The 57261-nt window shown below is 71.6% G+C and carries 50 protein-coding genes and 1 tRNA gene (2 of these 51 only partly in view); 20 read left to right on the forward strand and 31 right to left on the reverse strand.

From position 1 onward, the window contains the following. Positions 1–90 carry the end of a TetR/AcrR family transcriptional regulator gene (locus FHX46_RS26415; protein ID WP_167120288.1) on the forward strand. It extends 537 nt beyond the left edge of the window, so 90 of the gene's 627 nt are visible here — the last part of the coding sequence; the start codon falls outside the window, past its left edge; the stop codon is at positions 88–90. Here FHX46_RS26415 and FHX46_RS26420 read toward each other — a convergent pair. From FHX46_RS26420 to FHX46_RS26440, 5 genes are read right to left on the reverse strand one after another with little or no spacing between them, the layout of a single operon-like run. Then, entirely contained in the window at positions 62–1645 is a 1584-nt protein-coding gene (locus FHX46_RS26420; RefSeq protein ID WP_208400292.1) for an AMP-binding protein, read from the reverse strand. The two genes, FHX46_RS26415 and FHX46_RS26420, sit on opposite strands and share 29 nt — an antisense overlap. Position 1646: 1 nt before the next feature. Further along, positions 1647–2417, reverse strand: a complete 771-nt coding sequence (locus FHX46_RS26425) for an ABC transporter ATP-binding protein (RefSeq protein ID WP_167120291.1) — start codon at positions 2415–2417, stop codon at positions 1647–1649. Continuing rightward, positions 2417–4210 (reverse strand): branched-chain amino acid ABC transporter ATP-binding protein/permease, encoded by a 1794-nt coding sequence (locus tag FHX46_RS26430; protein WP_167120294.1) that lies wholly within the window; start codon positions 4208–4210, stop codon positions 2417–2419. The genes FHX46_RS26425 and FHX46_RS26430 overlap by 1 nt, the downstream gene beginning before the upstream one ends. Further along, complete coding sequence (locus FHX46_RS26435) at positions 4203–5087, reverse strand: branched-chain amino acid ABC transporter permease (protein ID WP_167120297.1); 885 nt, start codon at positions 5085–5087, stop codon at positions 4203–4205. Before FHX46_RS26435 ends, FHX46_RS26430 begins: the two co-directional genes overlap by 8 nt. Then, the gene (locus FHX46_RS26440) at positions 5084–6319 is read right to left on the reverse strand and encodes an ABC transporter substrate-binding protein (protein ID WP_167120300.1); all 1236 of its coding nucleotides are present in this window, start codon (positions 6317–6319) and stop codon (positions 5084–5086) included. Before FHX46_RS26440 ends, FHX46_RS26435 begins: the two co-directional genes overlap by 4 nt. 172 nt (positions 6320–6491) lie before the next feature. Here FHX46_RS26440 and FHX46_RS26445 point away from each other — a divergent pair, with 172 nt between their 5' ends. Then, positions 6492–7712 (forward strand): acetyl-CoA acetyltransferase, encoded by a 1221-nt coding sequence (locus FHX46_RS26445; protein ID WP_167120303.1) that lies wholly within the window; start codon positions 6492–6494, stop codon positions 7710–7712. 11 nt (positions 7713–7723) lie between these two features. Here the strand turns inward: FHX46_RS26445 and FHX46_RS26450 are convergent, their stop codons facing one another. The 20 genes from FHX46_RS26450 to FHX46_RS26545 form a co-directional block, all read right to left on the reverse strand. Next, complete coding sequence (locus FHX46_RS26450) at positions 7724–9211, reverse strand: SDR family NAD(P)-dependent oxidoreductase (protein WP_167120305.1); 1488 nt, start codon at positions 9209–9211, stop codon at positions 7724–7726. Between the two features lie 112 nt (positions 9212–9323). Next, positions 9324–10184: an SDR family NAD(P)-dependent oxidoreductase gene (locus FHX46_RS26455; protein WP_167120308.1), complete on the reverse strand. Its 861-nt coding sequence runs from the start codon at positions 10182–10184 to the stop codon at positions 9324–9326. 76 nt (positions 10185–10260) lie between these two features. Next, positions 10261–11004 (reverse strand): SDR family NAD(P)-dependent oxidoreductase, encoded by a 744-nt coding sequence (locus FHX46_RS26460; protein ID WP_167120311.1) that lies wholly within the window; start codon positions 11002–11004, stop codon positions 10261–10263. An 80-nt stretch (positions 11005–11084) separates the two neighbouring features. Further along, positions 11085–12050 carry an amidohydrolase family protein gene (locus FHX46_RS26465; RefSeq protein ID WP_167120314.1) on the reverse strand — a complete coding sequence of 322 codons (966 nt, stop codon included), beginning with the start codon at positions 12048–12050 and terminating at the stop codon, positions 11085–11087. A 40-nt stretch (positions 12051–12090) separates the two neighbouring features. Beyond that, positions 12091–12708, reverse strand: a complete 618-nt coding sequence (locus FHX46_RS26470; RefSeq protein WP_167120317.1) for a TetR/AcrR family transcriptional regulator — start codon at positions 12706–12708, stop codon at positions 12091–12093. 165 nt (positions 12709–12873) lie between these two features. Beyond that, positions 12874–14091: a serine hydrolase domain-containing protein gene (locus FHX46_RS26475; protein WP_167120320.1), complete on the reverse strand. Its 1218-nt coding sequence runs from the start codon at positions 14089–14091 to the stop codon at positions 12874–12876. Positions 14092–14134: 43 nt separating this feature from the next. Next, positions 14135–15694, reverse strand: a complete 1560-nt coding sequence (locus FHX46_RS26480) for a serine hydrolase domain-containing protein (protein ID WP_167120323.1) — start codon at positions 15692–15694, stop codon at positions 14135–14137. Positions 15695–15938: 244 nt separating this feature from the next. Next, positions 15939–17051: a CaiB/BaiF CoA transferase family protein gene (locus tag FHX46_RS26485; protein WP_167120326.1), complete on the reverse strand. Its 1113-nt coding sequence runs from the start codon at positions 17049–17051 to the stop codon at positions 15939–15941. Positions 17052–17092: 41 nt separating this feature from the next. Beyond that, a complete protein-coding gene (locus FHX46_RS26490) occupies positions 17093–18370 on the reverse strand; it encodes a beta-ketoacyl synthase N-terminal-like domain-containing protein (RefSeq protein ID WP_167120329.1) in 1278 nt (425 codons plus the stop codon). A 29-nt stretch (positions 18371–18399) separates the two neighbouring features. After that, entirely contained in the window at positions 18400–19245 is an 846-nt protein-coding gene (locus tag FHX46_RS26495; RefSeq protein WP_208400293.1) for an SDR family NAD(P)-dependent oxidoreductase, read from the reverse strand. Continuing rightward, on the reverse strand, positions 19220–20035 hold the full coding sequence (locus tag FHX46_RS26500; protein ID WP_167120336.1) for an SDR family NAD(P)-dependent oxidoreductase: 816 nt from the start codon (positions 20033–20035) through the stop codon (positions 19220–19222). Before FHX46_RS26500 ends, FHX46_RS26495 begins: the two co-directional genes overlap by 26 nt. Then, positions 20035–21015, reverse strand: a complete 981-nt coding sequence (locus FHX46_RS26505) for a ketoacyl-ACP synthase III (protein ID WP_167120339.1) — start codon at positions 21013–21015, stop codon at positions 20035–20037. The genes FHX46_RS26500 and FHX46_RS26505 overlap by 1 nt, the downstream gene beginning before the upstream one ends. Before the next feature lie 34 nt (positions 21016–21049). Further along, positions 21050–22063, reverse strand: coding sequence for a 3-oxoacyl-ACP synthase III family protein (locus FHX46_RS26510; protein WP_167120342.1), 1014 nt, complete (start codon positions 22061–22063; stop codon positions 21050–21052). After that, positions 22060–23712: a CoA-transferase gene (locus tag FHX46_RS26515; RefSeq protein WP_167120345.1), complete on the reverse strand. Its 1653-nt coding sequence runs from the start codon at positions 23710–23712 to the stop codon at positions 22060–22062. Before FHX46_RS26515 ends, FHX46_RS26510 begins: the two co-directional genes overlap by 4 nt. Next, a complete protein-coding gene (locus tag FHX46_RS26520) occupies positions 23709–25004 on the reverse strand; it encodes a beta-ketoacyl-[acyl-carrier-protein] synthase family protein (protein ID WP_167120348.1) in 1296 nt (431 codons plus the stop codon). Before FHX46_RS26520 ends, FHX46_RS26515 begins: the two co-directional genes overlap by 4 nt. Positions 25005–25068: 64 nt before the next feature. After that, on the reverse strand, positions 25069–25863 hold the full coding sequence (locus tag FHX46_RS26525; RefSeq protein WP_167120351.1) for an enoyl-CoA hydratase/isomerase family protein: 795 nt from the start codon (positions 25861–25863) through the stop codon (positions 25069–25071). 119 nt (positions 25864–25982) lie between these two features. Next, positions 25983–26648: a response regulator transcription factor gene (locus FHX46_RS26530; RefSeq protein WP_208400294.1), complete on the reverse strand. Its 666-nt coding sequence runs from the start codon at positions 26646–26648 to the stop codon at positions 25983–25985. A 268-nt stretch (positions 26649–26916) separates the two neighbouring features. Beyond that, positions 26917–27828 (reverse strand): AraC family transcriptional regulator, encoded by a 912-nt coding sequence (locus FHX46_RS26535; protein ID WP_167120354.1) that lies wholly within the window; start codon positions 27826–27828, stop codon positions 26917–26919. Between the two features lie 300 nt (positions 27829–28128). Then, positions 28129–28641 carry a F0F1 ATP synthase subunit B gene (locus FHX46_RS26540; RefSeq protein WP_167120359.1) on the reverse strand — a complete coding sequence of 171 codons (513 nt, stop codon included), beginning with the start codon at positions 28639–28641 and terminating at the stop codon, positions 28129–28131. 343 nt (positions 28642–28984) lie between these two features. After that, positions 28985–29066, reverse strand: a tRNA-Tyr gene (locus FHX46_RS26545). A 116-nt stretch (positions 29067–29182) separates the two neighbouring features. Between FHX46_RS26545 and FHX46_RS26550 the strand changes: the two genes are divergently transcribed. Together FHX46_RS26550 and FHX46_RS26555 are read left to right on the forward strand one after the other, a co-directional pair. After that, entirely contained in the window at positions 29183–29674 is a 492-nt protein-coding gene (locus FHX46_RS26550; RefSeq protein WP_167120362.1) for a YajQ family cyclic di-GMP-binding protein, read from the forward strand. A gap of 509 nt (positions 29675–30183) precedes the next feature. After that, positions 30184–31320, forward strand: coding sequence for a sialidase family protein (locus FHX46_RS26555; protein WP_167120367.1), 1137 nt, complete (start codon positions 30184–30186; stop codon positions 31318–31320). Here FHX46_RS26555 and FHX46_RS26560 read toward each other — a convergent pair. From FHX46_RS26560 to FHX46_RS26570, 3 genes are read right to left on the reverse strand one after another with little or no spacing between them, the layout of a single operon-like run. Then, entirely contained in the window at positions 31293–31940 is a 648-nt protein-coding gene (locus FHX46_RS26560) for a DsbA family oxidoreductase (RefSeq protein ID WP_167120370.1), read from the reverse strand. The two genes, FHX46_RS26555 and FHX46_RS26560, sit on opposite strands and share 28 nt — an antisense overlap. 29 nt (positions 31941–31969) lie before the next feature. Further along, positions 31970–32560 (reverse strand): TetR/AcrR family transcriptional regulator, encoded by a 591-nt coding sequence (locus FHX46_RS26565; protein WP_167120373.1) that lies wholly within the window; start codon positions 32558–32560, stop codon positions 31970–31972. Positions 32561–32565: 5 nt separating this feature from the next. Further along, positions 32566–33432: an alpha/beta fold hydrolase gene (locus FHX46_RS26570; protein ID WP_167120376.1), complete on the reverse strand. Its 867-nt coding sequence runs from the start codon at positions 33430–33432 to the stop codon at positions 32566–32568. An 86-nt stretch (positions 33433–33518) separates the two neighbouring features. Here FHX46_RS26570 and rfbA point away from each other — a divergent pair, with 86 nt between their 5' ends. Beyond that, entirely contained in the window at positions 33519–34400 is an 882-nt protein-coding gene (rfbA, locus tag FHX46_RS26575) for a glucose-1-phosphate thymidylyltransferase RfbA (RefSeq protein ID WP_167120379.1), read from the forward strand. Between the two features lies 1 nt (position 34401). Here rfbA and htpX read toward each other — a convergent pair whose 3' ends face one another. The 3 genes from htpX to FHX46_RS26590 form a co-directional block, all read right to left on the reverse strand. Continuing rightward, positions 34402–35268 (reverse strand): zinc metalloprotease HtpX, encoded by an 867-nt coding sequence (htpX, locus tag FHX46_RS26580; protein ID WP_167120382.1) that lies wholly within the window; start codon positions 35266–35268, stop codon positions 34402–34404. A gap of 226 nt (positions 35269–35494) precedes the next feature. Next, positions 35495–35911 (reverse strand): hypothetical protein, encoded by a 417-nt coding sequence (locus FHX46_RS26585; RefSeq protein WP_208400298.1) that lies wholly within the window; start codon positions 35909–35911, stop codon positions 35495–35497. A gap of 97 nt (positions 35912–36008) precedes the next feature. Further along, entirely contained in the window at positions 36009–36926 is a 918-nt protein-coding gene (locus FHX46_RS26590; protein WP_167120385.1) for a nucleoside hydrolase, read from the reverse strand. Between the two features lie 152 nt (positions 36927–37078). Here FHX46_RS26590 and FHX46_RS26595 point away from each other — a divergent pair, with 152 nt between their 5' ends. The 15 genes from FHX46_RS26595 to FHX46_RS26665 all read left to right on the forward strand — a co-directional run. Next, positions 37079–37951, forward strand: a complete 873-nt coding sequence (locus FHX46_RS26595; RefSeq protein ID WP_167120388.1) for an LLM class F420-dependent oxidoreductase — start codon at positions 37079–37081, stop codon at positions 37949–37951. 137 nt (positions 37952–38088) lie between these two features. Further along, on the forward strand, positions 38089–39405 hold the full coding sequence (locus FHX46_RS26600) for a nucleotide sugar dehydrogenase (protein WP_167120390.1): 1317 nt from the start codon (positions 38089–38091) through the stop codon (positions 39403–39405). Beyond that, positions 39395–40573 carry a glycosyltransferase family 4 protein gene (locus tag FHX46_RS26605; protein ID WP_167120392.1) on the forward strand — a complete coding sequence of 393 codons (1179 nt, stop codon included), beginning with the start codon at positions 39395–39397 and terminating at the stop codon, positions 40571–40573. Before FHX46_RS26600 ends, FHX46_RS26605 begins: the two co-directional genes overlap by 11 nt. A gap of 146 nt (positions 40574–40719) precedes the next feature. Further along, positions 40720–42069: an exopolysaccharide biosynthesis protein gene (locus FHX46_RS26610; RefSeq protein WP_167120393.1), complete on the forward strand. Its 1350-nt coding sequence runs from the start codon at positions 40720–40722 to the stop codon at positions 42067–42069. Continuing rightward, positions 42066–43685 carry a Wzz/FepE/Etk N-terminal domain-containing protein gene (locus FHX46_RS26615; protein ID WP_167120396.1) on the forward strand — a complete coding sequence of 540 codons (1620 nt, stop codon included), beginning with the start codon at positions 42066–42068 and terminating at the stop codon, positions 43683–43685. Before FHX46_RS26610 ends, FHX46_RS26615 begins: the two co-directional genes overlap by 4 nt. 7 nt (positions 43686–43692) lie before the next feature. Then, positions 43693–45597 (forward strand): asparagine synthase (glutamine-hydrolyzing), encoded by a 1905-nt coding sequence (gene asnB, locus FHX46_RS26620; protein ID WP_167120398.1) that lies wholly within the window; start codon positions 43693–43695, stop codon positions 45595–45597. 10 nt (positions 45598–45607) lie between these two features. Next, positions 45608–47782, forward strand: coding sequence for a bi-domain-containing oxidoreductase (locus FHX46_RS26625; RefSeq protein ID WP_167120400.1), 2175 nt, complete (start codon positions 45608–45610; stop codon positions 47780–47782). Then, positions 47779–49713, forward strand: coding sequence for an alginate lyase family protein (locus tag FHX46_RS26630; RefSeq protein WP_167120403.1), 1935 nt, complete (start codon positions 47779–47781; stop codon positions 49711–49713). Before FHX46_RS26625 ends, FHX46_RS26630 begins: the two co-directional genes overlap by 4 nt. Before the next feature lie 7 nt (positions 49714–49720). Next, positions 49721–51250 carry a right-handed parallel beta-helix repeat-containing protein gene (locus FHX46_RS26635; protein ID WP_390622642.1) on the forward strand — a complete coding sequence of 510 codons (1530 nt, stop codon included), beginning with the start codon at positions 49721–49723 and terminating at the stop codon, positions 51248–51250. Further along, the gene (locus FHX46_RS26640; protein WP_167120408.1) at positions 51247–52470 is read left to right on the forward strand and encodes an O-antigen ligase domain-containing protein; all 1224 of its coding nucleotides are present in this window, start codon (positions 51247–51249) and stop codon (positions 52468–52470) included. The genes FHX46_RS26635 and FHX46_RS26640 overlap by 4 nt, the downstream gene beginning before the upstream one ends. A 59-nt stretch (positions 52471–52529) precedes the next feature. Continuing rightward, positions 52530–53717 (forward strand): HAD-IIIA family hydrolase, encoded by a 1188-nt coding sequence (locus FHX46_RS26645; protein WP_167120410.1) that lies wholly within the window; start codon positions 52530–52532, stop codon positions 53715–53717. Between the two features lie 4 nt (positions 53718–53721). Then, the gene (locus tag FHX46_RS26650) at positions 53722–54855 is read left to right on the forward strand and encodes a glycosyltransferase family 4 protein (protein WP_167120412.1); all 1134 of its coding nucleotides are present in this window, start codon (positions 53722–53724) and stop codon (positions 54853–54855) included. Continuing rightward, positions 54852–55961, forward strand: a complete 1110-nt coding sequence (locus tag FHX46_RS26655; protein WP_167120415.1) for an SDR family NAD(P)-dependent oxidoreductase — start codon at positions 54852–54854, stop codon at positions 55959–55961. The genes FHX46_RS26650 and FHX46_RS26655 overlap by 4 nt, the downstream gene beginning before the upstream one ends. Beyond that, on the forward strand, positions 55958–56656 hold the full coding sequence (locus FHX46_RS26660; protein ID WP_167120419.1) for a nucleotidyltransferase family protein: 699 nt from the start codon (positions 55958–55960) through the stop codon (positions 56654–56656). Before FHX46_RS26655 ends, FHX46_RS26660 begins: the two co-directional genes overlap by 4 nt. After that, positions 56653–57261, forward strand: partial view of a GHMP family kinase ATP-binding protein gene (locus FHX46_RS26665; RefSeq protein ID WP_167121694.1) — the 5' portion only. The gene runs 381 nt beyond the window's last position; the window shows 609 of its 990 coding nt (coding positions 1–609); its start codon is at positions 56653–56655; the stop codon falls past the right edge of the window. The genes FHX46_RS26660 and FHX46_RS26665 overlap by 4 nt, the downstream gene beginning before the upstream one ends.

The following is a 57261-nucleotide window of genomic DNA, read 5'->3' on the forward strand; positions in this document are numbered from 1 at the left end:
TCGAACCTCGCGGACGAATACGCCCTGCTCGCGCTGCGCACGGCCGGTGCGGCCGCGCCCATCAGTGTTGAGCGATTCGCTCCTGCTTGACGCGGAGACCGACGGCCTCCCGATCCCACGTGTCGGTGGTGACGCCGGCCGACCGCAACCGATGCTTCTCGATCTTGCTCGTGGGCGTCTTGGGCAGCTCGTCGAGCACCCGGATGTACCGCGGCACCATGAAGTGCGCCATCCGGTCGGACAGGAACGCCAGCAGCTCGGCCGGATCGACGGTGGCCCCGTCGACCGGTGCGACGACGGCCAACACGTCGTCCTCGCCGTGCGGGCTGGGCACCGCGACGACCGCCGCTTCCCGCACCGCCGGATGGGCCAGGATCTCCGCCTCCACGTCGAACGAGGAGATGTTCTCGCCGCGCCGCCGGATCGCGTCCTTGACCCGGTCGACGAAGAAGTACTCGCCGTCGGGGCTGCGGCGGAAGGCGTCGCCGGTGTGGAACCAGCCGTTCCGCCACGCTCGTGCCGTCGCCTCCGGCATGCCCCAGTAGCCGGAGTTCATCGCCCACGGCCGGTCGGTGCGCAGCACCAGCTCGCCCACCGTCCCGTCGGGGACCTCCCGGTCGAACTCGTCGACGAGCCGCGCCTGCACACCGCGGCGGACCCGGCCGCACGTCGCGGGGGTCGTCGGATCGTCCTCGGAAATGATCGGGATCGACGTCTCGGTCATATTGAACAGGGCGGTCACCCGCACCCCGAAGCGCGCGGCGAAACCCGCCACGTCGTCGTTCAGCGGCACCATGAAGACGTGCCGCAGCGGGTGGTCGCGGTCGCCGGGCGCGGGCGGCTGCTTGGCGAGGAAGGTCGCCATCACGCCGAGCAGCGTCACGTGGGTGGTCCCGGTGGTGCGCACCAGGTCCCAGAACCGGCCGGTGTCGAACCGGTCGACGACCGCGATCGACGCACCCTTCAGCAGGGCTGCGTAGCAGCCGATCGTGCCGCCGGCGTGGAACAGCGGCAGGTTGATCATGTACCGGTCCTCGCTGCCGAACCGCTCGTCGAACGCCGCGGCCGCGGTCGTCGCGACGTGCGCGTAGGAACACACCACGCCCTTCGACGGTCCGGTGGTACCGCTGGTCAGGATGATCGCGTAGGGGTCCCACGGCTGGACCGTTTCCACGGGCACCACGTCCGGGCCGTCGTCCGTCCAGTCCTTCTTGGTCAGCGGCACGACGTGGTCCAGCTGGCCACCCTCCAATGTGGCCAGACGCGGCACCAGGTCCGGGTGGGCGACCATCACGCGCGCACCGGACAACCGGATCGCGTGCTGGAGCAGACCACCCCGGTAGGCCGGGTTCAGCGGCATGTAGATGGCGCCGAGCAGGTTCGCCCCGTACCAGACGCGCAGCGCGTCCGGCCCGTTCGGCAGCCAGGACAGGACCCGGTCACCGGGCTGGACACCCAGCGCGGCCAGCTGCCGGGCCACGGCGTTCGCGGCGCGCCAGGTCTCGGCGTAGGTCCAGCGGCTGCCGTCCTGGAACACCGCGTGGACGGCGTCCCCGCGCTCCCGCGCGTGCCGGTGCAACAGCGGCCCCAGCACGCACTGCTCCGGCTCGGGCACGGTCGAACTCCACCAGTCCATCTCGTCCATGTCACTGCCTCACTTCCGTCGAATCAGCGGGGTCGCTGGACGGGCTCCCCCCAGCGAACGCGCCCAGGTACGCCTGGCGCAAGGCGGGTCCCCGGAGCAGGTCCGGCCCGGGTCCCTCGGCCACGATCCGGCCGTTCTGCATCACGAAGCCCCGGTCGGCGATGCTCAGCGCCCGCTCGACCACCTGCTCCACCAGCAGCAGGCTCAGCCCTTCACCGCGCAGCACCTCGATGGTGTCGAAGACGCGGTCGACCATCACCGGTGCCAGCCCGAGGGACGGTTCGTCGAGCAGCAGCAGCCGCGGCTTGCGCATCAGCGCCTGCCCGATGACCAGCATCTGCTGCTCGCCGCCGCTGAGCACCTCCGCCTGCGCGGACATCCGGGCCCGCAGGAACGGGAACAGCCCCAGCACCCAGTCCAGCCGGTCCCGCTGCTCGGTCTTGCCGAGCCCGGACCGCCACAGGCCGAGGTCGAGGTTCTCCCGCACGGTCATCCCGCGGAAGATCCGCCGTCCCTGCGCGACGTGACCGAGCCCGTGCCGCACCACGGTCTCCGGCGCGGCACGGCTGAGGTCCGTGCCGTCGAAGGTGATCCGGCCCCGGTGGGCACGCCGCAGGCCGGAGATCGTGGCGAGCAAGGTGCTCTTGCCCGCTCCGTTCGCCCCGACGAGCGCGCAGACCTGACCCGGTTCCACGGCCAGAGCGACGTCCTCGACGACGATCGCCGAGCCGTAACCCGCGGTGACGCCGGACAGTTCGAGGAGTGGATCCATCAGCGCCCCAGGTAGACGTCGACAACACGGTCGTCGGACAGGGCCGCCGCCGGTGGCGCGGACAGCAGCGTCGCGCCCTCGTGCAGCACGGTGACCGCATCGGACACCTCGGCGACGAGTTCGATGTGGTGCTCGATAAGCACGACGGTCGCCCCTTCCGCGCGGATCTCCCGCAGCAGCCGCCCGAGTGCGTCGAGCTCGGTCATCGACAGGCCGGCCGCCGGCTCGTCGAGGAGCAGCAGGCTCGGCCGGGCCATCAGCGCGCGGCCGATCTCCAGCAGCCGCTGTTTGCCGTGCGGGAGCGTGCCCGCCTGCTGCCCCGCGACGTCGCCGAGTCCCACGAACCGCAGGTAGGCCATGGCTTCGGCGGCGAGCGCGGTGGCTTCCCGGCGCGCCCACGGCAGACCGGTGGCGATCACCGCCGCCGGTGAGCGCTCCCGCGCGTAGGCACCGAGGAGGACGTTGTCCAGGGCGCTGAGCTCCGGGAGCAGGCGCGGGGTCTGGAAGGTCCGCCCGACCCCGGCGCGAGCCATCCGATGGGGTGACCGGCGGCCGGTGCCGCGCCCACCGAGCTGCACGGTCCCGCCGTCCGCGCGGACGTACCCGGTGATGGTGTTGAGCAGCGTGGTCTTCCCGGACCCGTTCGGCCCGACGACCGCGTGGATGGTGCCCGCGGGAACCTCCAGATCGGCCGAGCGCAGCGCCCGCACCCCGCCGAAGCCCTTGGCCAGGCCCCGTGCCGACAGGCTCAGGGCATCCCGCGGCGGCGCTGCCCCGGACGGTTCCGGCGGCGGTTCGCCCACCGGTGGCGCCGGTGGGCGGCGCGAGCGCCACCAGCGGGACCAGGCGCCGGCGATCCCGTGCGGCGCGTAGACGGCGACCACGAGCAGCACCGCGCCGTAGACCAGCAGGCGCCATTCCGCCAGCGCCCCGAGCAGCTCGGGCAGCACGAAGAACGCCAGCACGCCGACGACCGGGCCGCCGAGCCGCCCCGCGCCGCCGACGATCACCACGAGCAGGAAGAACACCGAGAAGTCGATCGTGAAGTCGTCCGGCGTCACCATGCCCTTGAACCCGGCGAGCAGGGCGCCCGCCGCCCCGGCGAGCACCGCGCTGAGGAAGAACGCGAACACCTTGAGGCGCACGATGTCCGCACCGGACGAGCGGGCGGCCTCCTCGGCGTCGCGGACACTGATCAACCCGCGGCCGATCCGCGAACGCACCAGGTTCCGCAGGACCACGTAGGTGACGACGACGAAAGCGAGGACCAGCCAGAAGAAGCCCGGGTCGTCCAGCGGCAGCCCGCCGACCTCCGGCCGGGGCACGCCGAGGATCCCGGAGAAGCCGCCGGTGATCTCCCGCATCTCGACCAGCAGGCCGTTGACCACCATGCCGAACGCGAGCGTGATGAGCGCGAGGTACCACGCGGTCAGGCGCAGCGCCGGCAACGCCATCAGGCTGCCCACCAGCCCCGCCGCCACCATCGCGGCCGGCAGGGCGGCCCAGAACGACCACCCGTACGTGGTGGTCAGCACCGCCGCGACGTAGGCACCGACCGCGACCAGCGCGCCGTGGCCCAGCGAGACCTGCCCGGCGTAGCCGAACAGCAGGTTCAGACCCATCGCGACGAGGGCGTAGATGCCGACCAGGGTCGCCAGGTAGACCACGTACGGGTCACCGGCGACCAGCGGCAGCGCCGCCGCGACCGCGGCGGCGAGCACGATGCCGGCCGCTCTGGTCCGCGGCCCGGCGATCGCCCGTGGGCGGCGTGCGGTCAGGGTGGCGTCAGACATGCCGCAGCACCCCGCCCGAGCGCCGCAGCCCGGTGGGCCGGACCATCAGGACGACCACGACGACGCCGAACAGGACCGCGGTCTGCATGCCCGGCGAGACGTACCGCGCGCCCACCGCTTCGACGACGCCGAGCAGCCAGCCGGCGACCAGCGCGCCCCGGTGGTCCCCCACTCCGCCCACGATGGCCGCGAAGAACCCGCGGATCAGCAGGCCGAACCCCATGGTCACGGACGCCAGCAGCAGCGGCGCGGCGAGCACGCCGGCGAGCCCGGCCAGCGCGCCGCCGATCAGGAACGACACGCGGCCGATGCGGTCCGGCCGGATGCCCTGCAGCCGCGCGCCGTCCCGGTCCGCGGCGACGGCCCGCACGGCGCACCCGAAGCGGGTCCGGTCGCCGAGCTCGAGGCCGGCGACGAGCACCACGACCACGCCGATCACCACGAGCTGGTAGCTGCTGATCTGCAGCCCCCACAGGTCCATCGGCCGCAGGGACAGCGGCGCGGGAGGCGCTACCGACCGGGGTTCCGCGGTCCAGATCCGGCCCGCGACCTGGCTCAGGATCAGCGAGAAGGCGAGGGTGGTGATGACCCAGCCGGCGGCGTGACCGGAGCGGCGCAGCACCGGTGTGACGGCCAGCCGTTCCTCGAGCAACGCGATCAGGCCGACGACCACGACGACGCAGACCAGCGCGAGCGGCCACGGCAGGCCGCCGAGACCGGTCGCGGCCATCAGCATCGCGCCCACCATCACCAGATCGCCCTGGGCGAAGTTGAGCACGTTCGTCGGGCGGTAGAGCACGTTGAGCCCGATCGCGACGAGCGCGTAGAGGCTCCCGAAGGTCAGCCCGGGAACGAGGATCTCGCTGACCGGATTCACGCGGCCAGCTCCCGGAAGATGCCGCCCGCGGACGCCTCGTCCTTGGCGGAGAGCAGCGTCGCGATCGCGATGGCGTCGTCGCCGATTCCACAGTGGTCGGTCTCGGTGAACGAGATGGGCGCACGGACGCCCTGGTACCCGCGCACCCCGTTCATCGCCGCCCGCAACCGGGCCGGGTCCGTCGTGCGCTCCTGCTCGACGACCACCGCGAGCAGCTTCAGGAAGTCGTAGTACGGGCTGTTGGCGGCGGAGAACGCGAGTTGCCCGGCCTGGGCGCGGATCTTGTTGGCGTAGTCCAGGGCGGGGCCGGACGGCGCGCCGCCCTTGGGGTAGGTCAGGGAGCGGTACGCGGTGCCGTAGAAGTTCCGCAGCAGCTCCACCGGGATCTCGTTGTAGGCGTCGATGTAGTTGAGGTCGTGCGCCACGATCACCGGCGCGAAGCTGCTGTTGGCCATCGCGCGAAGGGACAGCACGGCCGCCTGCGGCTGCCCGCTGAACATGCCGAGCCCCTCGACCCCGGCGCGCGCCAGCTGGTTGAGGTAGGGCGCCATGTCCGGCGCGTTCGGTTCGAAGACCTGCACACCGGCGAGTTCGGTGCGGTAGTTGTCGCGCAGGGTGCGGGTGAACGACTCCTGCATGGACTTGCCGAACTCGGAGTTCTCGGTGAGCAGCCCGATCCGGCGGATACCGCGGGTCTCGAAGAGGAACCTGGCGGCGGCCGCGCCCTGCCTGCTGGTGTTGAACACGAGCTGGTAGTGCGCGGGGAAGCGGTTCCCGTCGCCCAGGATGTCGGCGCCGCCCCAGGCGGACTGGATCGCGTTGCTGCGCGCGAGCGCGGTGACCGACGCAACGGCCTGGGAGCTGCCGGTCGGGCCGACCACGAAGTCCGGCCGGGCGCTGAGCAGCCGCTGGGCAACGGTCGACTGCGTGGCCGGTGATCCCTCGTCGTCCTCCTCGTGCACCTGGATCGCGGCGCCGAGCAGGCCGCCCGCGGCGTTGATCTCCTGCAACGCCAGCTGCGCACCGATGAAGGTCGGTGCGTAGGCGCTGGCGAGGCGCCCGGTTTTGGGCTGGATCCAGCCGAGCTCGGCCTGTGCGTTCGAGCTGCCCGCGCCGCGGCCGGCGCAGGCCGCCAGCCCGGCACCGAGGAGTGCGGTTCCCAGGGCCAGTGCCCCCGACAGGGCGGTCCGGCGGGACAAGCCGGGTACACCGCGGCTCAGGCTGGTATCCATGTGCGCCTCCGTTGGCGTCGCATCACCCGAATCGGGCATGTGTATGAGCGTTTATATACATGGCCCTTCCCGCCCGTCAAGAGACGTGACGAACAGCCCTGAGCACTTGCTACCCGCGCGAGGGAGGGTCATATTGCATGTACGTTCATTCACAACGAGGAGGAGTGAAGCCATGGCCGACGCAGTCCATGTCCTGGGCGGCGCGCAGACCGACTTCGCCGTCAACTGGTCCAAACAGAGCGACAACCCGCTCTTCGACATGCTGGAACAGGCCGTGCGCGACTGCCTCGCCGCGACCGGGCTCGAACCGTCCGACATCGCAACCGCCCACGTCGGCAACTTCGGCGGCGAGCGCTTCGCCGGGCAGTCGCACCTCGGCGCGATGATCCCGATGCTGGACCCGGCCTGGGCCACGCTGCCCACCAGCCGGCACGAAGCCGCCTGCGCGTCCAGCAGCGCCGCCGCGCTGGCCGCGATGGCGGAGATCGAGGCCGGGCGGTACGACGTCGTCCTGGTCGCCGGAGTCGAGCTGATGCGCAACGTCGCCGGCGAGGAGGCGGCGCGCAACCTCGGGTCCGCGGCCTGGACGCCCGAGGAACTGGACACCGACGAGCTGCCCTGGCCCCACCTGTTCGACCGCATCAGCCAGGAGGTGGAACGCCGGTACGGGCTCGACCAGAACCACCTCAACCGCATCGCCGAGCTCAACCGCACCAACGCCCGCCGCAACCCGCTGGCGCAGACCCGCGGCTGGACGGCCGAACCCGGCCACTTCGAGGCCGACGACATCGCCAACCCCATCGTCACCGGCCGCACCCGCAAGAGCGACTGCGGCCGGATCACCGACGGGGCGAGCGCGATCGTGCTGGCCGGCAGCCGGTTCACCGAGTCCTGGCTGCGCGGCTCGCCGGACCGCACGGCCAGCCGGATCAGCGGATGGGGCCACCACACCGCACCACTACCGCTGAGCGCCAAGTTCGCCCACGAGGGGCGCTACCTGTTCCCCAATATCCGGCAGGCGATCACCGACGCCTACGGCCGGGCCGGCGTACGCGGTCCGGAGGACCTCGACGTCATCGAGACACACGACTGCTTCACGATCACCGAGTACGTCGCGATCGACCACTTCGGACTGACCGCGCCCGGGGAGGCCTGGCGGGCCGTCGAGAGCGGGTACATCGACTTCGACGGGCGCCTGCCGGTGAACCCGTCGGGCGGCCTGATCGGCGCCGGGCACCCGGTGGGGGCCACCGGGGTCCGGATGCTGCTGGACGCCCACCGGCAGGTGACCGGAACCGCCGGTGACTACCAGGTGCCAGGGGCGCGCACCGCCGCGACCCTCAACGTCGGCGGCAGCTGCAGCACGGCGGTGAGCTTCGTGGTCACCGCCTGAGCGGGACTTCATCACGTGCCCACCGCCGGGACGGGCTGATCCGTCCCGGAGGTGAACGCGGGCAGTGATCGCAGGGTCGCCCAGCCGCCGCACACCCGCAGCTGGGCGCCGTCCACCATCGTGGACGCGGGGCTGATCAGGTACGTCACCGCCGCGGCGATGTCCTCCGGATCGCACAACCGCCCGGACGGGATCCGCCGCAGCGACGCGGTGACGAACGCGGGGTCGGCGGTGTCGGTCATCGGGGTGCGGACGATGCCCGGCAGCACCGAGTTGACCCGGATGCGGTGGCGCGCCAGCGTCACCGCCAGGTGGGAACTCAGCTGGGCGACCGCGGCCTTGCCCGAGCCGTAGCTGTACAACCCCGGCACCGGCGCGGTCTGCGCGCTCGTGGACGAGACCGAGACGATGTTCCCGCGGTGGCCGGAGGAGATCCACCGCGGGGCGAGCCGTTCCACGGCGTCGGCGAAGGACAGGACGTTGATCCGGTAGGCCTCTTCGCGGTGCCGCCGCGCCTCGGGCTGGTCGTCGCGGGGCAGGACCCCGGCCGCGTGCACGAAGTCGTGCACCGCGCCGGCCTGGCGCACGGCGTCGTCGACCAGGTCGTCGGCGGCACCGGCACGGGACAGGTCGGCGCGGACCGTCCAGGCCCGCCGCCCGAGGTGGTCCCGGATCGCCGCGGCGACCTCGTCCAGCTCGGGGAGCCGCCGTGCCGCGAGCACCACGTCGGCACCGCGGCGGGCCAGTTCGAGAGCGGTTTCCGCGCCGATCCCGCTGCTGGCCCCGGTGACCAGTACCGTTCGACCGTCGAGGGACCACGGTCGAGCCGGCAGCGCCGTGCTGCGGTCCACTTTGGCCGTTCCCGTCGCGCTGACCGGGACGATCCCGGTCTCCAGGCCGCCGTCGAGCGGCAGCACCTCACCGACCATCGCGTCCAGGCCGCGGCTGAGCAGCAGGGTCAGGGCCGCCTGCAGGTCCGCCTCGGTCACCGGGCGGCGGACCACCTGGTGCGCGTGGAGCACCGCCTCGGCCGGCTGGGGCAGCGAATGGCCGAGGAACGGCGCGTAGCCGACGCGGATCGCGTTCATCCGCACCCCGTGCGGCGCCACCCGGGAGGCCAGCTGCTGCCACCAGTGCAGATCCGCGCTCTGCCGGGCGGAACGCTCGACGTGGGCCGAACCGGCCGGCCACGGCAGGGCGTCGGTGACGAGCACCATCCGGCCACCACCAGACCGCGCCATCCGGGTCGCCGCTTCCAGAACCGCCGAACGACGCAGGCAGCCACCGCTGCCGTGCACGCCGAACGCAGCGTTCTCCACCTGGACCGCGCAGAACGCCTCCGCGCCGGTGCCACCGGTGGCGGTCCGGAAACCGGCTCGCTTCAGCAACGCGTGGACCGCGCCGAGTGCGGCGGTCTTACGCGGCGCGTCGATCTCGATCGTCGCCGAACAGGGCCGCAGCGACACCGTCCGGAACGGCGCCGTGCTGGTACTCGTCATGGGACACCTCCGCAGTAGCGCACATCGCGAAACTACGGGCGTCCCGGCCCACCGTCATCGCCCCGCGAGTACCCCTTGGGCACCGCGGGCCGTGACGGGAAGTACTGCCGTATCAGGCTTTTCCGGTGACCTGGACGGGCACCTGCTCGTGCCGGAGGATCCAGGACGCCTCACCCCGCCGGCGGAAGTCGGTGCCGAACCAGCCCGGGTTGTACGCGCTGCCACCGCCGTCGACGAGCAGCGCGGCGCCGTTGACGTAACCGCTGTCGTCGGACACGAGGTAGGCGATCGCGTTGGCGATGTCCTCGGGCTTGCCCAGCCTGCCCAGGGGCGACTCGGCCTCGTTGTAGCTGCGTGCCCCGGTGGCCAGCAGCCCACCGGTCATCGCGGTCTCCGTCACGCCCGGCATCACCGCGTTGACGCGGATGTCGAACTGCCCCAGTTCGTAGGCCATGATTTTCACCATCATGTTCAGCGCCGCCTTGGCCGAGCAGTAGGCGCTGAACAGGGCGACCGGTTCGACGGCCCCGGACGACGAGGTCACCACCATCGCTCCCCCGTTGCCCAGCTCGGCCATCCGGCGCGCCGCGGCCTGGCACATCAGGAACGTCCCGGTCACGTTGATGTCGAAGGTGCGCCGCCAGGTCTTCTCCGGGATCTCCAGGAACGGCCCGAACCGTCCCCAGCCGGCGTTGGCCACGCAGATGTCGAGCCGGTCGTGCCGCGCCAGCCGGTCGAACAACGCCGCCACCTGGTCGGGGTCGGTCTGGTCGCACGGCACCGCCTCGGCCCGGCCACCGGCGTTCTGGATGTCCTTGGCGACGGCTTCGGCGCCCTCGCCGTCGATGTCGGCGATGACGACGGTCGCGCCGTCCTGGCTCAGGCGCCGTGCGGTCGCCTGCCCGATGCCGGACGCGCCGCCGGTCACCAGTGCGACCCGGCCGCCCAGCCGCGCAGCGTCAGCGTTTCCCATGTTCGTTGGTTCCCTTCCCGTTCCCATGTCCAAGTTCTGCTTCACCAGCGGCCGGGCCGCTCGCCCGGAACTGGCGCTAGTTCCGGACCCAGCCGCCGTCGACGAAGAGGACCTGACCGGTGATGTACCGCGCCTCGTCCGACGCCAGCCAGACCGCGGCGCCCGCGACCTCGTCCGGCTGCCCGGTCCGGCTCAGCGGCAGGGTCGCCACGGTCTTCTCCCCGATCCGCCCGAGGTCGGCCGCGTGCCCGGTGTCGGTGTCGATGAAGCCCGGCGCGATCGCGTTGGCCCGGATCCCTTCCCGGCCGAGTTCGACGGCCAGCGACCGGGTCATGGTGAGCAGGCCGCCCTTGGAGGCGTCGTAGGCGATCTGGCGGAAGAACCCGATCACCGCGACCGAGCAGATGTTGACGATCGCGCCGTGCCCGGAGGCGGCGAGGTGGTCGACCGCGGCCTGGCTGAGTACGAACGGCGCCTTGAGGTTGACGTCGATGACCCGGTCCCAGTGCTGCTCGGTCTGCTCCCGCAGCGGCAGCCGGTTGACGATGCCCGCGTTGTTGACCAGGATCGCCAGGCCGTCCAGCCGCTCCGCGGCGGTGGCGACCAGCTCACGGGCGAAGGAGGTGTCCGCGATGTCGCCCGCCAGCGCCACCCCGTCCCCACCCGCCGCCTGGATGCGCTTGAGCGTGGCCTGGGCGGCCTCCGCGTCCAGATCGTTCACCGCGACCCTGGCCCCGTCCGCGGCGAGGCGTTCGGCGATCGCCGCGCCGATGCCGCGTCCGGCACCGGTCACGAGCGCGGCACGTCCTGCAAGGTTCATGGGTTGCTCCACTTCGTTGTGTATGAACGTTCATTTTTATGACGGCAGACCACGCGGTCAAGGCGCGACACCCGGTGGGACTAGCTCGGGTCCAGGTTGAGCAGGCGCGCGCCGTTGCCGTGCAGCCACGCGCACTTCGTGCGCTCGTCCAGCGCCAGCGCGGAGACTTCGGCGGCGAGCGCGCCGGTGGTCATGCCGTGCACCCACTCGATCCCGCCGAAGAGGATCTTGTTGCGGACCGTGGAGGCCCCGTGCAGCAGCAACGGCTCCCAGCCGGATCCGGGCCGGGCCATGAGGCGCGGGCGGTGCGTGGAGAACTCCAGGTAGACGTTGCGGTGCCGCTGGCACAGCGTCATCATCTCCATCACCCACGGCCAGCCGCCGTGCCCGGCGATCACCACGAGGTCGGGGTGCCGCCGCGCGATCTCGTCCAGCTCCCGCCAGGTGCACCAGTTCATCGGCACGCGCGTGGACAGGTTGTGCCCGGTGTGCAGCCACAGCGGCACGCCCAGCTCGCTCACCGTCCGGTAGAACTCGTGCGCCCCCTCCGACACCGGGTCGGCGACGTCCAGGAAGTGGGTCACCGACACCCCGCGCATGCCGAGTTCGAGCACGCAGCGCCGCACCTCGGCGATGGCGGCATCAGGATCGGCGAGGTTCACGCTCCCCCACGCCTGGAGGCGGTCGGGGTGGCGCGCGGCGAACTCGGCGATCCGGTCGCTCACCATCCGGCCGTCCGGCAGCGGCCGCATGCTCGAGTGCAGGACCTGGTACCGCACACCTTCCTCCGCCAGCCGCGCGACGTAGGCGTCCAGGTCGAAGTCGAACACCGGGCTCGCCAGGAGCAGGTCGAGCGCGGCGTCGGGATCCTTGCTCGCCGCGGCGAAGTCCCGCGGGTCGATACCGGCGGTGATCGCGAGCCGCTGGCCGAACAGGCGGAAGTAGTCCGGCGCGTACTCGGCGAACCCGCCGAGGTAGGCGCGCCAGCAGTCGCGGTCGAGCACCATGCCCGACATGTCGACGATCGGGTGCGGGTGGACGGCCATGCATCACCTCTCCGGTTCGCGAAGAGGCCGGGGACCGGTCTCAGCGAACCTTGCTGATGGAACGGAGGACGAGATCGGCGTAGAAGGTCGAGAACGCGGCATCGGACACCGGGCCGTCCGGGCTGAACCAGCCGGCCACCCGGAAGGACATGTCGAGCGCCGCCGTGGCGGCCATCCGCACCGGGTCACCGTTGGGCACCTTGGGCAGTGCGAAGACACCGGCCGCCGCGCCGTCGCGGATGACGTCGGAGACCCGGGCCCGGATACCGAGCCGGAGCCGGCGCACTTCGTCACGGTGCTCCTCGTCGAGCGCGCGCCACTCGTCGCCCACCACGGCTTCCTTGCGGTAGCGCGTGTGGTGCAGCACGAACGCCTCGATCAACCCGCGCAGCCGCTCCTGCGCGGGCGCGTCCGCCGGCACCGCGTCGAGCCTCCGGTCGAGCGTGTTGTGCCCGTCCATGATGATCGAGTACAGCAGCTCTTCCTTGGACCCGAAGTGGTTGTAGAGCGCGCCGGGCGTGAGCCCGCAGGCCTCCGTGATGTCCCGCACCGAGGTCGCGTGAAAGCCCTTGTTGTAGAACAGGCGCGTGCCGGCTTCCTGCAGCCGGACCCGCGGGTGCTGCCCGTTCCTGCTCCGCGTCCTGACCGGCGTCCCCATCGCTTCCCACCGACTTCCGTGCGACCGAGCGGTGCGCCCGGTGGTCGCGCCCCCAGGGCACGACCACCGGGATGTATGATCGTTCATACATCTACCGCGCCGCCCACCTTACCGGAACGGGCGGACCGGCCGATCTGTGACCTGTCGCACGCCCGGGCAACACGGTCAGCACCACACCTCCGTACTGTTGTCGGTGTAGCCGAGCGAGCGGTAGACGGCGTCAACCAGGCTCTGCCCCCGGTCGTTGAGCAGCGTGCCCGGCCCCATGTTGTTCATGGTGTAGCCGAAGGACATGCGGTTGTCCGGCGAGGCGAAGCCCAGGCTGCCGCCGAAACCGGGGTGCCCGAAGGCGTCCGCGGACAGGATGACGCTGTCCCGCAGACCGTAGGGCCGGTGCCGGTTGTCGATCGACCGGAAGTAACCGGCGGAGAACCGGCTGCCGATCAGCAGCGTCTCATCGTGGCCCGCGGAGACCGTCGTCGTCATCCGCGCCAGAGCGCGCCGGTCCACCAGCTCCACTCCGGCGAGCCCGCCACCGCAGGCCAGCGGTGCGTACATCCCGGCCAGCCCGCGGGCGTTGCTGATCCCGCCCGCGGCCCCGATCTCGGCCGCGTGCGCGTTGCGCGAGTCGAAGCCGGTCGGCCCGGGCAGCATGTACCCGCCGGAGTTGGCGAAGATCTGGCCGGGGATGGACTCCGGTTTGGTCGCCGCCATCGTCATGAACAGCGACGGCTCGTCACCCTCGCGGGGCTCGGGGAAGATCATCGGCGCGAGCCGCGGCTCGACCTCCTCCGGGCACCCGATCCAGAAGTCCAGACCGAGCGGACCGGCGACCTCGTCCCGGAAGAACTCGCCGAGCGACTTCCCGGACACCCGGTGGACGACCTCACCGATCAGCCAGCCGAAGGTGAGGGCGTGGTAGCCGTGCCTGGTGCCCGGCTCCCACAACGGCTTCTCCACCTCGAGCGCGCCGATCATCCGGTCCCAGTCGAAGAAAGCGCTGTCCGGCAACGGGGTGCTGATCACCGGCAGTCCACTTTGGTGACTCAGCAGCATCCCGACGGTGATGTCCTCCTTGCCCGACTGGCCGAACTCCGGCCAGTAGCGCGCGACCGGCGCGGCCAGGTCCAGCTGCCCGCGGGACGCGAGCACGTGGGCGCACAGCGCGGTCGCACCCTTGGTGCAGGAGAAGATCACGCTCGCGGTGTCCTGCTCCCACGGGCGGCCGGTCTCCCGGTCGGCGACGCCACCCCACAGGTCCACCACCGGTTCGCCGTCGATCATGACGCAGACCGACGCGCCCACCTCCCCGCGGTCGGCGAAGTTCCGCTCGAACTCCTCGCGGACGCGCGAGAACTCTTCCGCACAGCTACCACCGATCATCGGACTTCCTTTCCTCGGACGCACACCGTCGTGCGCACCGTGTTCATCCCCCAACCGACTGCTGGAGGGATGCCAGCAGCGCCGGAAGCGCCGCCGGAAGCTGCTCGCCCGTGATGCGGGCCGTCTGCTGCCAGCCGTCCAGCAGGCGCGGCAGCAGATCGGGCACCTGCTGCGCCAGTTGCGCGGTCCCGGCCGGAAGCGCGGTCAGCGCCGCGAACCCGGTGCGCGGAACGTCCATCAGGGACCGGATGGTGCCGGCGGCGGCCAGCTTCCCGCCGCACCCGAAGATCGTGCAGCCCTTCGGCGCGTTCGGACCGAGCTGCGCCACGGCGAGGTTGTCGGGCACGCTGACGAACAGGCTCGGGTCGACCGCGCCCGGCTTCGGCGCGACGTACGGCGGCGCCGCCGGCTGCCGGGGCGCGACAGCAGTGTCGACGGACTGCATCAGCAGGCGGAAGAACTCGTACTCGACGCGGCTGGTCTGCCCCGGTGCGACGGCGGTGAGCGGATCGCCCACGTCGACCCGGCTGGGCGGCCAGTTGAGCGTCCCGCTGGAGCGGGTCACCACCATGTCCAGGCTGGGGATCACGAAGATGTGCTGGCCGAAGAACCCGTACGAGAAGTACATGTCGGCCGGTGCGCTGGAGATCATCGGCGCCGGGTTGCGGGTGGCGGCGAAGGCGGACGGGGTGATCCAGTACGGGCCGGCGTTGAGCCAGGTCAGGTACCCGTAGCCGGGGTTGTTCGGGCTCGGCGTGCGCAGCTCACGCAGGTAGCTCTCGGAGATCAGCCGCTTCCCGTGGAAGGTTCCGCTGTTGGCCAGCAGCTGACCGATGCGCCCGAAGTCGTCACCGGGCAGGAACAGGTTCGACCAGCCGTCGGTGTTGCCGTCGCGGTCGCGCAGCCAGAACCAGTGGTCCCGCGGAATGCCGACCGGACCGAAGAGCTCGCGCTGCGCGAAGTCCTGGAGGTCCTCGCCGACGGCGCGCTGCACCACGTAGGCCACCACGGACGGCCCGGTCTGCGAGTACCGGTAGAAGGTCCCGGGCTGGTGGTCGAACGGCAGGGACAGGAACTCGCGGATGCGGTCGGGCATGGCGAGGTTCAGCTCGCGCGTCCAGTTCGCCCGGACGCCGCTGGTCTGGGTCAGCAGCTGGCGGACGGTGACGGCGCGGTGGGCCGCGTCCCCGAGGCCCGGTGGCAGGTACTTCCCGATCGGATCGTCGACGGAGAGGCGGCCGAGGGTGACGGCGCGGCCGGCGAGCAGGGCGGTGATCGTCTTGGTCTGGCTCCAGTTGTTGCCCGGGATGTGACCGAGCAGCGGGTCGAAGATCCCTGTCCCGACGAGACAGTCGTGCCGGTAGACCTGCACCGTCTCCGACCCGTTGACCGAGAGGAGGTTGAGCGCGTGGCCGAGGGTGACGGGATCGAGACCGACCTGCTCGGGGCGCGCGGTCTCGTACCGGTCACCGGCGTCGGCACACCCGGTTCCGCCCGCGGCCGTGGCGCGCTCCGGCGCGACCGCCCCGAGGGTGGTTGCGACCAGCGCCGCGGCCAGCACGCCGGCGAGCACGGCCCACCGGCGCGAGAGTGACAGCTTCATCGATGCCTCTCCGGTTCCTGACAGGTCGGCCTGGCCGGGTACTCAACCCGACCAGACCGACCGTTGTCAATGATCGTTCATATACGGCTGTTCAGACGAAGACCCGCCCGTGAAGTGGTGCACTCGGGGCGCGTCACACGACGCGACAGGTCTCAGCTGTATGAACGTTCATAATGGAACCGGCGGACGGGGGCAACGACGTCCGCTCGAACAGGTGACGGCGCTCGTGCGCCCTAGGAGGGATTCACCCAGCTGGGTGACGTACGCCCCAGGCGCGCAACACGGCCGCGGTGTCGGAACCGGGCTCCCGTGGTGCGGCCGGCAGATCGGGCGCGCTGCGGGAGAACCGCGGCGCCGGGGCGGCCTGGCGGACCCCGCCCAGCTCGACGATCGTGTCGCGCCCGGCGAGCTGTGGTTCGTCGACGGCTTCCGCGAAGTCGAGCACCGGGGTGACGCACGCGTCGGTGCCGGCGAACCGCTCGGCCCACTCGTCCCGGGTCCGGGTCTCGAACGCCTGCTGGAAGGCTTGCCGCACACGCGGCCACCCGGAGCGGTCGAGCTGCTCCGGGAGATCGGCGTCGCGCAGTCCGAGACCGTCGACGAGCTGGGCGTAGAACTGCGGCTCGATCGCGCCGACCGCGACGTGCCGGCCGTCGCGGCACCGGTAGGTGTCGTAGAAGGGCGCGCCGCTGTCCACGAGGTTCGACGCCGGCTCGTCCCGCCACTGACCGACGCCGCGCAGCGCCCACACGCCCTGGGCCAGGGATGTCACGCCGTCCACGATCGCCGCGTCGACCACCTGCCCGAGGCCCGACCGCGCGCGTTCCCACAGCGCCGACAGCACACCCAGGACGAGGTACAGCGATCCGCCGCCGAAGTCCCCGACCAGGTTCAGCGGCGGCGTGGGGCGCGCACCGGCCGTGCCGATCGCGTGCAGCACGCCCGTCACGGCAAGGTAGTTGATGTCGTGCCCGGCCTGGGTGGCGCGCGGCCCGTCCTGACCCCAGCCGGTCATGCGGCCGTAGACCAGGCCCGGGTTGCGGTCCAGGCACTCCTTGGGGCCGATGCCCAGCCGCTCGGTGACCCCGGGCCGGAACCCCTCGATCAGCACGTCGGCCTTCTCGACCAGCGCGAGCACCAGGTCGCGCCCCTCCGGCTGCTTCAGATCGGCCGAGATCGAGCGCCGGCCGCGCATCAGCCAGTCAGCGGTGTCCTCGGGCACCACCCGCAGGCCGCCCCGGGGCCGCTCGACGCGCACCACCTCGGCGCCCAGATCGGCCAGGAGCATGGCCGCATGGGGCCCCGGGCCGATCCCTCCCAGCTCCAGCACGCGCAACCCGTACAACGGTCCCGCCACGGCGGTCCTCCTCCTCGGTCCGGCCGGCGGGAGCGCGTACCTCAGGCGAGCCGCAGCAGCAGCGACGTCGTGTCGCCACCGCCGGAAAGGCCCACCGTCATCGCCGTCCGCCGGCCACTGTCGGCAATCCGCTCGGGAGTACCAGTCAGAGCGCGCGCGGGCAAGCGGGGATAGGGGTTCACCAGGTTCGCCGTGGGGGCCACCCGGTTCTCGGTCAGCATCACGAGACTCGCGAGCACCTTGAGCAGCCCGGCCGCCCCGGGCAGGTGGCCGTAGCACGCTTCCTGCGAGGTCAGCGTGAGCGGCGCGTCGTCGGCGAGGTTCGCGCGCAGGGTCGCCAGCGTCTCGCACAGGAAGTCCTCGAGCTGCCGGTTGCCCTCGGCGAAGTCGCAGAAGAAAGCCAGATCGCCGAGGCCCACCCCGCCGGCCGCGAGGAGGCGCTGGATGTCGGCCGCGCACCCCGTCGGATCGCCGAGGCCCATCGGGTTGCCGCCGCCGTTGCGGGACGAGAACCCGATGAACTCGAGGCCGGTGTCCACCCCGCCGCCGGGGTGCCGGGCGGAGCTCAGCACGGCGGCGGCCGCGCCTTCGGCCGGTGCGTTGCCGGTCTGCACCGCGTCGTGCGGCCGGACGTCCGCCGGATCGTCCGAAATGGACGAAGCGCGGTGGCCGGACCGGCCGGCGTACCCCGTCGCGGACAGGTACAGCGGCTCCAGGATCGTGTCCACCCCGACGACGACCGCGTGCTCGACCTCGCCGCGCGCGACCATGCTCGCGGCGAGCTCGAACCCCCGCAACGAGGTGCTGCACCCGCCGGTCACCGTCAGAGTGGGGATGTCGAGGCCGAGGTTGGTGCACAACCCGGACGCGATGCTGCCCGGCGCCACCTTGGACCAGTAGTCGAAGGCAACACCCGCCGGACCGGCGTCGGCGAACCGGTCCAGCAGCGCGGCCGTCTCCTGCAGGGCGAACTGGAACGACGTCACGATCAGCACCGCGTCCCCGCGGCTGATCTCGGCGGCCGTCAGCTCGGCGTGGTCGAGTGCACCGGCCACCGCGGTGTGCGCCAGCCTGCTCGCGCGCGGCAGCCTGGACAGCAGGCGATCGGGCAGATCCAGGGTCTCCGCACCGGTTCCCGGCACCTGACCGGCGACCCGGATGGGCGTCCCCGGCAGCTCGAACGGCGTGATGGCGCACGTTCCGGCCATCACCGCGTCGGCGAACTCCTTGTAGTCGTGGCAGGGGCGGTCCGCGCCGGGCAACGCGAAACCGGCACCCCGGACCGTGACGGGCTTCCAGGCGGCTTGGGTGGGCAACATCGGAACTCCAGTTCGTGAGTGCTCGCGGGTCACGGCAGGCCGCCGTCGATGGAGTACGACTGGCCGGTGATCGAACGGGCGTGGTCGCTGAGCAGGAAGGCCGTCATCTCGGCCACCTCCTCCGCGTCGATGAGGCGACGGAGGGCGGTGCTCTTCACCGTGCTGCGCCAGTAGCGTTCCCAGGTCAGGTCCGGCGGACCGGCGTGCCGGCGAACGCTGTCCATGAAGTCGCCGCCGAACTGGCTTTCGTCGCGCACCATCTCGGTGTCGGTGAAGCCCGGGCACACGGCGTTGACCCGCACCTGCGTGGGCCCCACCTCCAGGGCCAGCGACCGGACCAGGCCGTTGATCCCCCACTTCGAGGCCGAGTACGAGGTGTTCGCGGGAACTCCGCGTTTGCCGGCCGCGCTCGAGATGAGGACGATCGAACCGCGCCGGCGGTGCATCATCCCCGGCACCACCGCCCGGCAGAACCGGAACGACCCGGCGAGGTTGGTGTCGATCGTGCGCAGCCACGACTCCTCGTCCTGGTCGCACAGGTACTTCTGCCCCATCGCGGTCCCCGCCGCGTTGACCGCGAAGGTGACCGGCCCGTACCGCTCCTCCACCTCGGCGACGGCGGACTGCACCGAATCCAGGTCACGCACGTCACCGGGGCAGGCGAACGCCTCACCACCGGCCGCCACGATCTTCTTCTCCGCCGTGCGCAGGCGCTCCAGGTTCCGGCCGAGCAGCCCGACGGCCGCGCCGCCGGCCGCCAGCACCTCGGCGACCGCGAGGCCGATACCGCTGCCACCACCGGTGACGAACGCCACCTGCCCCTCGAAGCGCGCGCCGGCGCCGGGTTCTTCACGCGATGCGGCCGGGAAAGCCACCGCCATCCACCTCCAGGACGTTGCCGGTCAGGTACTCGTTGTCGATCGCGTGCACGATGGTCCGCGCGACCTCGGACTCCGTCGCGAACCGCCGCAACGGGATGCGCTCACGCAGCCGCGCCATGTGGGCGGCGTGCGCGGGCTTGCGGGCGCACTTGTCCCGCAGCGCGGCACCGTCGATCACGCCCGGCGCCACGCACACCACCCGGATCCCGTGGTCGGCCAGTTCCAGGGCCAGGCTGCGGGTCAGGGACACGATCCCGGCCTTCGCGGCCGCGTACGCGGGCTGCCCCCAGGAGCCGCGCCAGGTCGAGCTGGCGACCGTGACGATGACGCCACCCCGCCGCTGCCGCGCGAACAGCAGCGCCGCCGCCCGCGCCACCCGGAACGTGCCGGTCAGGTTGAGGTCGAGCGTGTCCTGCCAGTCCCGTTCCGAGTGGGCCAGCCACTGCCCGCCGTCGTCGCCGGGCGGGACGAGCAGCCTGCGGGACAGGTTGCGTCCCGCCGTGTTCACGCACGCGGTGACCGGTTCGCCGGCCTCGTCGAGCGCGGCGAAGAGCGCGTCCACGCTCCGCTCGCTCCGCACGTCGACCACCCGGGTCTCCAGGGGGAGCTTCTTGCGCTCGGCGATCTCCGCCACCTCGGCCAGGCGTTCGCCGCCCCGGGCCGCCACGAGCACGCGGCGTCCCGCCTCGGCGAGCAGGAGCGCGGTCGCGAGACCGATCCCGCTGCTGCCGCCGACCACCAGCACGCTGCCGCTGGTGCCCGGCGGCACCGGAACGCCCGTCATCAGTAGATCCGGTACAGCATGGCGCCGGAGTACCAGCCGGCGCCGATCGCCGGGCTGAGCACCAGATCACCCGGCCGGAACCGGCCCGCCGCGATCTCCTCCGCCAGCACGATCGGGATGGACGCGCTGGAGGTGTTCCCCCTGGTCTCGAAGTTCACGATGAACTTCTCCTCCGGGACCGCCAGCGCGGCGCGGACCCGCCGGTGCACGACATCGGTTCCCGGGTGCGGAACCACCCAGTCGATCTCGTCCATGGTCACGCCGGTGCGCCGGAGGATCTCCGCGCAGGACTCGACGATGCTCGAGACCGCGTGGTCCGGCAGGCTGGACTGGCTGCGGATCCAGCCGCGCGGCGCCGCCACCCTGATCACGTCGGCACGCGAACCGTCGCTGTGCAGCACCACGTCGATCAGGCCGCTGCGGTCCGACTTGCTCAGCACCACCGCGCCCGCGGCGTCCGAGGTCACCAGCTCGCCCTTGCTGCCCGGGCGCACCCGTCGGCTGAACTGCTCGCTGCACACGACCAGCGCGTGCCGCGCCTCCGGAACGCAGTGCAGGTAGGCGGCCGCGGTCTGCACGCCGTGCAGGAAACCGACGCAGGCACCGGAGATGTCGAACGCCAGCGTCCGCGGGCTGCCGATCAGTGCGGCCACCTCCGGTCCGTATTCCGGGGTGAACGGCGGTGTGGTCCAGTTCGACAGGACCAGCAGATCCAGCTCGGTCGGTTCCAGGCCCGCGTCCTTCACCGCGGCCTTGCCCGCCTCGGCCGCCATGTACTGGACCGTCTCGGTCTCGCTGCTGCGATGGCGGGAACGCACGGACACCGTGCCCAGCACCGAGGCGTCGATCTCATTGCCGGGCACCGCTGCCACGTCCGAGTTGACGATCTGTTCTTCCGGGTAGTACAGACCGAAGCCCCGGAGCACCAGGCCGGCGGCCTCCCACCGCGGGCCGGCCGCACCGCCCTGTTCGTACGACATCGCTGACAGCACCTTTCCTTCGTGGCTTTTCCGATCAGGCACGCGACGGTTCCCCGTAGCGGAAGACCATGGCTCCCCAGCTGAACCCGCGGCCCACGCTCATCGCGAGCACCCGCTGTCCTCTTCGGATGGTCCCGTCGTGCACGTGCTCCGAGAGACAGCTGGGCACGCTCACGCTGGAGGTGTTGCCGCGGCGGTCGATGTTGACGAGCACCCGTTCCGGCGGAAGTCCCAGGATCTCGCCGACCTCGTCGATGATGTTGATGTTGCCCTGGTGCGGGATGAACCAGTCGATGTCGTCGAGCGTCAGCGCGGACCGGGCGAGCACGTCCCGCGCGGCCTCCGACAGGAACCGGGACGCGACACCGTTGACGACCTTCCCCTTCATGATCATCTTGTCCTGGTCGTCGATGTCGAAGGCGTCGTAGAACTCCGCGTCCGATCGGAGCACCGCGCCCTCCAGCCCGCCCGGCGCGTCCGAGGCCCGCCAGACACCGGCAGCCGCACCGCCGCCGAACAACGCCGCGTTGCGGAACTCGAAGTTGAGGATGGGCCGCGGGTTCTCCGCCGCCACGACCAGCACCGTCCGCACCGCCGGGTTCGCGAGCAGACCCTGCGCCACCACGCTGCCGTGCAGGAAACCGGCGCACGCGACACCGGTGATGTCGAAGGCGAACGCGTGGTCGGCCCCGATGCGTTTCTGCAGCGGCAGAGCCAGATCCATGTACCGGTTCCCGCTGGTCGTCGGGTTGGTCCTCGGCCGCGCGGTCGCGGTCGTGCCGATGACGACGTCCACGTCCGCGGCGTCGACACCCGCGTCCTTGAGCGCCATCGCCGCCGCGCGTTCCGCCATGTCGGCGTGGTGCTCGCCGGGCGGCGGCCAGTGCCGCGCGCCGACCCCGGTGTGCTCGCGGATCCACGCGTCGTCGATGCCCAGGCCGGGGTGCTCGGACTCGAAGTACTCGTTCGTGATCGGGGCGCCGGGGAAGTCGTGTCCCACCCCGGCCAGTTCGACCGGCCGGCCGCCGGACGATTCGGATGTGGTCATCGGTAGAAGCCCTCCGGGTCGAGAGTGCGGAGCAGGGACAGTTCCTCGTCCGTGATCGGCTTCTCCCACTCGGGAGAACTGTCCGGGACGGGCCAGGACGTGCGGTCGCGCAGCGTGGCGACCGGATCCGCGCCGGTGTCCTCGTCCGGCGCCATCCACGTGGCGAGGCGGAACGGCACCGCGGCGGATTCCCGCACGAGGCGCCCGTACTGGGTCGCCACGGTCAGCACGTTCTGGCCGGGGCAGGTCACGAAATGCACCCGCGGCACCAGCTTGCGCGGAGACGCCGGTGCGACCACGAGCGTCTCCAGGTGGGTCGCGAAGTCGTTCGCCCCGCCCGACCCCACCAGGTACCGGCCGTCCGCGGTCCGGCTGCTGTTGATGCGGCCCGCCGGATCGATCTCACCGGCCGAGAGCACGGCCAGCGCCCGGCCGTACCCACCCGCGGTGAGGGCACCGAGGACGTCGAGGCTGTCGCCGTGCGCACGGGACCGGGCCACGTGGGACTGGGCGAACAGGAACGCGTCACCGGCCGCCGGGCTCATGTCGATCAGTCCCAGCTCGGCGTGCACCTGCAAGGCGTGACCGTCCCGGGCCAGCTGCGCCGCCGCCAGCCAGGACGCGATGTGCGCGGTACCGATGCCGGCCAGGAGCGTGCGGTAGCCGGCGGCCCGCACGCGGTCCGCGATCGCCCGGGACGCCACCACGACGTGCCGTTCCCGCCAGGACGGCGCGACCCGCGCGACCGGCCGGCGGATCGGGTCCAGCCGCCGCAGCGCGGCCAGCCGGTCGGGGCCGAGCTCGGTGAGGTAGTCCAGGTGCCCGGCCGGGGCGAGCACCCACCGGTCGAACCAGCTGTCCGGCCCGCCCGGCCGCGCGAAGGTGCCGGCGAGTTCGGCGAGGAAGGCGTAGTCGTCCCGGTAACCGGCGAAACCGCACTCCGGCCACGGGGGAAGCCCCTGCGGGTGCGCACCGAACTCGCAGCGCGCGATACCGAGCACCCGGTCGGCCGGGATGGACACCCCGCCGCGGGGCGGGGTGTCCACCACTCGCTCGACGGTCGCCAGGACACCGCGGCGCGCCGCCATCGCACCCCACCAGCCCTCGCCGCGCGGACCGTTGAGGTAGAGGTTTCCCCGCCGGTCCGCGCACGTGGCGTGCAGCAACGTGACGTCCGGGCGCAGCGCCGGAACGGTGAGGCAGTCCCGGGCATCCGGCACCTCGGCGGGAAGCCGCGTGCCCCGGCTCTCCAGATCGGAACCGGCGAGCGACGTCGTGACCGCGACCGGGTTCCCGCACGCACCGGCGATCAACCGCTGGAGGAGCGCGAGCAGGCTCCACTCCTCGACGGTGAACGGCTTTCCCTCCGGCAGGTGCGCGTACAGCGGGTTCGGCCGCGGTGACGGATAGGTGTCACCGGCGAAACAGGTGATCGCGTGCCGGACGACACCGGCGATCGCCAGCGCGTGCATGTTGGCGTGGAAGGCGTTGCTGCTGACGTCGAAGACCGCGCGGCCGCGGAACACCCGCGCCACGGCGAGCAGCAGGGCGTTGGGCCGCGACATGGTCGACGCCACGTGCACGTGCATGCCCGGCACCAGGTGGCGCCGGCACAGCGCGTCCGGGTCCTCGATGATCTGCGGTGTCATGCCACCTTCTCCAGCGCCACCGCCGAACTCTGGCTGCCGATGGCGAACGACAACGACAACGCCCGGCGCACGAGGGCCGGTCGCGCGCCTTCCTGCACGTGGTCGTGGTCGCACTCCGGGTCGACCTCGACGCAGTTGATCGTCGGGACCAGACACTGGTTCCGCAGCACCAGGGCGACGGCCGCGCAGTTCAGCAGCCCGGAAGCCCCGAGCAGGTGACCGAACACCGGCTTGATCGACCCGAGCGGTGGCCACCCCGCGCGGTCGTCGCCGTACACCAGCCGCAGGGCCCGGCTCTCCGCCACGTCGTTGTACCGGGTGGCGGTGCCGTGACCGCAGATGTAGTCCAGGTCCTCGACGGGATGACCGGCGGCGGCCGTCGCCTTGCTGATGAGCTCGGCCGTGAACCGGCCGCTCAGGTCCATCCGCGTGGCGTGGCCCGCTTCGCTCAGGCTGACGGCGGACCCGACCGCGGCGTAGGGCTGCCGCTGCCGGCGCTCGGCGTGCGCCCGGGTCTCCAGGACCATGGCCACCGCGCCCTCGCCGAACGCGAACCCGTCCCGGCGGCGGTCGTAGGGCTTGATGGTCTGCCGGGGATCGCCCTGGGCGCGGGACAGCACACCGGCGCTCGGCGAGGAGTACAGCCGGAGCATCTCCGGCACGAACGGCGTCTCGTGGCCGACGAGGATCATCACGTCGGCCTGCCCGGCGCGCAGCGACTGGACGGCGAAGGCGATCGACTGGTGACCGGCGACGCACGCGTTGCTGAGGGTCGTGACGGTGCCCTGCGCGCCGAGCCGGATCGCGCTGAGGGTCGCCGGGCTCCCCGGGAGCGAGGCGAAGATCGCCTGATCGACGTCGATCGGCGGGTTCTCCGGATCGAGCGCGCGACCGCGGGCGGTCTGCGACCACCACTCGATCGGCCCGCGGGAACTCGAGCCGATCACACCCACGCGCTGTGGTTCGGTGACGGAGTCCCCGATGGTCAGATCCGCGTCGCGCCTGGCCTGCTCGACCGCGGAGAGGACCATCAGGATTTCCCGGCTGTACCGCTTCGTGAACGCGTCCGGCAGGTCCGGCACGTGCTTGGTGTGGTCGAAGTCGCGGACCCTGGCACCGACGCGGCTCACGCTCCCGGCGGTCACGCCCCCGGTGATCGTCTCCGGGAGGACGTCGATCTGGGAGACCCCGTCGCGCAGCGTCCGCCACACGTCGTCCCGGCTTTCCGCGCCGGGCAGCACGAATCCCAGTCCGGTGATGACAACTTGCTGGTCGTCGTTCGTCTGCTGCATTTTCACGTTTCTCCGATCACGGCGTCCGGCGCTGAACCGGAGAGCCGCGAGATGTGGGGACCGTTCAATGACCGGTGAAGTGCGGTTTCCTGCCTTGCAGTAGCGCGCTCAGGCCTTCGCCGCTGTCCGCGACCTCGGCGTGGCTGCGCCGGTGGAACCGGTCCTGCATCCGCAGAGCGGAGAGCACCGGCTGCTCGACCGAGCGCTCGCGCAGTTCCTTGTACAGAGCGATCGCCTTCGTCGGACCGTGGGCGAGGTCGCGGGCGAGCCGCTGTGCCTCGTCCACGACCTGCCCGTCCTCGGGAACCAGCCGGTCCAGGAGACCGATCCGGTGTGCTTCGTCCGCGCCGACGAGGCGTCCCGAGAGGAAGATCTCGGTCGCCCGGGCCGGGCCCACCACGCGCCGCAGCATCGCGCCGATGCCGACGTGCCCCACCCGGATCAGACCGCACCCGATCCGGCTCCCCGGCCCGCCGATGCGCAGGTCGGCAGCGCACGCGATCTCCGTGCCCGGTCCGATGGCCACGCCGTTCACCGCGGCGAGCACCGGTTTCGGTGCGAGCACGATTTCCTCGCAGAGCCGCACGTAGAACGCGTCCGCGGTGTCGGCCGACGCGGGGGCCGCCGCGACGTCACCGTCGGCGTACCTCCGCAGCGAGTCCAGATCGTCGCCGGAACAGAAAAAGCCGCCGCTGCCCTGCAGCACCACCGCGCGGACGCGTTGGTCGGCAGCACCGTCCGCCACCGCGGCGAGCATTGCTTTTCCCGTTTCGAAATCGAGTCCGTTACCACTTTCCGGCCGGTTCAGCGTGACGGTCAGCACACCGTCCTGGCAGTCCAGCTGAACTGGTGCCGGCATTTGTGATCCCTTCTCCCGGCAGGTGGCGGCGACAATTCAAGGAAACCGTCTCACCGGATCCGGCGGCAGACCTTCCGAGTACCAATTCCGGGAGCACGGAAGGACCGCCGGTACCACCGTCAGGATGCGAGGGACGACGGGCGGGCCGCCGGGAAGTCAGTCGACCGCGTCCGCGGACGGGGAACCCGGTCGACGCGTGCTTCCACCGACCGGAAGAGCTCCTTCCTGCTGCCGAAGCCCAGCTTCTGCAGGACCTTGCTCACGTAGTTCTTGACCGTCTGCTGGGCGAGGCACAGTTCGTCGGCGATCTCCTCGTTCGACCGCCGCTTCAGCAGCAGGGAGAGCACCTCCTGCTCCCGGTTGGTCAGGTCGGCGCCGGGCAGCCGGGCGGACTCCGCGCTCCGCGGCGTGGTCTCGCCGAGCACCCACGCCCGGCGGCCCGAGCAGGTCGCTTCCACCACTTCCAGCACCTCGGCGCAGCTGGCGAACTTGTGGAGGAAGCTGTCCGCTCCGGCGTTGAGCGCCGCGGCGATGGCCGCCGGCGCGGCGTCGCCGCTGATCACGATGGCCGGCACGTCCGGCCGCCGGTCCTTGACGAACCGGCACACCCGCAGTCCGGTTCCGCCGCCGGGCAGCGTGAGGTCGGTGATGACCAGGCCGGGCAGCTCCTCCGCGCAGTGCCGCAGCGCCTCCTGTTCCGTGGCCGCCTCCACGACCTCGCCGACCGCGTCGAGTTGCTCGATCAGACTGCGCAGGCCGAACCTGAGCAGGGGCTGCTGCAGCACGACCAGAACCCTCAGTCCAGGTGCCATCATTCGGTCCCCCATCGTCGAATTGCGGATACCCTAGGTACCGAAATACCGCGCGCCCGCAATATCGACAGCGAGTCAGAAATCCGCGTGATCATGCGGAGAAGCATCGAACCGGGACGCCGACACCGGTGTCGGGTACTTCAGCACACGCACTCCCATCATTCTTGCCAGCGTCCCCCACCCCGGCAATACGGTAAACGTCAAGTTCTGTCCAATGGGCGCCTGGCCCCCTTTTTCGAGATCATTCCCGCAAAGTCGCCGAAGGACTCTCCCCGAACCGCCGGCGATAAATAACCGAAAAACGACCGGGATGCGGGAATCCCCAACGGGAGGCGATCTCACCCACCGTCGCGTGCTCCGGCCGGCGCGCCCGGAGCTCGTCCCGCACGCGCTGCAGCCGGACGTCGTTGAGGTACTCGCGCGGGGTCATCCCCAGCTGCTCCCGGAACCCGCGCTGGAGCGTGCGCACCGCGACCCCGGTGACCCTCGCCAGGCTGCCGGTCGTGTGCTCCCACTCCGGGTGGTTCTGCATGATGTCGACCGCGAGCCGCACCGGGCGGGACGGCGCCGGCCGGGTGTTGCGCTCGAGGAGCTGGTGCTGGAACGGGTGCGGCTGAGCCAGCAGCAGCCCGGTCAGCAACCCGGACTCGAACTCCGCCGCGGCGAGCGGGTGCTCGATCATGGTGTCCGGCTGGTCGAGCAGGGTGACCAGTGTCCGGAAGCCGGCCACCCACGACCGGCCCGGTCCGGCGTCGAGGGGCATGGTGGGCGCGAACCGCAGCGGCTGGTGCGGGGCGCTGCCCAAGAGCCTGCCGAGGTGTGCTTCCAGCGCCACCCGTTCGATCCGGTACACGAGGTGCGCGCAGTCCGCGGACCAGTTCATGACGAGCGAACGGTCCGGTGGCAGTACCGCCGCGGCGCCGCGATGGGTGCGGACCTGCTCGCCGGCGTACTCGATCCGGCATTCCCCGGCGAGGGGAACGAGCACGGCGAAGTACGTGCGTTCTTCCGGCTCGATGAGCACGTCACCGCCGTAGGCCAGGTAGGAGACGCTGGTGCCGTCGCCGACCCGCTTGGTGTGCAGCCGGGCGTCGATACCGTTCGCGAGGTCGAGCGGCTCGAGGTTGTGCGCGCAGAAGGCGCGCGCGGTCATGTCACGGGTGTAGTCGACGTCTCTCGACTGGAACAACTCGAACCGGTGAAGTGGTAGCAGCGCCATCCCGTCAGTACCCGTTCCTCGTAGCCGGGGCAGGGTGCGCGCCGCTGCGACACGTTCACTCCAGCGGATCCGGCCCACGGGACCGCTGTACGACCGGATGTCCCGGAATGCAAATTGCTCACCCGAGGACTCGCGCCGAGCCCGATACCCACAGGACGCTAGTGGCGCTGCGGCCGTCCGGGTAGCCGATACGCGAACCGTTTCAGCCGATTCGCGCAGCGCCGTCGCGCTGAGCTACCGCCGGTCCAGCTCCGCGAGGAACCGGTCGACGGAGCCGCGCCGCCGGGTCTCGTCCGCCACTGGCTCACCCAGGATGCGCTCGGCGAGCTCCACCGCCATCCGGCCGAGCTCCGGCCGCAGCTCCGCCGCGATGCGGCTCCGCTGCCCGGCCAGCTCGGCCTCACCGCGGGCGATCATCCGCCCGCTCTCCGCCTGGGCTTCCGCGCGCAGCGCCGCCCGCTCGCGCTCACCCTCGGCGCGCGCCTCCTCGCGGATGCGCGCGGCCTCCGCACGGGCGTCGGCGAGCTGGGCGCGGAAGCGCTCGAGCACCTCGGCAGCGGCCGCCTGGGCCTGATCCGCCTTCTCGATCCCGCCCTCGATCTTGTCCGCCCGGGCCGCGAACAACGCCTCGAACCGCGGCACCACGAACCTCGCGAGCACGTACAACAGCACGAGGAACGCGACGAGCCCCAGCGCGAGCTCGGCAAGATGCGGCTTGACGGGATTCTCGGCCGCCAGAACGATCATCTCCACCCCCAGGAGCGCAAGATCGATGCCACACCGTAGCGGAGGACCGGTTCACGCAAAACACCGGCGGCTCTGGCACGGATCATCCCGGCGAGGTTCGGGTCAGGAATGGTGTCTCCAGCGCGGGCCTGGGCCCCCGAAGTCCAGCCACGCCGTCACCCACGTCGTGGTCACCTCGTGACGGGCCTCGAACTGGGTACCGCGCTGAGGCGAAGCCACCTGGCACCTGCGGAGTGGCCCACGGATGGCCCACAACCACCTGCACGCGCCCGCATACAACCGCACAAACTACGAACGCCCCGCCGACCTGTTTTCCCAGATCAACGGGGCTTTCCCGGAGGTGTGGCGGGTAGAGGATTCGAACCTCTGAAGGCAGTGCCGTCTGATTTACAGTCAGATCCCTTTGGCCGCTCGGGCAACCCGCCATGGCCGGGCGTGCCGGCCGGGGACAAGCTTACCAACCCCCGCGGGCGCGTCCGCCGGGGGGCGGGGCGGCGCTATGGTGTGGGCAGCCGACAAGCGAAAAGACGAGGTAGGACACGTGGCGGATCCGTCATTCGACGTGGTGAGCAAGGTCGACCGGCAGGAGGTCGACAACGCGCTGAACCAGGCGGCCAAGGAGCTTTCCACCCGCTTCGACTTCCGCGGCGTCAACGCCAAGGTCTCCTGGGCCGGCGAAGAGGCCGTGACGATCGAGGCCGACACCGAGGAACGCGCGAAGGCCGCGGTCGAGGTGTTCAAGGAGAAGCTGATCAAGCGCGGCATCTCGCTGAAGGCGTTCGAGGCCGACGAGCCCGCGGTGTCCGGCAAGATCTACAAGGTCAACGGCAAGATCCTCCAGGGCATCGCCACTGACAAGGCCAAGCAGATCGCCAAGGCGATCCGCGACGAGGGCCCCAAGGGCGTCCAGGCCCAGATCCAGGGCGACCAGCTCCGCGTCTCGGGCAAGAAGAAGGACCACCTGCAGGACGTCATCGCCCTGCTCAAGGACAAGGACTTCGGGATCGCGCTGCAGTTCACCAACTACCGCTGACCCTCAGGACAGCAACAGCGCCACGTCCCACGACGCGGCGTTGCCGGCCTGAAGCACCGCCCGGTGGCGCCCGGCGGCGGGCCGACCGCGACGCCGGCACCGCCAAACCCCGCATCTGCCCGTGGAACCGGCACGCGAGGAGGTGCCCGGCTGACGGCGCGCGCCCGGGCGGTACGAGGTGCAGGGGACCGCGAGGGCGTCCAGCTGCTTAGAGCTGTGCAGCAGGGCCGGGCTCGCACAGGTGGATCCCCGCCCGGCCGGAACGGGTGGCGGGTCCCAGCGGACCCGGCACCCGGGATCAGCCACAGCGTGGCGCAGATGTCGCTGAAGGCGGACCTGGCGGTCAGCACTAGCCGTCCTTCGAGGTCCAAGTCGAAGCCCCGGAGCCGGGATTTTCATCCGGCCGGAGGAGCTTCCTTCGTCCAAGGGCCGGCTCGCACCGACCGACGCCACCACCCCCCGACGATCACTCTGTGATCTAATTCCGCTGCTGACAGTGAGGGGGACGGATGCGCCGGATTGCCGCGCTGATGCTGACGATGCTGGTCACCACGGCCGCGCTGACAGTGCCGGCACAGGCCGCGCAACGCACCGAACTGGGCGTGGGCGCCTACCCACGGGTCATCCGGCTGGAGCACACGCAGTTCCGGCGCGGACGGATCATCGCCTCCGTCAACAGCTGGGACGGCGGTGGCGCGTTCGCGCGCATTTTCGAGAGCACCGACGAAGGGGCGTCGTTCCACCCGATCAGCGAGATCCGCGATCCGGAGGGTGCCCGGGGCGAGTGCTGCGGCAGTCTCTACGAGCTGCCGCAACGCGTCGGCCGGTTGCGTGCCGGCACCCTGCTGTGGGCGGCGTCCTACGGGCAGAACGGCGGCGCGGACCGGCGCATGTCGATCCGGATCTGGTCCAGTCCGGACGGTGGGCGGAACTGGAGTTTCCTGTCCGAATCCGCCCGCTCGCACACCGATGACGGCGTGTTCGAGCCGGAGTTCACTGTGGACTCCGGCGGGACGCTGTGGATGCACTACGCGGACGAGACCGAGGCGCCCCGGCACAGCCAGGTGCTCAACCGGGTCCCGTCCACCGATGGCGTCACCTGGGGAACCAGGCAGACCACGGTCGCGATCTCACCGGACCGCGTCCGGCCCGGCATGCCGATCGTGCGCAAACTGCCCGACGGGCGCTACTACTTCGCCTACGAAATTTGCAACTACGGCAGCCGCTATTGCGGTCCGTACTTCAAGATCTCCCCGGACGGCGCGGACTACGGCGACCCCACCGACCCGGGTGCCCGCGTCGCGACGGCGAGCGGCAACTACTTCCAGCACGCCCACACCGTCGCCGTGTTCCCCGGTGGACCGAACGGCGTTCGGCTGGTGATGGTCGGGCAGATCTACACCGACAGCGGCGGCCACCCGCTCCCCTCGAACGGGCGGGTACTGCTCGCCAACGACAACTTCGGCGCCGGGAACTGGTACGAGCTGCCGGCCCCGGTGCCCGTTCCCGGCGCCTACAACAACTTCTGCCCGAACTACAGCTCGTCGCTGCTGCCCGTGGACGACTCCCGGAACGTGCTGGAACTGGCCGCCGACTACGACGGCGGCGTGTGCAAGGTCTACTTCGGCAAGGGGCGGGTGTCCTGATAGGCCGTGTCCAGCGCGGCAGCGAACGTGTCGGTGGACTGGGCCCCGGAGACCGCGTAGCGGCGGTCGAAGACGAAGAACGGCACCCCGTTCGCGCCGAGCGCGCGGGCCTGGTCGATGTCCGCGCGCACCTCGTCGGCGTAGCCGCCCTCGGCCAGCACGTGGCGGGCCTCGGCACCGTCCAATCCGGCCTCCGCGGCCAGGCCGGCGAGGGACTCCGGGTCGAACACCGAACGCTGCTCGGTGAAGTAGGCCCGGAACAACCGCTCGGCGACCGCCTCCTGCAGACCGCGCTCGCGGGCGAGGTGCAGCACTCGGTGGGCGTCGAAGGTGTTGCCGATCAGGCTACCGTCCAAGTGGTACTCCAGGCCGTCGGCCGCGGCGAGCCGCGTCAGGCGCTCCTCGTTCGCGGCGAACTCCGCCTCGCTGATCCCGTACTTCGCGGCGAGCAACGGGGCCTTCGGCTGCGGCTCCCGCGGCGCGCCCGGGTCCAGCTCGAACGACCGGAACACCACCTCGACCTGGTCGCGGTGCTCGAACGCGGCCAGCGCGCGCTCGAAGCGCCGCTTGCCGAGGTAGCACCACGGGCACACGACATCGGACCAGATCTCGACCTGCACGACCCCGCGCAACGTCGCCGGGGCCGGGATTATTCCGCGAGCAGGCCCAGCAGCCAGGTGGCGAGCACCTGCTCGGCGTCCGAGCGGGCCTGCGCGGGGTTGTCGGCGTGCGTGATCATCAGCGCTGCCTCGTTCACGGCGCTCAGCACGAGCTGCGCGAGCACCTCGACCGGGAGCGGTTTGACCAGGCCCTGCTCGACGGCCTGCCGCAGCACGGTGGTGACCAGCCCCAGGCCGTGCCCGGCCTCGATCTCGCGCCAGGCGACCCAGCCCAGCACGGCCGGGGCGTCGACCAGCGAGATCCGCCGGACGTCCGCGCGCTCACACGCGTCGAGGAACGCCTTGAGCGCGAACAACAGGCCGGTCGCCAGGTCCGGCGCGTCCGTCATGGCGGCCTCGACCTCCGCCGTGACCTCCAGCTCGACCTGCTCGAACACCGCGCGGAACAGGCCCTGCTTGTCGCCGTAGTGGTGGTAGAGCGCGCCGCGGGTCACCCCGGCCGCGCGCACGATCTCATCCGCGGGCACGGCCTGGTAGCCGCGCTCGGCGAACAGCTCGCGCGCGGCCGCCACCAACGCGGCCCGGGTGTTCTGCGATCGCTCTTCCTGTGTCCGGCGCACGGCCCCTAATCTGCCATGACACCGGCGAACGCCAGGATGTGCCGCACCAGCTCGGCCGGCTGGTCCTCGGGGACGAAGGCGGAGGAGTCGGCGATTTCGACCAGGCGCGCGCGGGGCAGGATCTCGGCGAGCCGCCGGGCCAGGCGGAGCGGGAACATCCGGTCGTCGTCGCCCCAGGCCAGCAGGACCGGCTTGTCGAAGGCGCGCAGCTGCTCCGCCGCCGCGAGCGTGTAGCGCGGGTGCACCGCCCGGACGACCTTGCACACGTCGCGGCGGATCGCGGCGGAGCGGTGCGCCGGCCGCACGTAGGACTCGGTGATCGGCGCGGGAAATGCCCGTTTGGCCACCCAGCCGAACACGAGCGGAGTCCGGTGCAGGGCCTTGACCTGGAGCAACGCGGACACCTGGCGCATCGAACCGGGGATGCGGGCGAGCTGGGTGAGCGGTTTGAACAGCGGCGGGAAGAAGTGCCCGAAGCTGTCCGACGGGGTCAGCACGACACGGCCGACCCGCTCGGGGCGCCGCGACAGCAGGATCTGGGTGAGCGCACCACCGGTGTCGCTCGCGACGAGGATGACGTCCCGCAGGTCGAGAGCGTCGAGGAAGTCCGCGATGAGATCGGCCAGGCCGGGCGGGGTGAGGTCGGCGTCCGGGCGGACCGGGGTCTCGTGCGCCCCCAGCGGCATGTCGACGGTGAGGCAGCGGAAGCCGGCGGCAGCGACGTCCGGCACGACGTGGCGCCAGAGGTCGGCGTTGACGAAGACGCCGTGGACGAACACGACCGGCCGGCCCGTGCCGCGATCGACGTAGCGGACCTCACCCTGCGGGAGGGTCACGTGCCGCGCCTGGCCGAGTGCTGGTGAGCGAGTCATCCTCCGAACATACATACAGACTGTATGTATGTGAAGGTACGCGGCACGCTAGGGTGGTTCCGGATCGATCCGGGAGGAGCTGAGGCATGAAGGGCATCGTGCTGGCGGGCGGCAGCGGGACGCGTCTGCACCCGATCACCCAGGCGGTGTCGAAGCAACTGCTGCCGGTGTACGACAAGCCGATGATCTACTACCCGCTCTCGGTGCTGATGCTCGCCGGGATCCGGGAGATCCTGATCATCTCCACCCCCGCCGACCTGCCGAACTTCCGGCGGCTCCTCGGATCCGGCGACCAGTTCGGGTTGCAGCTGGCCTACGCCGAGCAGCCCAGCCCGAACGGCCTGGCCGAGGCGTTCCTCATCGGTGCGGACTTCCTCGGCGATGACGACGTGGCGCTGATCCTCGGCGACAACATCTTCTACGGCCAGGGGTTCTCCGGGCGGATGCAGCAGGAGGTCGCCACGCTCGACGGGTGCGTGCTGTTCGGGTACCCGGTGAAGGACCCGCAGCGCTACGGCGTGGGCGAGCTCGACCGCGACGGCAGGCTGGTGTCGATCGAGGAGAAGCCGGACCGGCCGAAGTCCAACCAGGCGATCACCGGACTGTACTTCTACGACAACCAGGTGGTGGAGATCGCGCGCGGGCTCACCCCCTCGCAGCGCGGCGAGCTGGAGATCACCGACGTCAACCTGGCCTACCTGCGGCAGGGTCGCGCGAAGCTGGTCGAGCTGGGGCGCGGGTTCGCGTGGCTGGACACCGGCACGCACGACTCGCTGCTGGAAGCCGCGCAGTTCGTGCAGGTGCTCGAGCACCGCACCGGGGTGCGCATCGCCTGCCTGGAGGAGGTGGCGCTGCGGATGGGCTACATCGACCCGGACGAGTGCCTGGCGCTCGGGCTCAAGCTGTCGAAGTCCGGGTACGGCGACTACGTGATCGCGTGCGCGCGGGCGGCCGGGGCGACCGGATAGATCAGAACGGGCCGCGGCGGGCCATGTCCTCCAGGCGCCGGATCCGGTCCTCGATCGGCGGGTGCGTGGAGAACATGCGGGAGAACGACTCGCCGGGGCGGAACGGGTTGGCGATCATCAGGTGCGACTGCGACACCAGCTGCGGTTCCGGCACGAGCGGGGCGCGGCGCGTGCCGTCCTCCAGCTTCCGCAGCGCCGAGGCCAGCGCGAGCGGATCACCGGTCAGCTCGGCTCCCGACGCGTCCGCCTGGTACTCCCGCGAGCGGCTGACGCCCATCCGGATGATGCCCGCGGCGATCGGGCCCACCAGGATGATCAGCAGCGAGACCAGCGGGTTGTTGCCCTCGCGGTCGTCCCCGCCGAACACGCCGGCGAACATCGCCACGTTGGCCAGGACGCTGACCATGCTCGCCAGCGCACCGGCGACGCACGAGATGAGGATGTCGCGGTTGTAGACGTGGGACAGCTCGTGGCCGAGCACCGCCCGCAGCTCGCGCTCGTCCAGCAGTTCCAGGATTCCGGTCGTGCAGCACACCGCCGCGTGCCGCGGGTTGCGGCCGGTGGCGAACGCGTTCGGCGCCTTGGTCGGGCTCACGTAGAGCCGCGGCATCGGCTGGCGGGCCGAGGTGGCCAGCTCACGCACGATGCGGTGCATGACGGGCTGCTCGGGCTCGGACACCGGCCGCGCGCGCATCGCCCGCAGCGCGATCGTGTCGGACTTGAAATAGGCGTAGGCGTTCATGCCGAGGGCGAGCACCAGCCCGATGAACAACGCGCCACGCCCGAACAATGAACTGATCGCGATGATGATGGCACTCAGCAACCCGAGCAACACTGCGGTTTTCAGCCCGTTCTGGTGCCTGTGCACGTGCCCTGCGCCTCCTTCCACTTCCGCAACGCGCGAACGGGGGGCGGAGTTCCGTGGCAACTCTGGCGTGCGCGCGGGCGGGCACGCCAGGTTGCGGTTGGATCCGGGTGCCCCACCCATTGTGGAAAAGGGCAGGTGCGGTCGGGCACCGGCACTGGCGCCACCGCCGCGGTGAATGCCGTTCACGCTGGTCAGGGCGGCGCCGCCGGAGACTCGCGGCCGGTGCCTAGCGGTCGTCGCAGGCGGCCCTGGCGCGGGTCATCGCCGCGTCGAACTCCGGCCCCTTCGCGGCGAAGTTCTGCATCACGATGTCGACCGGGGCCTTCAGCGCGTCGGCGAGCGACTGGTAGCGCGGCTCCTGCTCGGCGGCCGCGGCGGCGAGCTGCGCCGCCGCGCCCCAGCGCTGGAACCCGGCGTACTTGTCCACCGGATCGAGTGACGTGGTGCGCGCCACCGCGGCGCAGGCGGCGTCGACGTCGGCGGCGGCGCCGGATCCCGCAGCACCCGAACCGGTCCCGATCCAGACGAGCCCGACGATTCCCGCGCCGACGACGAGCCCGACGACCAGGGCGACCACGGCGAGCGGCCACCGGCGACGCGGGGACGGAACGGAGTACGGCTGGGCCGGGTACGGTTGGGCCATCGGAGATCCTTCCAGCGTGGGCTGTCACCCCATGGACGCTCCCTCGTCCCGCCTGGTTCCGGGGAGTCGTGCCGCCCACAGCGAGCCCCGGAGGGAATCAACGCAGGCCGGGGACGAGACCCTCGATGAGGACGTCCAGTGCCTGCTCGACGTGCACGTCCTCCGCCACCTGGACGGCGGGCTGGCCGCCGCGCCCGGAGCTGTCCGCGCGGGTGCGTCCCCGCGCGGCGCCCTCGGCCAGCTCGACCCGCACCGGCGTGGTGCGGCAGCTCACCAGGTCGGGGCGGGCCAGGACGGCGGCCGCGAGCGGGTCGTGCAACGGCATCGGCGGCCGCTGATCCGTTGGTGCGGCGGCGAGCAGCTTGGCGAAGCCTCCCCAGGGCAGTGGGTCCTGCGCCAAGGCGGTGAGCCAGCCGGTCGTGGGCTGGACCTGGCGGGTCACGTCGAGCCCGACCAGCGTCAGGTCGAACCCCGCCGTGAGCACCTGGTCGGCGGCCTCCGGGTCGGACCAGATGTTGGTCTCGGCCACCGCGGAGACGCTGCCGTCACCGGTGAACACCCCGCCCATCACCACGACCCGGCCGGCCAGCCCGGGCAGCCGGGGTTCCCGCTGCAACGCCAGGGCGAGGTTGGTCAACGGGCCGAGCATGAGCAGGGCGAGCTCACCCGGGCGTGCCCGCACGTGCCGGAGCAGCTGGGCGGCGGCCGGCTCGCCGACGGGCTTGGCGGCGGGCGGACCGAGCAGGCGGCCCACCGGGTCCTCGGGATGGCGGTAGTGCACCTCGCGGGTCAACGGCGCGGTGGCTCCTTGCGCGACCGGCACCTCGGTCTCGAGCAGCTCCAGCACACGCAGCGTGTTGCGCGCGGCGGCCTCGGCGGGCACGTTGCCGTGCACCGAGCCGATCGCGACGACGTCGACAGCGGGGCTGCGGGTGAGGAACACCAGTGCCAGCGCGTCGTCAAGGCCGCCGTCGGTGTCGACGAGGACGGGGACGGGTGCTGCCTGCGGGGTCATGGGAGATGACTGTGCCGTAGCGCGTGAAGCTCGCGCCGCCCGCCCGGTTCACGTCGCCAATTCGGGTACCCCACCACCCGTCAGCGCCCGCGGCACCACCCGCTGGCCGTCAGCACCGGAGCCTGAAGGTCGAAACCACGCAGAGGACACCCATGAAACTCGGACTGCAAATCCCCGACTTCACCTGGCCCGGCGGCCCCGCCACGCTCGGCCGCGACCTCGCCGACATCGCCCGCGCCGCCGACGACGCCGGATTCGACTACCTCGCCGTGATGGACCACTTCTTCCAGATTCGCGCGGTCGGACCCAGCGAGCACGACATGCTCGAGGCGTACACCACCCTCGGCTTCCTCGCCGCCCACACCGAACGCGTCAAACTCCTCACCGTCATCACCGGCGTCCTCTACCGCCAGCCCGGCGTGCTCGCCAAGGCGGTGACCACCCTCGACGTGCTCTCCGGCGGCCGGGCCATGCTCGGCATCGGCGCCGGCTGGAACGAAGAGGAATGCCGCGGTCTCGGCTTCCCGTTCCCGCCCACCGCGGAACGCTTCCAGATGCTCGAAGAAACGCTGCAATACGTGCTGCGCATGTGGTCCGACGACGACGGACCTTTCTCCAGCCCGCACATCGAGGCCGAACGGCTCCTGAACGTCCCGCAGGCGCTCACCAAACCACACCCGCCGATCATGATCGGCGGCAGCGGGGAGCAGAAGACCCTGCGGTTCGTCGCGCGGTACGGCGACGCCTGCAACATCTTCGACGGGCCCGACCTCGAACACAAGCTCGACGTCCTGCGCGGGCACTGCGAAACCGAGGGCCGCGATTACGCCGACATCACCAAAACGGTCTACCACCCCCTCGACGTCGGGGCACGCGGCGAAAAGGCCGACGAGCTCAAGCGGGAACTGCGCCGCCTGCACGAACTAGGCGTGGACGCCGTGATCGGCTCCATCCCGGGGCTTCCGGACCCGGGCCTGATCGAAACCTTCGCCGACGACGTCATCCCGTTCGCCGAAACGCTCTGACCGCCGGTTACCGCCCCAGGAGGTTTCTTCCTCGCGGAAACCCGACCAGGCCAACGGTTTTCCGCGAACGCGGCCCGTAACGATGTCCTCCCGTCCCCCGACCTCTGGGTCAAGCCGGTGGCGGCGGGAGGATTTCCATGAAGATCAGCGTCTTCGGGCTCGGCTACGTCGGATGCGTCTCGGCCGCGTGCCTCGCCGGTGAGGGACACCGGGTGATCGGCGTCGACATCAATCCCGGCAAGATCGACCTCATCCGCCGGGGCAACGCACCCGTGGTGGAAGAACGCATCGGTGAACTGACCGCACGGGTCGTCGCGAACGGCGCGCTCACCGCCACCACGAGCGTCGCCGACGCGATCGCCGGCAGTGACATCTCGCTGGTCTGCGTCGGCACGCCGTCGGCCCCCAACGGCAGCCTGTCCACCGCCTTCCTGGAACGGGTCACCGAGGAGATCGGCGGCGCGCTCGCCGGGAAGACCGGCCGGCACACGGTCGTGTTCCGCAGCACCATGCTGCCCGGCACCTGTCTGGACCTGCTGGTGCCGATCCTGGAAAAGGCCTCCGGCCGCACCGCCGGCGTCCACTTCGGCGTCGCCGTGAACCCCGAGTTCCTCCGGGAAGGCAGCAGCGTCAAGGACTTCTTCGACCCCCCGAAAACGGTCATCGGGGAACTCGACCCGGCCAGCGGCGACGCGGTCGCGGACCTCTACGCGGGCCTGCCCGGCGACGTCTTCCGGGTGCCGATCCCGGTCGCGGAGATGACCAAGTACGCCGACAACGCCTTCCACGGCCTCAAGATCGGCTTCGCCAACGAGCTGGGCGCGATCTGCCGCGCCCTCGGCCTCGACTCGCACCGCGTGATGGACGTGTTCCTGGCCGACCGCAAGCTCAACGTCAGCCCGGCCTACCTGCGGCCCGGCTTCGCCTTCGGCGGCTCGTGCCTGCCCAAGGACCTGCGCGGGCTGGTCTACGCCGCGCACCGCGCCGACGTGTCGGTGCCGCTGCTCGCGCACGTGCTGCCCTCCAACGAAGAGCACCTCCGCCGCGCGTTCGACCTGGTCGCGCGCACCGGCAAACGGCGCATCGGCCTGTTCGGGCTGTCGTTCAAACCGGGCACCGACGACCTGCGCGAGAGCCCGCTCGTCGAACTCGCCGAACGCCTGCTCGGCAAGGGCTACGACCTGAGGATCTACGACGCGAACGTGAGCCTGTCCCGGCTGGTGGGCGCCAACCGCGAGTACATCGAAAGCCGCCTGCCGCACCTGGGCCAGCTGCTCGCCGGCTCGCCCGGCGAGGTGCTGGACCACGCCGAGGTGTGCCTGGTCGGCAGCACCGACCCGGCCGTGCTCGCCGTGCTGCCCCACGCGGGCGGCCGGACCCTGATCGACCTCGTCCGCCTGCCCGACGCCGCCGTGCGCCGCGACGAAGAAGGATACGTCGGCCTTGCCTGGTAACGCCCTGATCCTCGTCGAGAACCTGTCCGTGCCGTTCGACCGGCGGGTCTGGCAGGAGTGCACCACCCTGCGCGACGCCGGGTGGACCGTCCACGTGATCTGTCCACAGGGGACGAAACGGGACACCGAACCGGAGGTCGTGCTCGACGGCGTGCACATCCTGCGGTACCCGCTCACCGCGGCCACCGGTGGCCCCGCCGGCTACCTGCGGGAGTACGGTGCCGCGCTGTGGCACACGGCCCGGCTGGCCCGCAGGGTCGGACGGGTCGACGTCGTGCACGCCTGCAACCCGCCGGACCTGCTGTTCCTCGTCGCGCTCCGGCTCAAGCGCCGTGGCGCGAAGTTCGTCTTCGACCACCACGACCTGGTCCCCGAGCTGTACCTGTCGCGGTTCGGCCGTGGCCGGGACCTGCTCTACCGCGGCGTGTGCGCGCTGGAACGGGCCACCTTCCGGGCCGCGGACGTGGTCATCTCGACCAACGAGAGCTACCGCGACGTGGCACTGACCCGCGGAGGCAAGCGGCCCGCGGACGTGTTCGTGGTCCGCAGCGCCCCGGTCGTGGAGCGGTTCCACCAGGTGCCACCGGAGCCGGAACTCAAGCGCGGCAAGCCGCACCTGCTGTGCTACCTGGGTGTGATGGGGCCGCAGGACGGCGTCGACTTCGCCCTGCGCGCGCTCGCGAAACTGCGTGACGACCTGGGTCGCACCGACTGGCACGCGGTGTTCGTCGGGTCCGGCGACGCGTTCGACGCGATGGTCGCGCTGTCCCGGGAACTGGGCCTGGACGACCGGGTGGAGTTCACCGGCCGCATCCCGGACGCCGACCTGGTCCGTTATCTGTCCACAGCGGACGTCTGCCTGTCCCCGGACCCGCACAACCCGCTCAACGACGTGTCCACCATGAACAAGATCATGGAATATATGGCGATGAGCCGGCCGATCGTGTCGTTCGACCTGCGCGAAGCGCGCGTTTCCGCGGGCGACGCGGCGGTGTACGCGCCGGCCAACGACGAACTCGAGTTCGCCAAGCTCACCGCGCGGTTGCTGGACGATCCCGCGGAACGGCGGCGCATGGGCGACATCGGCGCGGCGCGCGTCGCGGGACCGCTGTCGTGGGCCAACTCGGCGAAATCCCTGCTCGCCGCATACGCAGCCGCGAGTCGGTGAATCGCTGACCGGTACCGGGAAAACCCCGTCGAGAAACTTTTTGCACCAGGCCGGTAACCAATCCAGGAATTGCCGCGACCTGGTTCGTGAAAGGCAATCCAACCGGACGCCGGTGGCGTCCCGCGGATCGATCGAGGGGGCAACCATTGGGTGACGACACCGTCCGCTTGTCCACGATCGGACGGATCCTGCGCAACCGCTGGCGCCTGCTCGCGGCGCTCGCGGTGCTCGGCGCGCTCGTCGGGACGGGCGCGTCGCTGCTGTTCTCCCCCGGCTACCGGACCTCGACGAGCGTGCTGCTCCAGGGTTCGCGCGACGCGGGCGAACTCCTCACCGAAGCGCAGGTCGCGACCAGCACCGTGGTGCTCGACCGGGCCGCGCAGGCACTGGGCTGGGGGGTGAGCGGGGCGGCGCTGAGCGGCAACGTCAAGGCCGGCGCGAGCCAGGCCAACATCATCGACATCACCGCCACCGCGGACACGCCGGACAAGGCGCAGAAACTGGCCGACCAGGTGGCCAACGCCTACGTGGCCTACACCGCGCAGCTCTTCGGCGCGAATTCCGACGCCGCGAGCCAAGTGGCGCAGGAACAGGCGACCGCGTTGCGCCACCAGGTCCAGGAAACCAACGACCGCATCACCGAACTGTCCCAATCGGCGCAGAAGCTGTCCGTGGAGACGGTCGATGTGCGCACGCAGCTGGAACAACTGCGCAGCGACCTGGCCGACGCGATGCTCAAGCTGGACCAGTCCGACCAGACCATCAGCCAGACCAAGACCGTCGTGATGGGTTCGGCGCAGCTGCCGACCAGCCCGGCGGCACCGACGATGACCCAGTTCGCCGGTGGTGGCGCGGTGGCGTTCTTCCTGCTCGGCGTGCTCGGCCACCTGATCGGCGCACGAGCGGACCGGCGGCTGCGGGACGAGCAGGAGATCGGGTCCGCGGTCGGCGGCCCCGTGCTCGGCAGCGTCGACGTGCCGGTGGACCGGCGCACGCACCAGGCGACCGGCAAGGCGCGGCACGCCTGGTCGCGCTGGCTCGGCCTGGACCGCGCGTGGAACGAACCCGAGCTCCTGCCGTCGGTGGACCGGGCGAGCCGGGAGGTGCGCTACCGCCGGGTGCTGTCCCGCCTGGGTGACGAGCGGGGCACGTTCGCGCTCGTCGTGCTGCTCGTCGCCGACGACGACCCGGCCGGGCGGGGCGCCGCCGCCCAGCTGGTCGCGGCCTCGGCCGGACGGCCCGAGCTGCGGATCGTGGTGACCAGCGCCGCCCGGCCCACCGTCGGCGAGGTCGAGGGCGCCGACGGGGTCGTGGTCGTGCAGGGCAGCGGCACCCGGACCGGCTGGGAGCTGGTGGACCTCGCCACCGCGTGCGGGGACGCCGGGCTGCGGGTGCTCGGCACCGTCGTGGCCCACCCGGCGCGGACGTCGGCGCGGACCGGGGACGAGCCGGCCGGTGCGGCGCGGCCGGACGGGGTATTGGCGGGTTCGGCATGACCACACCCGACCGCGCACCCGCGGACCAGCCGCTCATCGACCTCCACCGGCTGCTGACCTCGATCCGCCGCAGGCGGCGGATGTGGCTCGCCGCCGCGGTCATCGGACTGCTCGGCGGCGCGGCGTTCGCGTTCCTCACCCCGGCGAAACCGACCGCGGTGACGTCCCTGCTCGTGCTGCACACGGCCGACCAGCCCAACGACAGCAAGAGCCTGATCCAGACCGACGTGGCGGTGCTGCAGAGCACCCGCATCGCGGGCGCCGCGGTCCGGACGCTGAACCTGCCGGCCACGCCCGAGCAGTTCCGCACCACCTACACCGGTGCCGGGCTGACGAACAACATCATGCAGGTCACGGCGACCGGCCCGACCGTCCCGGACGCGCTCGCCCGCGCCAAGGCGATCGCCGACGCGTTCATCACCGACCACCGGCAGCGGTTGCAGGCGGCCGCCGATGCCGAGGCGCAGGCGCTGCTCAACCAGCGCGACCAGCTGCAGGGCGAGCTGAACCAGGTGGACGTGCAGATCGCGCAGGCGTCGGGCCGCACCAGCCAGATCGGCCCCGCCGAGCTGCAAACGCTGTACGCGCGCCGGGCCGACCTCGCCTCGCGCGTCTCGGACTACACCGGCCGCGCCACCGAGGCCCGGGTCGGGCAGCCCCAGCTGGGGGCGGGCAGCCAGATCGTGGACGGGCCGCGCGCGGTCGCCTCGTCCACGCTCGGCTCGGCCATGACCACCGGTGGGATCGGCGGCGCGTTCGGCCTGTTCGCGGGGCTGGCGATCGCCGCGGTGCTCAGCGTGGTGCGGGACCGCCCGGTGCTGCGCCGCGACATCGCCGCCGAGCTGGGCGCCTCCGTCATCGGTGAACTGCCCCAGCCCAGCCGGGTGCGGCGGTCGCGGGCCGCCGCCCAGCACCACCGGGTGGCCGCCACGCTCGCCCGCACCGTCGCCCCGGGCGGCGGGTCGGTGTCGGTCCTCGAACTGGGCTGCCCGCGGATCGCGGCGACGCTCGCCCTGGACGTGGCCAAGCACGTGGCCGGCGAACTCGACGGCCCGGAACACACCGTCGTGCTCGTCGACGACCTGCCCGGACGCGAACTCACCGCGGTAGCCGGTGACCCGCCGGAGATCCCGGTGGTCGACGGCGCCGAACGGGTGGGTGCGGGCCTGCGGATCGGCGTCGGCTCGGTAGCGCCGGGCACGGCGTGGACCGACCTGAGCCGTCTCGGCGCGGAAACCGTGCTGGTGGTGCGCACCGGGAAGGCGACCACGCAGTGGCTGCACACCGTCGCCCGCCAGCTGGCCGACCTGGGCATCCCGGTCATCGGGATCGTGCTGGTCGCGCCGGACCCGAAGGACCGCACCGACGGCACCCTCTGGGACGGGCTGCACACCGCGCTGCGCGGCCGGGCCGCGTTCGCCGCCGCACGCCCGGCGGGCGGCAACGACCACCCCGCCCGGTGGCACGCGCCGCTCCCGGGCCGCAACGGCGAGCGGACGGTGACGCTCGAACCGGTGCAGGCCGAGCTGCCGACGAAGCAGTTCGCCCCGGCCGGGCACGCCGACCACACCGGGTCCTGCGTCAACGGCAAGCTGCCCCTCGAACGCGAAGGCTGACCAGCGCATGTGCGGTATCGCAGGAACCCATCGCCTGCCGGACGGCGGCCCGCTCACCGACCGGCTCACCCGGCGGCTGGCCCACCGCGGCCCGGACGGCGAGGGCCGCTACGACCACGGCGACGTCCACCTCGGGCACCGGCGGCTGTCCATCATCGACCTGTCCCAGACCGGCGCGCAGCCGATGGTCTCCGGCGGGCTCGCGCTCAGCTACAACGGCGAGCTGTACAACGCACCGGAACTGCGCGCCGAACTGCAGGGCAAGGGTGTGCGGTTCCGCGGCACGTCCGACACCGAGGTCGTGCTGGAGGCGTGGCGGCGATGGGGTACCGACTGCCTGCCGCGGTTGCGCGGCATGTTCGCGTTCGCGATCTTCGACGAGCGCACCGGCGAGCTGTTCCTGGCGCGCGACCAGCTCGGCATCAAACCGCTGTTCTACCTGCGCCGCGGCGACGGGCTCGTGTTCGCCTCGGAGCTGAAGGCGCTGGCCGGTGAGCTGGGCGGCGAGCTGCACGTCGACGAAACCGCACTGGTCGCCTCGCTGCTCTACTACTGGGTGCCCGACAGCCGCTGCGCGTTCCGCGAGGTGCGCAAGCTGCCCCCGGGGACCTGGTTGCGGTCCCGGCCGGACGGACGCGTGGACACCGGCCGGTACTGGAACCTGCGGGACGTGGCCGCCGAGGCGCAGGCCGGTCCGCCGGCCGATCTCGCCGCTGTGGTCGAGGACTCCACGCGGGCACACCTGCTCGCCGACGTGCCGGTGGGGACGTTCCTGTCCGGCGGGCTGGACTCCAGCTACCTGACCGCCCTCGCCGCGCGGCACCGCCCCGGGATCTCCGCCTACACCATCGGGTTCCGCGCCGCGGACGCGAAGTTCGAGGCGATGCCGGACGACCTGCGCTACGCCCGGATCGTCGCGCAGCGCTTCGGCGTCGACCTGCACGAGATCGAGATCGCGCCGGACGTGCAGGAACTGCTGCCGCACCTGACCCACCACCTGGACGAGCCGATCGGCGATCCGGCCGCGATCAACAGCTACCTGATCTGCACCGCCGCACGCGAGGCCGGGGTCAAGGTGATGCTGTCCGGCATGGGTGCCGACGAGTTGTTCGCCGGGTACCGCAAGCACCTGGCGAACCTGATCGCGCTGCGCTACCAGAAGATCCCGCGTGTCCTCCGCGGCCCAGCCGAGTCCGTTGTGGACCGTCTGCCGGTGGCGAACGCGCGACGCGGCTTCCGGTCGGTGCGGTTCGCCAAGCGGTTCCTGTCCTTCGCCGAACTGCCCGAGGAAACCGCGTTCCGGCGCAGCTACACGATGTACGACCGGGACGAGCTGACCGGCCTGGTCCACCCCGACCTCGCCGGCGCGGTGGACGACGTGCTCACCGAACACGCCGACACCTACCACGACAACCAGTTGCACGACTTCGTCAACCGCATGTGCCTGGCCGACGCGCGCATGTTCCTGCCCGGGCTGAACCTCACCTACACCGACCGCTCCAGCATGGCCGCCTCCACCGAGGTGCGGGTGCCGTTCGTGGACGTCGAGGTGGTCCGGGCCGCGTTCAGCCTGCCCGGCAACCGCAAGATCGCCGGGCGGCAGGGCAAGGCGGCGCTGAAGGAAGCCGCCTCACCGATCCTGCCCAAGGAGATCGTGTACCGGCCGAAGGGCCTGTTCAGCGCTCCCCTGCGGGCGTGGATGAGCCGGGACCTGGCGCCGCTGGTGCGGGAGGTCGTGCACGACGGCGAGCTGGTGCGGTCCGGGCTGCTGCGGCGGGAGGCGTTGCAGCGCCTGGCCGACGAGGACGCCGCCGGCCGCGAGGACCGGTCCAAGCACCTCTGGCACGTCCTGACCCTCGAGTACTGGTACCGCGGCGCGACCGAAGCCGGTGCGGCCGAGCGAGCAGCGTGAAGGAGCCCTGGTGAAGCAGGTCGTGCAGAACTACAAGAGCGGCGAGCTGGCGCTGCTGGACGTCGAGGCGCCCGCTTGTAAGCCGGGCGGGGTGCTCGTGCGGACCGCGTACTCGCTGATCTCCACCGGCACCGAGATGATGAAGGTGACCGAGGCGAGCATGTCGATGCTGGGCAAGGCGCGCTCGCGGCCGGACCAGGTCGCCAAGGTTGTGCAGAGTGTCGCGACCAACGGCGTCGGCGCCACCTACCGCAAGGTGATGAACCGCCTCGACTCGTACACACCACTGGGCTATTCGCTGTGCGGGGTGGTCGAGGAGGTCGGGGCCGGGTTGGCGGGCACCGTCGAGGTCGGCGATCTGGTGGCGTGCGCCGGCAATGAGCACGCGCTGCACGCCGAGTTGAACTGGGTGCCGGAGAACCTGTACACCCGCGTACCGGCCGGGGTGCGGCCGCGGCACGCGGCGTTCGGCACCGTCGGCGCGATCGCCCTGCAGGGCGTCCGCCGCGGCGAGCCGCAGCTCGGCGACACCGCGCTGGTGATCGGGCTGGGCTTGATCGGGCAGCTCGTCGTGCAGCTGCTGGTGGCGTCCGGGGTGCGCGTGGTCGGGGCCGACCCGGACACCGGGCGGTGCCGGCTGGCCGAGCGGCTCGGCGCGTCGGTGGGCGGTCACCCGGGTTCCGGCGAGGTGGCGGTCGCGGTCGGCGAGCTGACCGGCGGGCACGGCGTCGACCAGGTGTACCTCGCCGCCGGGGGCGGCACGAACGAGCCGGTCGAGCTGGCCGCGAAGCTCGCGCGGGACCGCGGGCGGGTGGTCGACATCGGCAAGTGCCGGCTCGACCTGCCGTGGAACGCCTACTACGAAAAGGAACTGGACGTCCGGTTCTCCCGGTCGTACGGACCGGGCCGCTACGATCCGGAGTACGAACTGGACGGCCGCGACTACCCGATCGGCTACGTGCGCTGGACCGAGCGCCGGAACCTGGCGTGCTTCCTCGACCTGATCGCCCGCGGCCGCGCCGACGTCGAACCGCTGGTCTCGCACGTCGCGGACTTCGCCACCGCGGTGGAGACCTACCGCAGGCTCGACGAGGGCGAGCTGACGGCCGTCGCCGTGTTGTTCCGCTACCCGGGTGCGGAGCACGAGCCCGCCGAGCCGGAGCTGACCACCGCGGTGCCGCACCGGGAACCGGTCCGCACGTCGCAGCGGCCGGGCCGGATGCGGACCGCGTTCCTCGGCGCCGGCAACTACGCGTCCTCGATGCTGCTGCCGCACCTGGCGGAGCGGGCGGACGTCGAGCTGCGCCGCGTGGTCACCACGTCCGCGCTGTCCGCGGCGAACGCCAAGCGCAAGTTCGGGTTCGCCGAGGCGTCCACCGACGTGGCCGCGACACTGGCCGATCCGGACATCGACGCGGTGTTCGTGGTGACCCGCCACAGCTCGCACGCCGACCTGACCCGGCGCGCGCTGCTGGCCGGCAAGGCGGTGTTCGTGGAGAAGCCGCTGGCGCTGACCGAGGCCGAGCTGGGCAAGGTGCTCGGCGCGATCGAGGAGTCCGGCAACGACCGGCTGCAGGTCGGGTTCAACCGCCGGTTCGCGCCACTGCTGAGGGAAAGCGCCGGGCGTTTCGGCCGGCGGATCGGCCCGGCGTCGGTGCGGTACCTGGTCAACGCCGGCTGCCTGGAGCACGGCAGCTGGTACGACCGGGCCGGGTCGGAGGGCACCCGGTTCACCGGTGAGGGCGGGCACTTCATCGACACGGTGAGCTGGCTGCTCGGCGACGACCCGGTGTCGGTGTACGCGGCTGCCACGCCGGACCAGCAGGACCTGCAGATCCTGCTGCGGTACCCGGGCGGCTCGACGGCGACGATCAGTTACGCCACCAGCGGTTCGGCCGCCTTCCCGAAGGAGACGCTGGACGTCGTCGCGGACGGCAAGGTGCTCGCGTTCGACGACTTCGCCCGCGCCTCGGTGTACGCGCGCAAGCGCTGGACCAGCTCGCGCATCCCGAAGGGCCGCGACAAGGGCCAGCACGCCGAGCTGGACGCGTTCGTCGCGGCGGTCACCTCCGGCGGCCCGATGCCGGTGCCGCTGGAGTCGCTGGTCGCGACCACGCTGGCCACGCTCGCCGTGCAGACCAGCCTCGCCACCGGCGCGCCGGTCAAGATCGGGGCCGGCCCATGACGGACCTGGGCTGGTACCTGCGGCGGCTCTCGCGGATGGGGCCGCGGGAAGCCGCCGGGCGGGCGGCGGACCTGCGGAACCGGCACAGATTGCGGCGCGCACTGCCGGAACCGTCCACTCCCCTGCCCGGCCGCCGGTTCACCGCCGTGCTGCCTGCGGGCGTGTCGGTCCCGCCGGGGGCGCGCGCCCGGGTGCTGGCCACCGCGGACCGGCTGCTCGACGGCCACGCCGAGTACTTCGGCGTGCCGCGCGACGATCTGGTCGACCCGGACTGGTCGTTCGACCCGAAGACCGGCCGGCGCGCGCCGGTCGACACCTTCGCGTTCGACATCCCCTACCGGCACGAGGACGTGGTCGGCGACATCAAGCAGATCTGGGAGCCCTCCCGGCACCAGCACCTCACCGTGCTCGCCACCGCCCACGCGCTGACCGGCGAGGACCGGTACGCCGAGCGGGTCGCCGACCACCTGAAGTCGTGGTGGGCGGCCAACCCGCCGATGACGGGCGTGCACTGGGTCAGCGGGATCGAGCTGGGCATCCGGTTGCTGTCCTGGGTGTGGGTGCGGCGCCTGCTCGCCGCCTGGCCCGGCGCGGCCGGGCTGTTCGAGGACAACCCCGAGGCGCTGCACCAGATCTGGCACCACCAGCGCCGGCTGGCGACCTTCCCCAGCCGCGGGTCGTCGGCGAACAACCACGTCGTCGCGGAGGCGGCCGGGCAACTGGCCGCGGCGTGCGCGTTCCCGTGGTTCCCCGAGTCGGCGGGCTGGCGCTCGGCGGCGCTGCGGTCGCTGGCCGACCACCTGGACGCCAACACCTTCGGCTCCGGGCTGAACCGCGAGCTGGCCACCGAGTACCACGGCCTGGTCCTGGAACTGGGCCTGGCCGCGGCGGCCGAGGCCGGACCCGCCGCACCGGACTCGCTGTGGCAGACGCTGCTGCGGATGACCGACGCGCTCGCGGCGGTGGTGGACGTCCGGCTGCGGCCGCCGCGGCAGGGCGACGGCGACGACGGGCACGGGCTGGTCCTCGACGGCCACGGCACCGACCGCTGGTCCTCGCTGTTGTCCACCGGCGACGCCGTGTTCGGCCGCCTGGACTGGTGGCCGCGTCCGCGTGGGGACGACGTGCGCACCCCGCTGCTCGCCGCGCTCGCCGGGCGGCACGAGCTGCCGGGCCGCCCGGACACCCGCGCCGACCACTTCGCCGACGCCGGGCTGACCCTGCTGCGCACCCCGCCCGGCGACGGCCGCGCCGAGATCTGGTGCCGGTGCGACGGCGGCCCGCACGGGTTCCTGTCGATCGCCGCGCACGCGCACGCCGACGCCCTGTCCGTGGAGGTGCGGCACGACGGCGTGGACATCCTCGCCGACCCGGGAACCTACTGCTACCACGGGGAACCCGGGTGGCGGGCCTACTTCCGGTCCACCCTCGGCCACAACACCGTGCAGCTCGACGACACCGATCAGTCCACTTCGGGCGGTCCGTTCCTGTGGACCCGGCACGCCCGAACCCGGGTGCTGGCCCGGCCGGGGGGCGGGGTGCCGCGCTGGTGCGCCGAACACGACGGCTACCGGCCGGCCGTGCACCGCCGCACCGTCGAACTCGACCCGGCCGGCCGCGCACTGCGCATCACCGACGAGATCACCGCCGACCGGCCGCACCGGGCGCGACTCGCGTTCCACCTCGGTCCGCGGGTGTCCGCGGAGCTGTCCGGGAACGCGGCCGTACTGACGTGGACCGCCGGCGGCCGCGACGAGACGGCGATCCTCGAACTGCCCGGCGGGCTCGCCTGGACCGCGCACCGCGGCCGGACCGCGCCCCCGCTCGGCTGGTACTCGCCCGGCTACGGCCGCCGCGAGCCGGCCACCACCTTGATCGGCAGTGGGTGCACCGGCGGCGCGCTGGTCACCCTGCTGCGCTTCGCCCGCTAGCCGGAGGTTGGACGCCGTGCCCGCACGATCGACGACCCGGATCCGCCTGCTGCTGCCCGCACTGGCACTGCTGGCGGTGCCGGCGTGCACGTCCCCGCCGACCACGGCGAACACCGCGCACGAGGGCCCGCCGGACCACGTCGCCGCGGTGTGCGGCCACGTCGAGCCCGGGCCGGCCACCCCGCCCGCGGGCGCCGTCGTCGTGCACCCCGGCGTGCCCAACGACCTGGCCGTGCAGACCGCGAACCACCCGCCGGGCACCACGTTCTGGCTCGCGCCGGGCAGGCACGTCCTCGGCGACGACCAGTACGACCAGATCCAGCCGAGGAACGATGACGTGTACCTCGGCGCGCCCGGGGCGGTGTTCGACGGCCGCGGCGTCAACCGGTACGCCTTCGCCGGTTCCGGGTCGAACGTGACGATCAGCCACCTCGTGGTCACCGGGTTCAACGCGCCGGTCAACGAGGGTGTGGTCAACCACGACTCCGGCGACGGCTGGGTGATCGAGCACAACAGCATCGAGGACAACCACGGCGCCGGGCTGATGGCGGGCGCGCGCCAGCAGGTGCGGGCCAACTGCCTGCGCACCAACGGCCAGTACGCGATGAACGCCTACCAGGCCGGCGACCACATCACCGGCCTCGTCGTCGAGGGCAACGAGATCACCGGGAACAACACCGACCACCTGGAGGAGCAGTACCGGGGCTGCGGCTGCACCGGCGGCATCAAGTTCTGGGCGGTCGACGGCGCCGACGTGCGCGGCAACTGGGTGCACGACAACCAGGGCACCGGGTTGTGGGCCGACACCGGCAACAACGACTTCCTCATCGAGGGCAACGTCATCGAGGGCAACGGCGGCTCCGCGATCATCTACGAGACCAGTTACAACGCGGTGATCCGCAACAACACGATCCGCCGCAACAACTGGGTCGACGGGCGCTCGTTCGTGGACAAGGGCGACACCTTCCCCGCCGCCACCATCTACATCTCCGAGTCCGGCGGCGAGCCGCGCGTCCCGGCGCGCACCGACAAGATCGAGATCACCGGCAACGACCTGATCGACAACTGGTCCGGGGTCACCCTGTGGGAGAACGCGGACCGGTTCTGCAACAGCGCGGCGAACACCTCGACCGGCTACTGCACGCGCCTGGTGCGCGACGCGGCGACCTGCTCGCAACCGGCCATCGCGGCCCCGCCGCTGTACGGCGACTGCCGCTGGAAGACCCAGCGCGTCGACATCCACCACAACCGGTTCTCCCTGAACCCCGAGGTCGTCGGCTGCACCGTGCTGTGCGGGCGGATGGCGGTGCTGTCCAACTACGGCACCTACCCGGACTGGTCGCCCTACCGGGGCGAGGTGATCCGCCAGGCGATCACGTTCCACCAGGGCAACCAGTGGCACGACAACACCTACGCCGGGCCGTGGAGCTTCATGGCGGTCGACACCAACGGGGTCCTCGACACGCTGGCCTGGCAGGCGCCGCCCTACCAGCAGGACACCGGCAGCACCTTCACCGCCGGGACGGGCAACCGATGAGCGCCGGCACGTTCCTCCCGCGCGCCGAGCCGGGCTCCGCCACCGAAGCGTTCCCCCGGCTGCTGCCGGCGATCTGGGGGTTGCTGGTGTTCAACACGCTCGGCTCGCAGGGCGGCCAGCTGCTGATCACGCTGCCCCGCACGGTCGTGCAGATGGCCACGATGGGTTCGATCGTCGCCGCGTTCGGGCTGGCGCTGGTCGTCAACCCGCGGGTGCGGATCCGGCCGAGCGCGTTCCTGTTCCTGCTCACCCTGCTGGTGGCGTCCAGCATCGCCGGCAGCGTGCGGCTGGAAGCAGGCTGGGGCTCGCTGTTCCGCTGCTTCCGGCTGACGTTGTTCGTCGCCACGCTGTGGCTGATCAGCCCGTGGATGGGGCACGCCGTCCGGTTCATCCGGATGCACCTGCGGGCCCTGATCATGGTGCTCGTGCCGGTCGGGATCGGCCTGTTCATCTCGCCGGGCAACGCCCTGCCGGCGAGCAACCAGGGCCGCCTGAGCGGCACCCTGTGGCCCATGACGGCGCCGCAGGTGGGCGCCTACAGCGCGATCATCGCCGGGCTGGTCGTGCTGCTGTGGATGACGCAGGAGACCGACGTCCGCACGGTCGCCCTCGTCGGCGGTCCGGCGTTCGGCATGCTCGTGCTGAGCCACACCCGGACCGCGATGCTCGGCGTCGTGGTCGCGCTGGCCGTCGCCGGGCTGTCGGTGTTCCTGACCAGCCTGCGGGCCCGCAAGGCGTTCACCGTCGCCGCCGGTATCGCCGCGCTCGCCGCGATCCCGTTCGGCCCGCTGGTGCAGGCGTGGATGCTGCGCGGCCAGGACCAGGAGGCGCTGAGCAACCTCACCGGGCGCACGAAGGTGTGGGACGCGCTGCTGACCGAGCCGCGCGGCTGGTTCGAGCAGGTGTTCGGCACCGGGCTGTCCAACAAGTCCTTCAACGGCCTGCCCATCGACAGCGGCTGGCTCGCGGTCTACCACGAGCAGGGCTGGCTCGGCATCGTGCTGGTGGCGTTGTTCCTGCTGACGCTGGTGATCGTCGCGTTGTCGCGCCCGCCGTCACCGTCGCGGGCGTACGCGATCTTCCTGATCACCTACTGCCTGGTCGCCTCCTACACCGAGGTCGGCATCGGGGACGCCTCGCCGTACCTGCTGCACCTCTTCGTCGCCGCCGGGTTGCTGTCCGCGCCCCGCGCTGTTCCACAAAGGACGGTAACCGGATGACCGTAACGGACACCGTGGTCCGCGCGACCTCAAGACATCTCGAGAGAGGTGGTCGAACCGTGAGCCAGCCAGGCGTTCTGCTCGACCGGGACGGCACGATCATCGTCGACAGCGGGTACGTCGGCTCGGTCGACCGGGTCGAGTTCATCGACGGGTCCATCGCCGCCATCGCCGCGCTCAACCGCGCCGGCATTCCGGTCGCCGTGGTGAGCAACCAGGCCGGGGTGGCGCGCGGCTACTACGGCATCGCCGACGTGGAACAGGTCCACAAGCACATGATCGCCGAGCTGGCGCGGCACGGCGCGCACGTCGACCTGTGGCTGTTCTGCCCGTACCACCCGGACGGCGTCGTCGAGGCGTTCGCGCGGCGCAGCGCCGACCGCAAGCCCGGTCCGGGCATGGCGCTGGCCGCGGCGGAGGCGCTCGACCTGGACCTCTCCGCGTCCTGGGTGGTCGGCGACAGCCCGTCCGACGTCGGGCTCGCCCGCGCCGTCGGCGCCACGCCGCTGCACGTCGGACCACCGGGGTCGGCGGTGACCGGCGTTCCGGCGTTCCCGGATCTCGCCGCCGCCGTGGGGTTCATCCTCGGCGGCGCGGCCGTGCCGCAACCCGTGCCTCAGCGGCCGCCGAAGTTCCCGGCCGCACGGTTCCACCGGGCGGACTCCTACGGCGGTGCGTACGTCGCCGAGCTGTCCCGGGCGTTCGCCACCGTCGACCTGGAGCAGGTCAGCCGCGCGGCGAAGATCCTGAACACCGCCTACGACTCCGATTCGGCCGTGTTCGCCTGCGGCAACGGCGGATCCGCGTCGATCGCCAACCACCTCCAGTGCGACCACGTGAAGGGCGTGCGCAACGGGACCGGTGTCACCGCGCGGGTGCAGAGCCTGAGCACCAACGTGGAGCTGTTCAGCGCGATCGCCAACGACCTGGGATACGAGCACGTCTTCGAATACCAGTTGCAGTCCCAGGCGCGGCCGGGCGACGTGCTCATCGCCGTGTCGTCGTCCGGCCGCTCGCCGAACATCGTGCGGGCGCTGGACTGGGCGACGGCGCACGGCCTGCGGACCATCGCGCTCACCGGGTTCGAGGGCGGCCCGGCGCGGCGCCGCGCCGAGGTCGCCATCCACGTCGGCTCCGCCAACTACGGGGTCGTCGAAGACGCCCACCAGGCGTGCATGCACCTGCTGGCCCAGTACGTCCGACAGTCGAGGATGACCCCAGATGCCGTTGCCGCCCAGACGTTCTGACCGCATGCGCGTCGCGATCAACCTGCTCACCGACGACCCGGGCAACCCGTCGGGCGCGCACTGGTTCTGGACGCGCGTGATCCCGGAGATGGCGAAGCTGCTCACCGAGGGCGAGTCCTTCCACCTGATGGTGAGCCCGCGGTCCCGGCCCACGCACTCCGGCTACGGACCGGGCGTGGAGTACCTCACCTACCCGTGGTCCAACGAGCGGCGCAACCTGCGCACGCTGTCGGAACACCTGTATTCGCCGCTGCGCCTGCCACTGGGCCGGATCGACGTGCTGAACACGCTGATGGCCCCGATCATCCGGTCCGCACCGAAACTCGTGGTGCACATCAAGACGCTGCACGCGTACACCACCCCGGACGCCATTTCGCCGCCCGCGCGGCTGTACCGGCAATTGAGCTATCCGCGCACCGCGCGGCTGGCCGACGCGATCATCCTGAACTCGCGCAGCCTCGTCGACGAGGTCCAGCAGTACCTGGCGGTCGATCCGGCGAAGATCCGGCTCATCCCGGAAGCGGTGGACCACGACCTGTTCCGGCCCGGTGACCAGGACGAGGCGTTCGCCCGCGTGTCGGAGCGCTACGGCGTGCGCCGGCGGTTCGTGTTGTTCGTGTCGTCGCTGTGGCCGTACAAGAACTGCGAGGGACTGATCCGCGCGTTCGCGGCGGCGAAGCCGGATCTGGGCGACCGGCAGCTGGTCGTTGTCGGCCCGGGTCGCGACGTCGAGTACGTCGGGCAGCTCAGGTCCCTGGCGGCGCGGCTCGGCGTGGCCGGCGACATCGTGTGGGTGGGCGGGGTGCCGCTGGCGGAGACCGTGCACTTCTACCGCGCGGCGGACGTGTTCGTGTACCCGTCGCACAACGAGACGTTCGGCCTGCCGATCCTGGAGGCGATGGCGTGCGCGTGCCCGGTGGTCACCTCGAACGTGACCGCGATGCCGGAGACGGCCGGCGGTGCGGCGCTGCTGGCCGACCCGGCGGACACCGGCTCGATCGCCGACGCGATCGTCAAGGCGTGCGGCCCGGAGGGCGAGCGGCTGCGGGTGCGCGGGCCGGAACGCGCCGCCGCGTTCACGTGGGCGGCCACCGCGAAACGCACGCTCGACGTCTACCGGGAGGTGCACGCCCGATGAGGATCCTGGTCACCGGCGGTGCCGGGTTCATCGGGTCGCACACCTGCGACCGGCTCACCGAGCTGGGGCACGAGGTGATCGTGCTGGACGCGCTCACGGCGCCGGTGCACCGCGGCACTCCGGACCACCTCACGCCCGGCGTGGAGTTCTACGAGGGCGACGTGCGGAACCGCGACCTGGTGCGCAACCTGCTGCGCCGGGTCGACGCGGTGTACCACTTCGCCGCCCACCAGGACTACCTGCCGGACTTCGCGAAGTTCACCGACGTCAACGTCACGTCCACGGCGATGATCTACGAAATCGCCGTGGCCGAGAAGCTCGATCTGGCCCGCATCGTGGTGGCGTCCTCGCAGGCCGCGATGGGCGAAGGGCTGTACCGGTGCGCCGTGCACGGTGAGCAGACCCCGGACATGCGGCCGGAGTCCCAGCTGCGCGCGGGCCGCTGGGACATCGGGTGCGCGGCGTGCGGTGAACCGCTGGAGGTGCTGCCCACGCCGGAGCGGGTGGCGAACCCGCAGAACGCCTACGGCATGTCCAAGCACGGCGAGGAGGTCGTGGCGGTCAACCTCGGGCGCCGCTACGGGATCCCGACCGTCGCGTTGCGCTACAGCATCGTGCAGGGGCCGCGGCAGTCGGTGTACAACGCCTACTCCGGCGCGTGCCGCATCTTCAACCTGCACTACCTGCTCGGTGGCGCGCCGACCCTGTACGAGGACGGGCAGGCGATCCGCGACTACGTCAACATCCACGACGTCGTCGACGCGAACGTGCTGGTGCTCACCGACGACCGCGCGGCCGGGCGGGTGTTCAACGTCGGCGGTGGCACCGGGTACACCACGCAGGAGTTCGCCGAGATCGTGCGCCGGCAGTACGGATCGGACCGGCCCGGCCGGATCAGCGGCGAGTACCGCTTCGGCGACACCCGGCACATCACCTCGGACGTCGACGCGCTCGGGCAGCTGGGCTGGTCGCCGAAGCGGACCCCGGCCGACTCCGTCGCCGAGTACGCCGGGTGGCTGCGGGATCTGCCCGGCCTGGACGAGATCCTGGCCGGGGCGGACGCGAAGATGCGCTCGCTCGGCGTGATCCGCAAGGCGCGGACGTGAAGGCGGTCCTGCTGGCGGCCGGGCTGGGGACGCGACTGCGGCCCCTGACCGACCACGTCCCCAAGTGCCTCGTCGAGGTCGGCGGACGGCCGATGCTGGACATCTGGCTCGACGCGCTGGACGCCGCGGGTGTCGGCGAGGTGCTGGTCAACTTGCACCACCTCGCGCCGCTGGTGCGCCGGCACCTGGCGACACGGGACGGTGGTCCGCGTGTGCACGCGGTCGAGGAGCCGGAACTGCTCGGCAGCGCCGGCACGTTGCGGGCCAACCGCGCGTTCGTCGAGGGCGAGGAGATGTTCCTCGCGCTCAATGCGGACAACCTCACCGACTTCGACCTGCGGGTGCTGATCGACGCGCACCGTGCGGGCGGCGCCATCGCCACGCTGTCGGTGTGCCACGCCCCCGACCCCACCCGCTGCGGGATCCTCACCGTCCACGACGGACTGGTCACCGGGTTCACCGAGAAACCGGCGGAACCGGCCTCGTCCCTGGCGAACGCGGGGATGTACGCGTTCAGCCCGGCCGTCCTCGACCTCATCGGGCCGCCGCCCCGCGACATCGGCTACGACCTGCTGCCGGAACTCGTCGGACACGCCCGTGTGGTCTCCATCGGGGACTCCTGGTTCCTCGACATCGGCACCCCCGCCGCCCTGGACAGGGCGCGCGGCGAATGGCAAGGCAGGCGAGCATCGTGATCATCACGCAGACCCCGCTGCGCATCGGGCTGGTCGGCGGCGGGACCGACCTGCCGAGCTACTACGCCGAACACGGCGGCCGGGTGCTCAACGCGGCCATCGACAAGTACGTCTACGTCGTGGTGAAGCAGCGCTTCGACGACGAGATCTACGTCAACTACTCGCGCAAGGAGATCGTCTCCCGCGTCGAGGACCTCGACCACGAACTGGTGCGCGAGGCCATGCGGATGACGGGGGTGTGCAGCGGCGTGGAGATCACCACGCTCGCCGACATCCCGTCCGCCGGCTCCGGGCTCGGCTCGTCGTCCTCGGTGACCGTCGGCCTGCTGCATGCGCTCTACGCCTACCGGGGCAGGCAGGTGACCGCGGACGAACTGGCCGAACGCGCCTGCGCCATCGAGATCGACCGGTGCGGCAAGCCGATCGGCAAGCAGGACCAGTACGCGGCCGCGTTCGGCGGGTTGTGCGACCTGCGGTTCGGGCCGGGCGACGCGGTCGGCGTCGAGCAGATCGACCTGGCCCGCGCGGACTGGCGGAAGCTGCAGGACGAGCTGATGTTGTTCTTCACCGGCATCACCCGCAGCGCCGACACGATCCTCGGCGAG

It is taken from the genome of Amycolatopsis viridis (assembly GCF_011758765.1).
Taxonomy (GTDB): Bacteria; Actinomycetota; Actinomycetes; order Mycobacteriales; family Pseudonocardiaceae; genus Amycolatopsis_E; species Amycolatopsis_E viridis.

Excerpts from the sequence above, each read along its gene's own strand:
- FHX46_RS26445 (WP_167120303.1), top strand. The coding sequence starts at position 6,492 with ATGGCCGACGCAGTCCATGTCCTGGGCGGCGCGCAGACCGACTTCGCC.
- FHX46_RS26455 (WP_167120308.1), bottom strand. The coding sequence starts at position 10,184 with ATGGGAAACGCTGACGCTGCGCGGCTGGGCGGCCGGGTCGCACTGGTG.
- FHX46_RS26515 (WP_167120345.1), bottom strand. The coding sequence starts at position 23,712 with ATGACACCGCAGATCATCGAGGACCCGGACGCGCTGTGCCGGCGCCAC.
- FHX46_RS26555 (WP_167120367.1), top strand. The coding sequence starts at position 30,184 with ATGCGCCGGATTGCCGCGCTGATGCTGACGATGCTGGTCACCACGGCC.
- FHX46_RS26650 (WP_167120412.1), top strand. The coding sequence starts at position 53,722 with ATGCGCGTCGCGATCAACCTGCTCACCGACGACCCGGGCAACCCGTCG.
- FHX46_RS26525 (WP_167120351.1), bottom strand. The coding sequence starts at position 25,863 with ATGCCGGCACCAGTTCAGCTGGACTGCCAGGACGGTGTGCTGACCGTC.
- FHX46_RS26460 (WP_167120311.1), bottom strand. The coding sequence starts at position 11,004 with ATGAACCTTGCAGGACGTGCCGCGCTCGTGACCGGTGCCGGACGCGGC.
- FHX46_RS26425 (WP_167120291.1), bottom strand. The coding sequence starts at position 2,417 with ATGGATCCACTCCTCGAACTGTCCGGCGTCACCGCGGGTTACGGCTCG.
- FHX46_RS26480 (WP_167120323.1), bottom strand. The coding sequence starts at position 15,694 with ATGAAGCTGTCACTCTCGCGCCGGTGGGCCGTGCTCGCCGGCGTGCTG.
- FHX46_RS26615 (WP_167120396.1), top strand. The coding sequence starts at position 42,066 with ATGACCACACCCGACCGCGCACCCGCGGACCAGCCGCTCATCGACCTC.
- FHX46_RS26585 (WP_208400298.1), bottom strand. The coding sequence starts at position 35,911 with ATGGCCCAACCGTACCCGGCCCAGCCGTACTCCGTTCCGTCCCCGCGT.
- asnB (WP_167120398.1), top strand. The coding sequence starts at position 43,693 with ATGTGCGGTATCGCAGGAACCCATCGCCTGCCGGACGGCGGCCCGCTC.
- FHX46_RS26440 (WP_167120300.1), bottom strand. The coding sequence starts at position 6,319 with ATGGATACCAGCCTGAGCCGCGGTGTACCCGGCTTGTCCCGCCGGACC.
- FHX46_RS26630 (WP_167120403.1), top strand. The coding sequence starts at position 47,779 with ATGACGGACCTGGGCTGGTACCTGCGGCGGCTCTCGCGGATGGGGCCG.
- FHX46_RS26600 (WP_167120390.1), top strand. The coding sequence starts at position 38,089 with ATGAAGATCAGCGTCTTCGGGCTCGGCTACGTCGGATGCGTCTCGGCC.
- FHX46_RS26590 (WP_167120385.1), bottom strand. The coding sequence starts at position 36,926 with ATGACCCCGCAGGCAGCACCCGTCCCCGTCCTCGTCGACACCGACGGC.
- FHX46_RS26535 (WP_167120354.1), bottom strand. The coding sequence starts at position 27,828 with ATGACCGCGCGCGCCTTCTGCGCGCACAACCTCGAGCCGCTCGACCTC.
- FHX46_RS26640 (WP_167120408.1), top strand. The coding sequence starts at position 51,247 with ATGAGCGCCGGCACGTTCCTCCCGCGCGCCGAGCCGGGCTCCGCCACC.
- FHX46_RS26500 (WP_167120336.1), bottom strand. The coding sequence starts at position 20,035 with ATGACGGGCGTTCCGGTGCCGCCGGGCACCAGCGGCAGCGTGCTGGTG.
- FHX46_RS26540 (WP_167120359.1), bottom strand. The coding sequence starts at position 28,641 with ATGATCGTTCTGGCGGCCGAGAATCCCGTCAAGCCGCATCTTGCCGAG.
- FHX46_RS26505 (WP_167120339.1), bottom strand. The coding sequence starts at position 21,015 with ATGTCGTACGAACAGGGCGGTGCGGCCGGCCCGCGGTGGGAGGCCGCC.
- FHX46_RS26420 (WP_208400292.1), bottom strand. The coding sequence starts at position 1,645 with ATGGACGAGATGGACTGGTGGAGTTCGACCGTGCCCGAGCCGGAGCAG.
- FHX46_RS26470 (WP_167120317.1), bottom strand. The coding sequence starts at position 12,708 with ATGGGGACGCCGGTCAGGACGCGGAGCAGGAACGGGCAGCACCCGCGG.
- FHX46_RS26490 (WP_167120329.1), bottom strand. The coding sequence starts at position 18,370 with ATGTTGCCCACCCAAGCCGCCTGGAAGCCCGTCACGGTCCGGGGTGCC.
- FHX46_RS26570 (WP_167120376.1), bottom strand. The coding sequence starts at position 33,432 with ATGACTCGCTCACCAGCACTCGGCCAGGCGCGGCACGTGACCCTCCCG.
- FHX46_RS26475 (WP_167120320.1), bottom strand. The coding sequence starts at position 14,091 with ATGATCGGTGGTAGCTGTGCGGAAGAGTTCTCGCGCGTCCGCGAGGAG.
- FHX46_RS26465 (WP_167120314.1), bottom strand. The coding sequence starts at position 12,050 with ATGGCCGTCCACCCGCACCCGATCGTCGACATGTCGGGCATGGTGCTC.
- FHX46_RS26595 (WP_167120388.1), top strand. The coding sequence starts at position 37,079 with ATGAAACTCGGACTGCAAATCCCCGACTTCACCTGGCCCGGCGGCCCC.
- FHX46_RS26655 (WP_167120415.1), top strand. The coding sequence starts at position 54,852 with ATGAGGATCCTGGTCACCGGCGGTGCCGGGTTCATCGGGTCGCACACC.
- FHX46_RS26510 (WP_167120342.1), bottom strand. The coding sequence starts at position 22,063 with ATGACCACATCCGAATCGTCCGGCGGCCGGCCGGTCGAACTGGCCGGG.
- FHX46_RS26520 (WP_167120348.1), bottom strand. The coding sequence starts at position 25,004 with ATGCAGCAGACGAACGACGACCAGCAAGTTGTCATCACCGGACTGGGA.
- FHX46_RS26450 (WP_167120305.1), bottom strand. The coding sequence starts at position 9,211 with ATGACGAGTACCAGCACGGCGCCGTTCCGGACGGTGTCGCTGCGGCCC.
- rfbA (WP_167120379.1), top strand. The coding sequence starts at position 33,519 with ATGAAGGGCATCGTGCTGGCGGGCGGCAGCGGGACGCGTCTGCACCCG.
- FHX46_RS26430 (WP_167120294.1), bottom strand. The coding sequence starts at position 4,210 with ATGTCTGACGCCACCCTGACCGCACGCCGCCCACGGGCGATCGCCGGG.